The organism is Pseudomonas sp. T8 (assembly GCF_024610635.1).
Lineage (GTDB): Bacteria > Pseudomonadota > Gammaproteobacteria > Pseudomonadales > Pseudomonadaceae > Aquipseudomonas > Aquipseudomonas chlororaphis_I.
Genome location: NZ_CP102374.1, coordinates 451225 through 508895 on the forward strand (window position 1 = coordinate 451225; position 57671 = coordinate 508895).

The 57671-nt window shown below is 65.1% G+C and carries 49 protein-coding genes (2 of these 49 only partly in view); 28 read left to right on the plus strand and 21 right to left on the minus strand.

All coding sequences use genetic code 11. From position 1 onward, the window contains the following. From NRG23_RS01970 to NRG23_RS01980, 3 genes are all read right to left on the minus strand, one after another. A protein-coding gene (locus tag NRG23_RS01970; RefSeq protein ID WP_257373578.1) for an FAD-binding oxidoreductase crosses the window boundary here: on the minus strand, positions 1–1271 show its 5' portion. 43 nt of this gene lie to the left of the window's left edge; 1271 of the gene's 1314 nt are visible here — the first part of the coding sequence; the start codon lies at positions 1269–1271; its stop codon lies beyond the left edge, outside the window. Further along, a complete protein-coding gene (locus tag NRG23_RS01975) occupies positions 1268–2356 on the minus strand; it encodes a polyamine ABC transporter substrate-binding protein (RefSeq protein WP_124334892.1) in 1089 nt (362 codons plus the stop codon). The genes NRG23_RS01970 and NRG23_RS01975 overlap by 4 nt, the downstream gene beginning before the upstream one ends. 264 nt (positions 2357–2620) lie before the next feature. After that, positions 2621–3979: a glutamine synthetase family protein gene (locus tag NRG23_RS01980; protein ID WP_009049149.1), complete on the minus strand. Its 1359-nt coding sequence runs from the start codon at positions 3977–3979 to the stop codon at positions 2621–2623. Positions 3980–4141: 162 nt separating this feature from the next. On the opposite strand from NRG23_RS01980, the gene NRG23_RS01985 reads away from it, so the two are divergent. Next, positions 4142–5047 carry a helix-turn-helix domain-containing protein gene (locus tag NRG23_RS01985; protein ID WP_257373579.1) on the plus strand — a complete coding sequence of 302 codons (906 nt, stop codon included), beginning with the start codon at positions 4142–4144 and terminating at the stop codon, positions 5045–5047. 45 nt (positions 5048–5092) lie between these two features. Here NRG23_RS01985 and NRG23_RS01990 read toward each other — a convergent pair whose 3' ends face one another. Then, positions 5093–7801, minus strand: a complete 2709-nt coding sequence (locus tag NRG23_RS01990) for a hypothetical protein (protein WP_257373580.1) — start codon at positions 7799–7801, stop codon at positions 5093–5095. A 290-nt stretch (positions 7802–8091) separates the two neighbouring features. On the opposite strand from NRG23_RS01990, the gene NRG23_RS01995 reads away from it, so the two are divergent. The 20 genes from NRG23_RS01995 (at position 8092) to NRG23_RS02090 (ending at position 34340) form a co-directional block, all read left to right on the plus strand. Beyond that, positions 8092–10236 carry a phosphocholine-specific phospholipase C gene (locus NRG23_RS01995; RefSeq protein ID WP_053269125.1) on the plus strand — a complete coding sequence of 715 codons (2145 nt, stop codon included), beginning with the start codon at positions 8092–8094 and terminating at the stop codon, positions 10234–10236. A gap of 227 nt (positions 10237–10463) precedes the next feature. Next, the gene (locus tag NRG23_RS02000) at positions 10464–10973 is read left to right on the plus strand and encodes a sigma-70 family RNA polymerase sigma factor (protein WP_007925423.1); all 510 of its coding nucleotides are present in this window, start codon (positions 10464–10466) and stop codon (positions 10971–10973) included. Next, positions 10973–11947 (plus strand): FecR domain-containing protein, encoded by a 975-nt coding sequence (locus NRG23_RS02005; protein WP_124313614.1) that lies wholly within the window; start codon positions 10973–10975, stop codon positions 11945–11947. Before NRG23_RS02000 ends, NRG23_RS02005 begins: the two co-directional genes overlap by 1 nt. 68 nt (positions 11948–12015) lie before the next feature. Further along, positions 12016–14439: a TonB-dependent receptor gene (locus NRG23_RS02010; RefSeq protein WP_038632604.1), complete on the plus strand. Its 2424-nt coding sequence runs from the start codon at positions 12016–12018 to the stop codon at positions 14437–14439. Positions 14440–14799: 360 nt separating this feature from the next. Continuing rightward, a complete protein-coding gene (locus NRG23_RS02015; RefSeq protein WP_257373581.1) occupies positions 14800–16176 on the plus strand; it encodes a diaminobutyrate--2-oxoglutarate transaminase in 1377 nt (458 codons plus the stop codon). Positions 16177–16397: 221 nt separating this feature from the next. Continuing rightward, the gene (locus tag NRG23_RS02020; RefSeq protein WP_257373582.1) at positions 16398–18197 is read left to right on the plus strand and encodes an IucA/IucC family siderophore biosynthesis protein; all 1800 of its coding nucleotides are present in this window, start codon (positions 16398–16400) and stop codon (positions 18195–18197) included. Next, a complete protein-coding gene (locus NRG23_RS02025; RefSeq protein ID WP_124303931.1) occupies positions 18190–19410 on the plus strand; it encodes a type III PLP-dependent enzyme in 1221 nt (406 codons plus the stop codon). Before NRG23_RS02020 ends, NRG23_RS02025 begins: the two co-directional genes overlap by 8 nt. Continuing rightward, positions 19407–20825: a DHA2 family efflux MFS transporter permease subunit gene (locus tag NRG23_RS02030; RefSeq protein ID WP_257373583.1), complete on the plus strand. Its 1419-nt coding sequence runs from the start codon at positions 19407–19409 to the stop codon at positions 20823–20825. The genes NRG23_RS02025 and NRG23_RS02030 overlap by 4 nt, the downstream gene beginning before the upstream one ends. Before the next feature lie 18 nt (positions 20826–20843). After that, the gene (locus tag NRG23_RS02035; RefSeq protein WP_257373584.1) at positions 20844–22712 is read left to right on the plus strand and encodes an IucA/IucC family siderophore biosynthesis protein; all 1869 of its coding nucleotides are present in this window, start codon (positions 20844–20846) and stop codon (positions 22710–22712) included. After that, on the plus strand, positions 22706–23479 hold the full coding sequence (locus NRG23_RS02040) for an HpcH/HpaI aldolase/citrate lyase family protein (RefSeq protein WP_257373585.1): 774 nt from the start codon (positions 22706–22708) through the stop codon (positions 23477–23479). Before NRG23_RS02035 ends, NRG23_RS02040 begins: the two co-directional genes overlap by 7 nt. 4 nt (positions 23480–23483) lie before the next feature. Continuing rightward, the gene (locus tag NRG23_RS02045) at positions 23484–25382 is read left to right on the plus strand and encodes an IucA/IucC family siderophore biosynthesis protein (protein WP_257373586.1); all 1899 of its coding nucleotides are present in this window, start codon (positions 23484–23486) and stop codon (positions 25380–25382) included. Beyond that, positions 25375–26265 (plus strand): ABC transporter substrate-binding protein, encoded by an 891-nt coding sequence (locus tag NRG23_RS02050; protein WP_038632592.1) that lies wholly within the window; start codon positions 25375–25377, stop codon positions 26263–26265. The genes NRG23_RS02045 and NRG23_RS02050 overlap by 8 nt, the downstream gene beginning before the upstream one ends. Further along, positions 26262–27251, plus strand: coding sequence for an iron ABC transporter permease (locus NRG23_RS02055; RefSeq protein ID WP_053269118.1), 990 nt, complete (start codon positions 26262–26264; stop codon positions 27249–27251). The genes NRG23_RS02050 and NRG23_RS02055 overlap by 4 nt, the downstream gene beginning before the upstream one ends. Continuing rightward, the gene (locus NRG23_RS02060; protein ID WP_053269117.1) at positions 27244–28275 is read left to right on the plus strand and encodes an iron chelate uptake ABC transporter family permease subunit; all 1032 of its coding nucleotides are present in this window, start codon (positions 27244–27246) and stop codon (positions 28273–28275) included. The genes NRG23_RS02055 and NRG23_RS02060 overlap by 8 nt, the downstream gene beginning before the upstream one ends. Positions 28276–28285: 10 nt before the next feature. Further along, positions 28286–29077, plus strand: coding sequence for an ABC transporter ATP-binding protein (locus tag NRG23_RS02065; protein ID WP_257373587.1), 792 nt, complete (start codon positions 28286–28288; stop codon positions 29075–29077). After that, entirely contained in the window at positions 29074–29853 is a 780-nt protein-coding gene (locus NRG23_RS02070; RefSeq protein WP_053269115.1) for an IucA/IucC family C-terminal-domain containing protein, read from the plus strand. The genes NRG23_RS02065 and NRG23_RS02070 overlap by 4 nt, the downstream gene beginning before the upstream one ends. Next, complete coding sequence (locus tag NRG23_RS02075) at positions 29850–30464, plus strand: RraA family protein (protein WP_053269114.1); 615 nt, start codon at positions 29850–29852, stop codon at positions 30462–30464. The genes NRG23_RS02070 and NRG23_RS02075 overlap by 4 nt, the downstream gene beginning before the upstream one ends. 392 nt (positions 30465–30856) lie before the next feature. Further along, positions 30857–33418, plus strand: coding sequence for a nitrite reductase large subunit NirB (gene nirB, locus NRG23_RS02080; RefSeq protein WP_257373588.1), 2562 nt, complete (start codon positions 30857–30859; stop codon positions 33416–33418). Beyond that, positions 33418–33807: a nitrite reductase small subunit NirD gene (nirD, locus tag NRG23_RS02085; RefSeq protein WP_257373589.1), complete on the plus strand. Its 390-nt coding sequence runs from the start codon at positions 33418–33420 to the stop codon at positions 33805–33807. Before nirB ends, nirD begins: the two co-directional genes overlap by 1 nt. A gap of 92 nt (positions 33808–33899) precedes the next feature. Continuing rightward, a complete protein-coding gene (locus tag NRG23_RS02090) occupies positions 33900–34340 on the plus strand; it encodes a CBS domain-containing protein (RefSeq protein ID WP_041983698.1) in 441 nt (146 codons plus the stop codon). Between the two features lie 7 nt (positions 34341–34347). Here NRG23_RS02090 and NRG23_RS02095 read toward each other — a convergent pair whose 3' ends face one another. Genes NRG23_RS02095 through NRG23_RS02125 form a run of 7 tightly spaced genes read right to left on the minus strand, consistent with a single transcriptional unit; the run spans position 34348 to position 38650 of the window. Next, complete coding sequence (locus tag NRG23_RS02095; RefSeq protein ID WP_016705194.1) at positions 34348–34818, minus strand: DUF6392 family protein; 471 nt, start codon at positions 34816–34818, stop codon at positions 34348–34350. A 25-nt stretch (positions 34819–34843) separates the two neighbouring features. Then, positions 34844–35317 (minus strand): DUF6392 family protein, encoded by a 474-nt coding sequence (locus NRG23_RS02100; protein WP_016705195.1) that lies wholly within the window; start codon positions 35315–35317, stop codon positions 34844–34846. After that, on the minus strand, positions 35314–35781 hold the full coding sequence (locus NRG23_RS02105) for a DUF6392 family protein (protein ID WP_016705196.1): 468 nt from the start codon (positions 35779–35781) through the stop codon (positions 35314–35316). The genes NRG23_RS02100 and NRG23_RS02105 overlap by 4 nt, the downstream gene beginning before the upstream one ends. A 39-nt stretch (positions 35782–35820) precedes the next feature. Further along, entirely contained in the window at positions 35821–36282 is a 462-nt protein-coding gene (locus NRG23_RS02110; RefSeq protein WP_257373590.1) for a DUF6392 family protein, read from the minus strand. Continuing rightward, positions 36283–36744, minus strand: a complete 462-nt coding sequence (locus NRG23_RS02115; RefSeq protein WP_257373591.1) for a DUF6392 family protein — start codon at positions 36742–36744, stop codon at positions 36283–36285. 39 nt (positions 36745–36783) lie between these two features. Continuing rightward, a complete protein-coding gene (locus NRG23_RS02120) occupies positions 36784–37257 on the minus strand; it encodes a DUF6392 family protein (RefSeq protein ID WP_373922242.1) in 474 nt (157 codons plus the stop codon). A 1-nt stretch (position 37258) separates the two neighbouring features. Then, positions 37259–38650: an S-type pyocin domain-containing protein gene (locus NRG23_RS02125; protein ID WP_257373593.1), complete on the minus strand. Its 1392-nt coding sequence runs from the start codon at positions 38648–38650 to the stop codon at positions 37259–37261. A gap of 272 nt (positions 38651–38922) precedes the next feature. Here NRG23_RS02125 and NRG23_RS02130 point away from each other — a divergent pair, with 272 nt between their 5' ends. Together NRG23_RS02130 and NRG23_RS02135 are read left to right on the plus strand one after the other, a co-directional pair. Beyond that, positions 38923–39153 (plus strand): hypothetical protein, encoded by a 231-nt coding sequence (locus NRG23_RS02130; protein WP_016705200.1) that lies wholly within the window; start codon positions 38923–38925, stop codon positions 39151–39153. Positions 39154–39158: 5 nt separating this feature from the next. After that, a complete protein-coding gene (locus NRG23_RS02135) occupies positions 39159–39929 on the plus strand; it encodes a phytanoyl-CoA dioxygenase family protein (protein WP_257373594.1) in 771 nt (256 codons plus the stop codon). Between the two features lie 12 nt (positions 39930–39941). On the opposite strand, the gene NRG23_RS02140 is transcribed toward NRG23_RS02135, so the two are convergent. Then, positions 39942–40844 (minus strand): LysR substrate-binding domain-containing protein, encoded by a 903-nt coding sequence (locus NRG23_RS02140; protein ID WP_016705202.1) that lies wholly within the window; start codon positions 40842–40844, stop codon positions 39942–39944. 160 nt (positions 40845–41004) lie between these two features. On the opposite strand from NRG23_RS02140, the gene NRG23_RS02145 reads away from it, so the two are divergent. Next, a complete protein-coding gene (locus NRG23_RS02145; RefSeq protein ID WP_257373595.1) occupies positions 41005–44073 on the plus strand; it encodes an FAD-binding and (Fe-S)-binding domain-containing protein in 3069 nt (1022 codons plus the stop codon). 176 nt (positions 44074–44249) lie between these two features. On the opposite strand, the gene NRG23_RS02150 is transcribed toward NRG23_RS02145, so the two are convergent. From NRG23_RS02150 to NRG23_RS02170, 5 genes are all read right to left on the minus strand, one after another. Further along, on the minus strand, positions 44250–44474 hold the full coding sequence (locus tag NRG23_RS02150) for a hypothetical protein (RefSeq protein WP_016705204.1): 225 nt from the start codon (positions 44472–44474) through the stop codon (positions 44250–44252). A 215-nt stretch (positions 44475–44689) separates the two neighbouring features. Beyond that, complete coding sequence (locus NRG23_RS02155; RefSeq protein ID WP_257373596.1) at positions 44690–46225, minus strand: FAD-dependent oxidoreductase; 1536 nt, start codon at positions 46223–46225, stop codon at positions 44690–44692. 236 nt (positions 46226–46461) lie between these two features. Then, on the minus strand, positions 46462–46920 hold the full coding sequence (locus NRG23_RS02160) for a metallophosphoesterase family protein (RefSeq protein ID WP_016705206.1): 459 nt from the start codon (positions 46918–46920) through the stop codon (positions 46462–46464). A 153-nt stretch (positions 46921–47073) separates the two neighbouring features. Then, the gene (locus tag NRG23_RS02165; protein WP_028684040.1) at positions 47074–47256 is read right to left on the minus strand and encodes a hypothetical protein; all 183 of its coding nucleotides are present in this window, start codon (positions 47254–47256) and stop codon (positions 47074–47076) included. A gap of 160 nt (positions 47257–47416) precedes the next feature. After that, a complete protein-coding gene (locus NRG23_RS02170; protein ID WP_257373597.1) occupies positions 47417–48766 on the minus strand; it encodes a sodium:proton antiporter in 1350 nt (449 codons plus the stop codon). 311 nt (positions 48767–49077) lie between these two features. Between NRG23_RS02170 and NRG23_RS02175 the strand changes: the two genes are divergently transcribed. Next, on the plus strand, positions 49078–49308 hold the full coding sequence (locus NRG23_RS02175; RefSeq protein ID WP_257373598.1) for a hypothetical protein: 231 nt from the start codon (positions 49078–49080) through the stop codon (positions 49306–49308). A 51-nt stretch (positions 49309–49359) separates the two neighbouring features. Here NRG23_RS02175 and NRG23_RS02180 read toward each other — a convergent pair whose 3' ends face one another. Further along, positions 49360–49917, minus strand: coding sequence for an ATP-dependent Clp protease proteolytic subunit (locus NRG23_RS02180; protein ID WP_028684037.1), 558 nt, complete (start codon positions 49915–49917; stop codon positions 49360–49362). Between the two features lie 208 nt (positions 49918–50125). Here NRG23_RS02180 and NRG23_RS02185 point away from each other — a divergent pair, with 208 nt between their 5' ends. Then, positions 50126–50323, plus strand: a complete 198-nt coding sequence (locus tag NRG23_RS02185; RefSeq protein ID WP_246882073.1) for a hypothetical protein — start codon at positions 50126–50128, stop codon at positions 50321–50323. 152 nt (positions 50324–50475) lie between these two features. Here the strand turns inward: NRG23_RS02185 and NRG23_RS02190 are convergent, their stop codons facing one another. Continuing rightward, positions 50476–51867, minus strand: a complete 1392-nt coding sequence (locus NRG23_RS02190) for an aldehyde dehydrogenase family protein (RefSeq protein WP_020371233.1) — start codon at positions 51865–51867, stop codon at positions 50476–50478. A gap of 101 nt (positions 51868–51968) precedes the next feature. Here NRG23_RS02190 and NRG23_RS02195 point away from each other — a divergent pair, with 101 nt between their 5' ends. Beyond that, on the plus strand, positions 51969–52859 hold the full coding sequence (locus tag NRG23_RS02195; RefSeq protein WP_028684034.1) for a LysR family transcriptional regulator: 891 nt from the start codon (positions 51969–51971) through the stop codon (positions 52857–52859). Between the two features lie 27 nt (positions 52860–52886). On the opposite strand, the gene NRG23_RS02200 is transcribed toward NRG23_RS02195, so the two are convergent. Next, positions 52887–54410: a sensor domain-containing diguanylate cyclase gene (locus NRG23_RS02200; protein WP_009049109.1), complete on the minus strand. Its 1524-nt coding sequence runs from the start codon at positions 54408–54410 to the stop codon at positions 52887–52889. A 111-nt stretch (positions 54411–54521) separates the two neighbouring features. Further along, the gene (locus NRG23_RS02205; protein ID WP_257373599.1) at positions 54522–56936 is read right to left on the minus strand and encodes a DUF3772 domain-containing protein; all 2415 of its coding nucleotides are present in this window, start codon (positions 56934–56936) and stop codon (positions 54522–54524) included. Between the two features lie 494 nt (positions 56937–57430). Between NRG23_RS02205 and NRG23_RS02210 the strand changes: the two genes are divergently transcribed. Continuing rightward, positions 57431–57671: the start of a type VI secretion system tip protein VgrG gene (locus tag NRG23_RS02210; RefSeq protein WP_257373600.1), read on the plus strand. Its footprint extends 1835 nt past the window's final position; the window shows 241 of its 2076 coding nt (coding positions 1–241); the start codon lies at positions 57431–57433; the stop codon falls past the right edge of the window.

Sequence of the window (57671 nt, forward strand, 5' to 3'; positions counted from 1 at the left end):
GCCAGCAGCGGCGCGCGCAGGGCCGGGCCGCCGGGGAAGGTCATGTGCGGCACTGCGCTGAAGATATCCAGGCCCCGGCTGTGGCCGGCGTGGATGGCTTCGGCCAGCAGGCGCGCGGTCCAGTGGGTGACGTTGACCCCGTGCCCGGAGTAACCCTGGGCGTAATACACGTTGGGGTACTGGCGCAGGCGCCCGACCTGGGGGAAGCGGTTGGCGGTGATGCCGATCTTGCCGCCCCATTGGTAGTCGATGCCCACGTGCGCCAACTGTGGGAACACTTTGAGCAGCTTGGGCCGCATATAGGCGCCGATGTCCGCCGGGTCGCGCCCGGAGTAGTGGCAGGCGCCGCCGAACAGCAGGCGGCGGTCCGCCGAGAGCCGGTAGTAGTCGAGGCCGACCTTCTGGTCACAGAGCGCCAGGTTCTGCGGGATCAGTTCGGCGGCCAGGGACGGCGCCAGGGGCTCGGTGGCGATGATGTAGCTGCCCGCCGGCAGCACCTTGCCGCTCAGCCGTGGCTCCAGGTCATCCAGGTGGGCGTTGCAGGCCAGCACCAGGCTGCCGGCGCGCACCGTGCCGTTGGCGCAGCGCACCTGCACGCTGTCGCCGTGGATCAGCTCCAGCACCGGGCTCTGCTCGAAGATCCGCACCCCCAGCGACCGGGCCAGGGCGGCCTCGCCGAGCACCAGGTTGAGCGGGTGCAGGTGCCCGGAACCCATGTCCACCAGGCCCCCGGCATAGCGCGACGAGGCCACCACCTGGGCCATGTCCTGCGGGGCCACCAGGCGGGTTTCATGCACGTAGCCCAGCGCCGCCAGATGCTCCTGCTCGGCCTGGAACGCCGCGAACTGCGCCGGGGTATTGGCCAGCTCGCAGAAGCCCCAGCGCAGGTCGCAGTCGATGCCGTGTTCGCGCACGCGCTGGCCGACCAGCGCCACCGAGTCGATGCCGGCCTGCTCCAGGTAGCGCACGCCCTCGGCGCCGACGTAGCGGGCAAAACCGCTGACGTCGTGGCCGATGCCGCGGATCAGTTGCCCGCCGTTGCGCCCGCTGGCGCCCCAGCCGATGCGCCGGGCTTCCAGGAGGATCACCGACAGGCCGCGCTGCGCCAGTTCGATGGCGGTGTTGACCCCGGTGAAACCGCCGCCGATCACGCAGACATCGGCGCTCAGGTCTGCATTTAGGTCAGTATTCAGCGGCGAGTAGTCCGGCAGCGCGTTGGCCGAGGCGGCGTAGTAGGAGCGGGTGTGTTGCGCGTGGCTGTGCTGGTTCATTTGTTGGACTTCACTTTGCTCCAGGCGCGGGTCATCAGGCGCATGGTCTGCGGGCTCTGGGTGCTGGAGATATACAGCTTGTCGAGCACCGCCTGGGGTGGGTAGACCTCGGGGTTGTTCACCAGCTCAGGGTCCATGAATTGCTGGGACGCCGGGTTGGGGTTGGCGTAGCCGACATAGGCGCTGACCTTGGCGATCACCTGCGGGTCCAGCAGGTAGTTGATGAAGGCATGGGCCTCCTTGGGGTTGCTCGCGTCCGCCGGGATCGCCAGCAGGTCGAACCACAGGTTGCTGCCTTCCTTGGGAATCGAATAGGCGATCTTCACCCCGTTCTTGGCTTCCTTGGCGCGATTGGCGGCCTGGAACACGTCGCCGGAATAACCGAAGGCCAGGCAGATATTGCCGTTGGCCAGGTCCGAGACGTACTTGGAGGAGTGGAAGTAGGTGATGTAGGGACGGATCGCCAGCAGCTTGGCTTCGGCTTTCTTGTAGTCCGCGGGGTTTTCGCTGCGCGGGTCCAGGCCCAGGTAGTTGAGCATCGCCGGGAACACTTCGTCCGGCGAGTCCATCATCGACACGCCGCACTGGCTGAGCTTCTTCAGGTTCTCCGGTTCGAAGAACACCGCCCAGGAATCGATCTTATCAACGCCCAGTACCTGCTTGACCTTGTCGACGTTGTAGCCGATGCCGTTGGTGCCCCACAGGTAAGGCACCGAGTACTGGTTGCCGGGGTCGTTCTGCTCCAGCAGGGCCAGCAGTTTCGGGTCGAGGTTCTGCCAGTTCGGCAACTGCGCGCGGTCCAGCTTGAGAAAGGCCCCGGCCTTGACCTGCCGCGCCAGGAAGTGGTTGGACGGCACCACCACGTCATAGCCGGTGCGGCCGGCCAGCAGCTTGCCTTCCAGGGTTTCGTTGGAGTCGAAGACGTCGTAGATCACCCGGGTCCCGGTTTTTGCCTGGAAGTCGGCGAGGGTGGTCTCGCCGATATAGTCGGTCCAGTTGTACACGCTGACTTTCGATTCAGCCTGGGCCGTGGCGCCGAACAGCACCGTCAGGGCCAGCGGAACCACCGATTTCCATAGACGCATAGCGATACCCCTTTTGCGGTTGTTATTGGTTTGCCAAATTCATGAAGCCCTGTAGCCCCGTCCCCCTGTAGCCCTCCTGTAGCCCTGTAGCCGCTGCCGAGCGCCAGCGAGGCTGCGATCGGCGGCGCAGCCGACGCAAACCCGGCAACCGCCTTGCATCAGGTACACCGCGTGCGACGGTCTGGCGATGGCTGCGCCATCGATCGCAGCCTCGCTGGCGCTCCGCAGCGGCTACAACGGTGTGCGCAGCAGTGCGCGCAAGCCTCAGACGCTGAGCAACAGGAACTCGCGTTCCCAGGAGCTGATCACGCGCTTGAAGTTCTCGTGCTCGGCGCGTTTCACCGCCACGTAGCCGCGCACGAACTTGCTGCCCAGGTAGCGCTCGAGGGTCGGGCACTCTTCCATGCGGGTCAGGGCGTCTTCGATGGTGATCGGCAGGCGCAGGTTGCGCCGCTCGTAGGCCCGGCCTTCCACCGCGGCGCTCGGCTCGATGCCCTCGACCATGCCCAGGTAACCGCACAGCAGGCTGGCGGCGATGGCCAGGTAGGGGTTGGCATCGGCGCCGGGCAGGCGGTTTTCCACGCGCATGGCTTCCGGGCTGGAAGTCGGCACCCGCAGGCCGACGGTGCGGTTCTCTTCGCCCCATTCGACGTTGACCGGCGCCGAGGTGTCCGGCAGGAAGCGGCGGAACGAATTGACGTTGGGCGCGAACATCGGCAGCACCTGGGGGATGTACTTCTGCAGGCCGCCGATGTGGTGGCGGAACAGCTCGCTCATGCGGCCCTCGGCGTCGGCGAAGATCGGCTTGCCGGTAGCGCTGTCGACCACGCTCTGGTGCAGGTGCATGGCGCTGCCGGGTTCGTCGGCCACCGGCTTGGCCATGAAGGTGGCGGTGACGTTGTGCTTGAGCGCGGCCTCGCGCAGGGTGCGCTTGAACACGGTGATCTGGTCGGCCAGGTCGAGGGCGTCGCCGTGGCGGAAGTTGATTTCCATCTGCGCCGGGCCGTCTTCGTGGATCAGCGTGTCGAGGTCCAGGCCCTGGGCTTCGCACCAGTCATAGACGTCCTCGAACAGCGGATCGAATTCGTTGGCGGCGTCGATGGAGAACGACTGGCGGCCGCTCTCGGCCCGGCCGGAGCGGCCCAGCGGCGCCTTCAATGGCAGGTCCGGGTCTTCGCAGCGCTGGGTCAGGTAGAACTCCATTTCCGGCGCGACGATCGGCTGCCAGCCTTTGTCGGCGTACAGCTGCAAAACTTTCTTCAGCACGTTGCGTGGCGACAGCTCGATAGGGTTGCCGAACTTGTCGAAGGTGTCGTGGATGACGATGGCGGTCGGCTCGATGGCCCAGGGCACCAGGTAAATGCCCGAGGCGTCGGGGCGGCAGACCATGTCGATGTCGGCCGGGTCCAGCAGGTCGTAGTAGATATCGTCGTCGACGAAGTCCCCGGTTACCGTTTGCAACAGCACACTTTCCGGCAGGCGCATGCCTCGCTCATGCAGGAACTTGTTGGTGGGCGCTATCTTGCCGCGGGCAATGCCGGTCAGGTCGCTGACCACGCATTCCACTTCGGTAATCTTGTGTTCTTTCAGCCAGGCAGACAGCTGATCGAAAGGGGCATTCATAAGGACCTCGTCAATGATTGTCGGTGACGCGCCAGTGCTTGGGCTGGCCCGGCAAGGCTTCCCCTGTGGCGCGTTGGCGACTATCTTGGGCAAGCCTTGCGGTTCCATCTATCCACTTTAAGCAGCACCAAAGCGCACCAAAAGAGTGCGCAAGGTCCCTTCATGACAGCGTCGACAGCTCTTCAGGTCCAGGCCTTCAACACCTTCGATGTGGCCGATCAGATCCGTGCCACCCCGGGTTGGGTGCAGCATTACCAGCAGATGTCGCCCGGGCATTTCGCCGGGCAGGTGCGTTACCTGGACCTGCAAGGGGTGCAGATCTACGAGGAGTGCATGAACACCCGGGTCGAGCAGAATTTCAGCGCGCCCGAGGACTCCCTGGCGTTCTGTTTCGATCGCAGCGACAACGCCCTGTACCTGCTCAATGGCGAGAGCCGCAACATCTGGATCACCCCGGAGAACTACCAGGAAATCGCCGTGGTGTTCGGCCCGGAATTCGTCCGCGGCCATGGCCTCGACGCGCAGCGCCTCGACGGCCTGTTCCTGGCGCCGCTCAACTGCGGGCAGAACGCCTTGTTCAGCCGCTGGCTCAGCGCGACCCTGACGCGCCTGTCACAGACCCTCGACCCACCGAGTCGCGAAGCCCTGACCCAGCAGCTGCTCGACGACTGCCTGTTTATCCTCGACAACGCCTGTGTGCGCCTGGACGGCGGCGGCCTGCGCCGGCGCGCCGAGGAGCGGGCGATCATGCAGCGGGTCGCGGAATGGGCGGAGGATGGCCCGGAAGACAGCCTCAACCTGCTGGAGCTATCGCAGGTGGCCGGGGTGTCCCTGCGCCAGTTGCAAGGCGCGTTCAGGGCCTTCGCCGGCATGGCGCCGACCCAGTGGCTGCGCCTGCGCCGGCTGAACAGCGCGCACCGTGAACTGCTCAGCCGCGGCCCGGACGAAACCACCGTGGCCGAGGTGGCCATGCGCTGGTCGTTCTGGCACCTCGGGCGGTTCTCCAGCAGCTACCGCGCGCTGTTCAAGGAACTGCCGAGCGAGACCCTGCGCCGCGGCCAGCGTTGAGGCCTGGCTGACCGTGGGCCCGCAGGCTGGTCGCCATTTCGCGCCTCATGCGCGGGGATCGCGGTCGGCCGAAGGGCGGCGCTGGCCGTTGCGGCTCGGCCGCGACGGCCTGGCCTGGTCATCCTCGTGCGCGCTTCCCTCAGGGTGCTCACGCAGGTAGCGCCACAGCGCCTGGGCGATGGTATTGCCGTTGAGCCCATTGCCGAAGACTTCCTGGCCAATGCTCAAGCCGAGCTTGCGATAGCTCTCGAACTGCGCTTCGTCGAAGAACTGGTCGACGGTGGGCTGGTTGGGGAAGGACTGGTTGATCAGCGCGTAGTTCTGCACGTCCGGCGATACCGAGGCGATCAGCCGTGGCTTGAGCACCAGGATGCGGCTGATCAGGGTGTCTGGCTTGGTGCAGGCGTAGACGTTGAGCAGCAGCGCGCAATGCAGGTCCGCCGGCGAAGGCGCGGTCTTGAAGTACTCCATGCGCGCGAACACCTTGCCCAGTACCTCGTGGTCGGCGATCTGCGTGTCTTCCCTGATCTCCAGGCCATGGTCGATGCGCGCCAGGCGGATGAGGTTGCTCAGGTCGTCGAACTGGTAATCGGGGTCGCAGCCACAGTCGCACATCACGATCAGCTCGACCTGGCGTGCCTCGCGCAGCAGTTCGTAGGCCGCGGTGTTCTCGAAGTGGCCGCCGTCGGAGAGGTACTGATAGTCGCGCCGATGGCCATGGAAGTGCGCGGTCAATTCGTAGAACAGGTAGGTCTGGGTCGGCAGCCAGTGCGACAGCTTCAGGCCCAGGGACTGCTTGGGTTTTTCCGGCCTGTCCTCGATAAAGCGGCTGGGCCACCAGTTGCCCAGGCGCACGTTGGCCAGGCCCAGCAGCAGCGACATGCCGAGGCTGGTGGCGCGTCCCAGGCCGGTGGTGAAGGCCGCGCCGGAAACGCCTATCCATTGGCCGATGGTCAGCGGGTAGGCGATTTCCGAAGCGGGGATGTTGTCCACGTCGCGCTGATAGACCTTGCCGTCGAGGATGAAGCTCCCTTCGCCCTTGACGCTGCCCGGCGCCAGGCACAGCGGCTTGCCTTTGCGATCGCGCTGCACCAGTTGTTCGGCCGGGTCGACCGTGAGGTTCATGGTCACGTTGATCAGGTGCAGCGGGCCGGCGCTGGGCGTGCCGTAGTAGTGCTCGACGCTGATGTCGTCGTTGCTCAGCGGCTCGGCCACGCTCATGTGCTTGCGCCGTTGCTCGGGCGTGCCGTCGAAGCGCTTGCCGTTGGTGGCGCCCATGTAGGCGCGAACCAGGCGGGCGCTGTAGTAGGACTGCAAGGACGAGGTATTGAGGAAGCCGACGAAGCGGCTGCTGACCCAGGTCAGGGCCGCCGCGACACCCGCCAGCACGGCCAGCCGCAGCACATAGCCGTTTTCCTGCAGGCGGATACCGCCATCGGCGGTGACCCACAGAACGAACAGCATCCACACCAGGCAGACCGCGGCCAGCAACAGCAGGCCGCCGATCAGGCTCATGACCTCCAGGGGCAGCAGGCGCAGCCAGTCCGGCAGGCTCTTCTCGTCGCGCAACAGCGCCAGGCGGCGCACCAGCCAGATCAGCAGCGCAAGGATGCCGACGGTGCCCTGGGTCAGGCTCTGCAGGTGCAGGTAGATCGCTTCGGACAGCGACACCAGGAACGCGGCGAACAGCAGCGCGCCGAGGGCCATGATGACCTGTGACAGCACCCGGGTGACTTCGACCCGGTAGTTGCGCACGGTAAAGATCCCGTCTTCGTCGTTGGCCTTGCGGGTCCGGTACTTCAGGTGCCAGATCAGCAGCCAGGCGTAGACGATGCCCAGCAGCGCGATGGCGGCGAACCCGAGGAACAGGTAGCGCACGTTCGGCCTGTCGTCCGGTTGTTGCAGTAGCGCCCAGATACCGACGAAGAGCAGGGCCATCACCGTGCAGGCCGCGGCCGCCAGGTTGTTCAGGGCCGGCGGATTGCTCAGGCTGTTTTTCGGCAGCACCAGCCAATAGGCCAGGCAGCAGGGCAGCAAGCCGAGGATGAACACCGCGCCGGGCAGCAGGAACAGATTGGGCAGGTACTTCACCTGCAACAGCATCAGCAACGACAGCAGCAGGACGATCGGCATGCCGATGACGAAGTGCAGCGACAGCCAGTTGCGCCAGGTGATCGCCAGGGCGTAGAGCGCGTCCCCCGAGCCGGTCGGAGTCAGGTAGCGGCCGTTCTCCCGGAGCCAGGCAGTGGGGCCCTTGCCGATGTCTTTTTCGCTGGAAAAGTCGATGGCGGTGCTGATGCGTCCCGGCGGCTCGTAGTGCAGCACCTCATAGGCGTTGATCGCGGCGGTCCTGGCCGCTTGCTGGGCGGGCGACAGGTGCGAGGCTTCGGCGCGCTCCTGGGCCTGCTCGCGGCGCAGGCGATTGGGGATGAACAGGCTGGAGAAGAAACTGCCGATATAACCGCCGCCGCTGACCGTGGAGAGGTAGTCGAAACGCGGCAGCAGGGTGGTGGTGAGGTTGTCTTGCGCTGTTCTCGACTTGCGTGGGTTGGCCTGTTCCGGCGCGTTGGCCCGGGCCATCGCCTGCAACACCCCCAGGCAAAAGGTGGCGCTGCGGATGCCGCCGCCGGACAGCGCCAGGCCCCAGGTCTTGAGGGGCTGGCCGTCCGGCGCGGGAAGGTATTTGAGACCCAATGCAGCACGGCGGTTCTCGATGCGCTTCCTTTCCCCCTCGTAGTGCTGGGTCGAGTCCATGATTGCTCCTTGCAAACTGAAGTAGTGGCATTGTGCAAATAGGATTAAAGCAGAACGCCGTCAGATTTTTCCGAATACAAGGAGCAACTCTGGATGAAGTTCACGAAATATTCTTTATTTAGAAATGTAATTAAAAATCATAGGCTTAGAGGGTTAATGCGGCTGTATCAGGATCAATGAATGCCTTGACCCCGGCCTGCAACCGCCGTGTAACTTGCTTGTTACTTGAGGTCACTACTTTGCGTGGGTCGCTATTTCCCGCCCTGTAACTTCAAGGAATTCAACCGCGTATGCCTACTCTCACTCGCAGGAAGCTCATGCAGGCCGCCGCCATCGGATCGGCCTTTACCTTACTGCCAGACTCCATCCGCCAGGCCCTGGCGATCCCCGCCAACAACCGCACCGGCACCATTCGCGACGTCGAGCACGTGGTGATCCTGATGCAGGAAAACCGCTCCTTCGACCATTACTTCGGCACCTTGCCCGGGGTCCGCGGTTTCAGCGATCGCTTCACCATCCCGCTGCCCGGCAAGCGTTCGGTGTGGGAGCAGCAGGGCGTCGGGCGCGTGGTGCTGCCGTATCACCTGGACAGCTCGCGGGGCAACGCGCAGCGGGTCAACGGCACGCCGCATTCGTGGATCGACGAGCACGCGGCCTGGGGCAGCGGGCGCATGAGCGCCTGGCCGACCTTCAAGACCAACACCTCCATGGGCTACTACCGCGAACAGGAGCTGCCGTTCCAGTTCGCCCTGGCCAACACCTTCACCCTGTGCGATGCCTACCACTGTTCGGTGCACGCCGGGACCAACCCCAACCGCCTGTTCCACTGGACCGGCACCAACGGTCCGACCGGGGCCAACGTGGCCGCGGTGGTCAACGAATGGGACGGGCCGGGCGCGGTGGACGTCGGCTACACCTGGAAAACCTACCCCGAGCGCCTGGAAGAGCGGGGCGTCAGCTGGAAGATCTACCAGTACCTGCCGGACAACTTCGGCGACAACCCCCTGGCCGGTTTCCGCCAGTACCGCCGCGCCAGCGTGGCGGCCGGCAACCCGGCGCAGCCGCCGGAAGACTTCACCGCCTTCGTGCCTTACAGCGACGCGCTGAATGCCCGGGTGCCGCTGTACAAGGGCAATGGCAACACCTTGCCGGCCCGCAGCGGCAGCGACCTGGAGGGCATGATCGCGGGGTTTCGCAACGATGTGCAGCAGGGCAAGCTGCCCAAGGTCAGCTGGATCGTCGCGCCGGCCACCTATTCCGAGCACCCGGGGCCGTCGAGCCCGGTGCAGGGCGGCTGGTTCACCCAGGAAATCCTCAAGGCGCTGACCGACAACCCCGAGGTCTGGAGCAAGACCGTGCTGCTGGTCAACTACGACGAGAACGACGGTTTCTTCGACCATGTGCCGTCGCCCTCGGCGCCTTCGCGGCGCCTGGACGGCAGCTTCGCCGGCAAGTCGACGGTGGATTTCGACAGCGAGGTGTTCACCCACCCGGCGCCACCGGGGACCACCCAGCAACCGCGCCCGGACGGCGGTATCTACGGCCCGGGCCCACGTGTGCCGATGCTGGTGCTGTCGCCGTGGAGCCGTGGCGGCTGGGTCAACTCCCAGGCGTTCGACCATACCTCGGTCCTGCAATTTCTCGAGAAGCGCTTCGGCGTGCGCGAGCCGAACATCAGCGCCTGGCGCCGCGCGGTGTGCGGCGACCTGACCTCGGCCTTCAACTTCGTCAATCCCAACAGTGAAATCCTCCCGCCGCTGCACACCACCACCCGCCAGGCCGCGGACCTGCTGCGCCAGCGCCAGGAACAACTGGCCCAGGTGCCGCTGCCGGACGCCAGTCGCCAGCAACTGCCGCAGCAGCAGCGCGTGGCCCGGCCGTCGCGGGCCTTGCCGTATCGGCTGAATGTCGAAGCCAAGGCCAAGCGCAAGGCGTTGAGCCTGACCCTGAGCCTGCAGAACAGCGGGGAGCAGGGCGCGGTGTTCCATGTCTACGATCGCCTGCACCTGCTGGACATTCCCCGGCGCTATACGGTGGAGGCGGGCAAGCAGCTCAAGGACAGCTGGCAGACGGCGGGGCGCTACAAGCTGTGGCTGCTGGGGCCCAACGGTTTCCACCGCAGCTTCCACGGCAACCTGCTGGAGCGTCAGCCCGAGGTGTCGATGTTCAGCCGCGGCAACAACCTGCAGCTGACCCTGAGCAACCCGGGTAAGGAGCCGGTGTCGATCACCATCGACCGTTGCCCCTACACCCATCAGGGGCCATGGCGCTTCGACGTGCCCGGGCGCAGCGAGATCCACCAGATGTTCGCCTGCCAGGCCAGTGGCGGCTGGTACGACCTGACCGTGCGTGCCGAGGGCGGCTGGCTGCGCCGCCTGGCCGGGCGCCTGGAAACCGGGGCCCACAGCATCAGCGACCCGTTGATGGGCGTGTAACCCACGCACCCGTGCCCGGCCCGCAAGGGGCCGGGCGCTGTTCCAGCCCCGACCAGGCCCTGCTCCTGGAACGCTGCATGCCCCTGGGACCATGGTCCCAGGGCGCCCGCCGATTTTCCCCGTCAGATGAAAACTAGACGCGTATCACACGAAAGGACTTGGTTTGCCTTATGAATATTAATTAGAATCAGTCTCATTTGAATAATCCTTCGCGCAGGGCTCTTGACATGATTGAAGCAGCGACGCCACCGGAGCAAAGCCTACATGCCCTGTACCGCGACCATCGAAGCTGGCTCGAGAGTTGGTTGCGCCAGCGCATGGGCAACGCCTGGGATGCGGCGGACCTGAGCCAGGACACCTTCCTGCGCGTGCTCACCAGCTCCCAGCAACTGGTCGACCTGCGCGAGCCGCGGGCCTACCTGGTGACCGTCGGCAAGCGCCTGCTGAGCAACTTCTATACCCGGCGCAAACTCGAACAGGCCTACCTGGACGCGCTGGCCAGCCTGCCCGAAGACAGCGTGCCGTCCCCGGAACAGCGCTGGGTGCTGCTGGAAACCCTGCAAGCCCTCGACGAACTGCTCGATGGCCTGCCGCCGCTGGTGCGCCGGGCATTTCTCTGGAGCCAGCTGGAAGGGCTGGGCTACCGCGAGATCGCCGAACGCCTCGACGTCTCGGAACGCACCGTCAAGCGCTACATGGCCCAGGCCTACGAACACTGCCTGCTGGTGGAGCTGTGATGCGCTCGGCGCCGTCCAGCGAAACCCGCGAGGTGGCCCGCGCCGCGGCCCAGTGGCTGGCACTGCTGGAATCCGGCGCGGCCAACGCCGACGATCACGCCCGCTTGCAGCACTGGCGCAACAGCAACAGCCGTCACGAAAGCGCCTGGCAGAAGGCGCAGCAGCTGCGCCAGCGTTTCTCCGCGCTGCCGTCGGCCCTGGCGCTGGCCACCCTGGATCGTCCCGAGCCGTCGCGGCGCGCGGTACTCAAGCGCGCCCTCGGCGTCGCCGCACTGGTGCCGACCGCCTGGCTGCTGACCCGCCAGTTACCCCTGGACGTATGGCGCGCCGACCTGCAGACCGGCACCGGTGAACACCGCACAGTGCCCCTGGCCGATGGCAGCTCCTTGCAGTTGAACACCGCCAGCGCAGTCAACGTCGACCTGGGTGCGCGGCAAGTGACCCTGGTGCGCGGCGAGATGGCGCTCAAGGTGGCGGGCAGCGCGCCGCTGACCATCCAGGCGCGTTACGGGCGCATCATCGTCAGCCGCAGCGAAGTCTGCGTGCGCCTCAACGAGCACGATTGCCGGGTGTCGGTGGTCAGCGGCTCGGTTCAGCTGCAACCCTTGTTCGGGCCGCAACTGGTGTTGCGCGAAGGCCAGCGGGTCCGGCTGCGCGCGGAAGGCGCCGGCCAGATCGACGCCTTCGATGCGCAGCTGCCGGGCTGGCGCGACGGCGTGCTGATGGCGCAGAACCAGCCGCTGGGGGATTTCCTGCGCGAGCTGAGCCGTTATCGTCCGGGCCTGCTGCGCTGGGAACCGGAACTGGAAGCCCTGCGCGTCACCGGCAGCTTCCGTCTCGACAACACCGACCGCGTGCTGTCGCTGCTGGCCGCCAGCCTGCCGCTGCAAGTGCATTCGCGCACCCGCTACTGGGTGACGCTGATCCCGCAGAAAAGCCAGCCGAAAAACACCCCGCCAAAAAATATTGGCTGAAGCCTGTCCCTTTTTTTCGCCTCGCCGGTCATTCCAGGTAAGTGAACAAAAAACGAGAGCTTCCTCCCATGCCCGCAGTATTGCCTTACCGTTTGCGCCCGGTTGCCCCCGGCCTGCGCCCGTTGTTGCACTTGGGCCTCATGCTGTCCCTCAGTTCCAGTCCGTTCTTCATCCAGGCCAGCTGGGCCGACGATGCCGCGCGGCGCAGCTATCAGGTGCCGGCCGGCCCGCTGAGCGCCGCGCTGACCCGTTTCGCCGGTCTGGCGGGAGTCAACCTGTCGGTGGACCCGCAGCTGGTCAGCGGGCGCAACAGCAGCGGGCTGTCCGGCGAGTACGGGGTGGAAGAGGGCTTTGCCCGTTTGCTGCAAGGTTCCGGCCTGCAACTGCAACCGGTGGGCGAACAGGCTTATATCCTCACCCCGGCGCCGCAAGGCGGCAGCCTGCAACTGGCGCCGACCTCGATTCTCGGTGCCAGCGGCGCGACCGACAGCGACGTCTTCGCCGGCGGCCAGGTGGCGCGCCGGGGTTCCCAGGGCCTGCTGGGCTCGAAGGACTTCATGGAAACGCCGTTCAGCATGACCACCTACACCAGCGAGGTGGTGAAGAACCAGCAGGCGCGGACCCTCGGCGACCTGATCGCCAGCGACCCCTCGGTGCGTGCCACCAACCCGGCGGGCGGCCGCTACGAGCAGTTCACCATCCGCGGCTTCAGCCTGTTCAACAGCGATGTCGCCTACAACGGCCTGTATGGCGTGCTGCCGACCTATACCATCGACATGGAAATGGCCGACCGGGTGGACATCCTCAAGGGCCCGACCCAGCTGATCAACGGCATCTCGCCGCGGGGCAGCGTCGGCGGCGGGATCAACGTGGTGCCCAAGCGCGCCACCGACAAGCCCATCACCGAATTCACCGGCAGCTACGCCTCCGACAGCCAGGTCGGCGGTGCGGTGGACATCGGCCGACGCTTCGGCGAGGACAACAAGTTCGGCGTGCGCCTGAACGCGGTCAAGCAGTCCGGCGACACTAAGTGGGATCATCAGAGCGTCGACCGCGAGATGGCGGTGCTGGGCCTGGACTTCCGTGGCGAACGCCTGCGCCTGTCGACGGACATCGGCCACACCGAGCGCGATACCGACGCCCCCCAGGAGCGGGTGCAGATCGGTGCCAACGCCAAGGTGCCGGACGCCGACGATGTGCGGCATAACTATGCGCAGTCCTGGAGCAAGGCGCGGACCAAGGACACCTTCGGCACGGTCAACGCCGAATACGACGTCAATGATTCGATCATGCTGTACGGCGGCGTCGGCGCGCGCAAAAGCAACCACGACTTCCTCCGTCATGCGGTGTCGATCACCAACGACGCCGGCGACTTCAGCGTCCAGCCCCGCGACTTCACCCGCGACGAAAACGTGCGCACCACCACGGCGGGCGTGCGCAGCTGGTTCCATACCGGCCCGGTGAGCCATGAGGTCAACCTTGCGGCCAGCTACTTCTACATGGATTTCGAAAACGGCGGCGCGCGCTATGCCGCGTCCCCCAGCAACCTCTACAACCCGCGGCCGACGCCGACCCCGTCGCGGCCGACGCGTTTGGACCCCAAGGTCTACACCGAGAACCGCTTCAGCGGCGTGGCGCTGTCCGACACCCTGGGCTTCTTCGATGACCGCCTGCTGCTGACCCTCGGCGCACGCTGGCAGCGGGTCAAGGTCGACGACTGGAGCGACGGCGTCAAAGGCGACACCGCCTACGACGAGGAAAAGGTCTCGCCTTCGGGTGGCCTGCTGTTCAAGGCCACCGATCAGTTGTCGCTGTACGTCAACTACATGGAAGGCCTGAGCCAGGGCAAGATCGCGCCGTCGACCTCGATCAACGAAGACGAAATCTTCCCGCCGTTCATCAGCCGCCAGGTCGAGGCCGGCGCCAAGTACGACGCCGGGGCGTTCGCCCTGACCGCCGCGGTGTTCCGCATCAAGCAGCCGGCCTACGAGACCAACGCCACTACCCGGGTCTTCGGCCCGAACGGCAAGCGCCAGAACGACGGCGTCGAGTTGAGCGTGTTCGGCGAGCCGCTCAAGGGCTTCCGCCTGCTGGGCGGGGTGATGTACATCGACAGCGAACTGAAGGACACCACCAACGGCACCTTCGACGGCAACCGGGCGCCGGCCACGCCGAAGTACAACGTCAACCTGGGTGCCGAATGGGATGTGCCGAAAGTCCAGGGCCTGACCCTGACCGCGCGCGGCATCTATTCCAGCTCGCAGTACCTGGACCAGGCCAACAGCAAGGAAATCGACTCCTGGGAGCGTTTCGACCTGGGTGCGCGCTACGCATTCAAGCTCGACGACAAGGACATCACCTTGCGCGCCAATGTCGAGAACGTGCTGGACAAGCGTTACTGGAGTTCGGCCGGGGCCTCGGACGACAGCGAGCCGGGCTTGACCCTGGCGACGCCACGGACCCTGTTGCTTTCGGCAACCGTAGGTTTCTGAGAAACGATGCGGACAAGCGCCACAGGGAAGGGCGCACCACCGTATCGATCGGCCATGACCGGTTCCCCGGTCGAGGAAGGATGTATGCCCGTTATTACATGATGAACTTGCCGGCCTCTTGAATGAGGTATTGGCCATTTAATGGCAACTAACGAAGTTGTCAGGAAGATGGCAATAACATGGCTAACTCATGGCATCGTTAATGACTTTTCCCAGGTTTATCAACTTGGTTTTTGGTGTGCGCGCTATTTAACTTATGCCTGGAAGTGCTATGTAAATTTCCAAATAAGTTCGAATAAGCAGTTGCACCTTTTTATTAATGATAATAATTTGCATGTCGAATTTAACGAGGGTGAACAGATGTTGAATGATGGCATATTGCGCACTAGTCCTCTGCAAAAAACCAATGCCGACTATCTGGCCCGGCAAGGCAAGTTCGAATCCAATGTGCGCAGTTATCCGCGCAAGTTGCCGCTGGCCATCGCCAAGGCACACGGGGTCTGGGTCACCGACGTCGAAGGCAAGACCTACCTGGACTGCCTGGCCGGCGCCGGCACCCTGGCCCTGGGGCACAACCACCCGGCGATCATGGCCAGCCTCGACAGCTTCCTGGCCTCGGGCCTGCCCATGCACACCCTGGACCTGACCACCGCGGTCAAGGACGCCTTCAGCGAAACCCTGCTCAGCCTGCTGCCGGGCCAGGGGCGCGACTACTGCCTGCAATTCTGCGGGCCGTCGGGGGCGGACGCGGTGGAAGCGGCGCTGAAACTGGCCAAGACCCACACCGGGCGGCACAACGTCATCAGTTTCTCTGGGGCCTACCACGGCATGACCCACGGCGCCCTGGCGCTGACCGGCAATACCGCGCCGAAGAACGCCATCGCCGGCCTGATGCCGGGGGTCCAGTTCATGCCGTACCCCCACGAATACCGTTGTCCGCTGGGCATCGGCGGCGAAGCCGGGGTCGAGGCGCTGACCCATTACTTCAGCCAGTTCATCGAGGACGTGGAAAGCGGCGTGTCCTTGCCGGCGGCGGTGATTCTCGAGGCCGTGCAGGGCGAGGGCGGGGTCAACTGCGCGCCGGCCAGCTGGCTGCGGGCGATCCGCGAGGTGACCCGCAAGCACGGCATCGTGCTGATCCTCGACGAAGTGCAGGCCGGTTTTGCCCGCACCGGCAAGATGTTCGCCTTCGAGCACGCCGGCATCGAGCCGGACATGATCGTCATGTCCAAGGCGGTGGGCGGCGGCCTGCCGATGGCGGTGCTGGGCATCAAGCGCGAGTTCGATGCCTGGGAGCCGGGCAACCACGCCGGCACCTTCCGCGGCAACCAGATGGCCATGGCCGCGGGCCTGGCGACCCTGCAGGTGCTGCGCGAGCAGAACATCGCGGCCCTGGCCGAGCGCCGCGGGCAGTGGCTCAAGGAGCAATTGATGGCCTTGCAGCCGAGCTATCCGGCCCTGGGCCAGGTGCGCGGGCGCGGCCTGATGCTGGGCATCGAGATCGTCGACGAGCGCCAGCCGGCCGACCGCCACGGGCATTTCCCGTCGGACCCGAGCCTGGCCGTGGCCATCCAGCAGCACTGCTTCAAACAGGGCCTGCTGCTGGAGCGCGGCGGACGCCGGGGCAACGTGATTCGCCTGTTGCCGCCGCTGGTCATCGACGACGAACAGTGCCAGCAGGTTATCCAGCGTTTTACCCGCGCGGTGGCGGACGCTTTATTGCAGAGCCGTTCTTGAAGGGCTGTTTCGGGGATTAACCGAAGTCGATAAAAGTGTGTCGTTTTTCACACTTTAAGTTCCTGGCAGAAAACTGTCAGATGAAAAGTTTTATTTGAAAGTGTAAGCGGACGATTTCGTCCGACGGGTATCTGTCGGCTTTTCAGTGTGGCCGAAGAGCAACTAACCATTTGCCGCGACATTACGCAGCCAGTGACCGCACGGGCTACTGTGGAGCACCTATGAATTATTCAGATCGCGATGTTTTATCAAAGCATGTTTTATCGAAGATGGTCAGTGAACTGGCGACCACACGCGCCTTGCTCAATTGCCTGATCAAAGAGTTCGCCTTGCCGGAAAACTGCCTCAGTTACAGCTGGCCGACGCAGATGCAGGGCATTGCCCCCGGCAGTTACCTGGACGGCCTGGAATGGAAGGGCATCCCGCTGACCATCGACCTGCCCAACCAGCAGCAGTTCTTCGTTATGGTCGATCGCCGCGACCACCTGGGCAGCCATCGTTACCTGTCGGATGTGTATGCCCGGCGCGAGGGCGAGACCTGGCGCTGCCTGGCCTTTGCCGAGTTCGTCGAGCAACTGCTCGGCGCCTGCGAACACATGACCCGGGCCAGCAACGATGAGCTGCTGGACCAGGTGCTGCAAAGCCAATTGCTGACCGCCGCCATCGTTGCCCACAACATGGACGGCCAGGGCCCGGCGCCGCTCAGTGGCTACCTGGCCAGCGAGCAGGGTCTGTGGTTCGGCCACCCCAACCACCCGGCGCCCAAGGCGCGGCTGTGGCCGGCGCACCTGGCCCAGGAAACCTACGCCCCGGAGTTCCAGGCCGAGACCGCGCTGCACCTGTTCGAAGTGCCGCGCCAGGGTTTGCGGGTGACCGCCAGCGGCCTCAGTGAGGAGCAGGTGATGGCCGGTTTCGCCGACCAGGGCCGGGCGCGCCCGGGGCACGCGATGATCTGCATGCACCCGGTGCAGGCCGAGCTGTTCATGCAGGACCGCCGGGTGCAGCGCCTGCTGGAGCTGGGCGAGGTGGTCGACCATGGGGCCACCGGGCCGCTCGCCAGCCCGACGGCATCGATGCGCACCTGGTACATCGAGGACCACGACTTTTTCATCAAGGGCTCGCTGAACGTGCGCATCACCAATTGCGTGCGCAAGAACGCCTGGTACGAGCTGGAAAGCACGCTGATCATCGACCAGCTGTTCCAGCGCCTGCAGCGGACCCAGGCCGAAACCTTGGGCGGGCTGTCGGCGGTGGCCGAGCCGGGTTCCATGAGCTGGGCGCCGCTGCACGCCAGCGAAGCCGATGCCCACTGGTTCCGCGAACAGACCGGGGCGATCCTGCGGGAGAACTTCTGCCGCCGCGCCGGCGCCGAGCGCAGCGTGATGGCCGGCACCCTGTTTGCCCGCGACATCCATTCGCGGCCGCTGGTGCATGACTTCCTGCAAGGCTTCAACGCCCAGCCACTGGCGGACGAACAACTGGTGGACTGGTTCGACCAGTACCAGGCGCTGCTGCTGCGGCCGGTGCTGGCGCTGTTCTTCAACCACGGCGTGGTGATGGAGCCGCACCTGCAGAACAGCGTGCTGATCCACGACCAGGGCCAGCCGCAACAGCTGCTGCTGCGGGACTTCGAGGGGGTCAAGCTCACCGATGAGCTGGGCATGGCGCAGATCGAGGTCGGCCTGCACCCGCGGGTGCGCCAGTCGCTGCTGTATTCCCGCGAGCAGGGCTGGAGCCGCATTACCTACTGCCTGCTGATCAACAACCTGTCGGAAGCGGTGCTGGCCCTGAGCTGGGAACGCCCGCACCTGGCGCCGCGGATGTGGCAACGGGTCGAGCAGCAGTTGCGGCGCATCCGCGACGAGCTGGTGCGCCCGGCGCCGGAGCTGGACGCGCTGATCGCCGGCCAGCCGATCGCCTGCAAGACCAACCTCAAGGTGCGCCTGGCCGCCAAGGCCGATCGCCAGGCCGGCTACGTCAACCTGAGTTCGCCGTGGAGCGAGGAGGCCCGTTATGGCTGAGTTGTCCCAGGCAGTCCTGCGCGCCATCGACCAGGCCCGGGCCGGCAGTGCCGACCCGCTGGCGGCCTTTATCTACGATCTGGATACCTTGCAGGCCCATGTGCGCCAGGTGATGGCGGCGTTGCCGGCCGGGGTCGAGCTGTATTACGCGATCAAGGCCAACAGCGAGGCGCCGGTGCTGGCGGCGCTGGCCCCACTGGTCACGGGCTTCGAGATTTCCTCGGGCGGCGAGATCGAGCGGGTGGTGGCCTGTCCGACCCGCAAGCCCTATGTGTTTTCCGGCCCCGGCAAGCTCGACTCCGACCTGCGCGCGGCCCTGGCCCATCAGGTGGAAGCGGTGCACCTGGAAAGCCTCAACGAGATCGAGCGCCTGCAACGCCTGGCCGTGGAAGCCGGGCGGGTGCAAGCGGTATTCATCCGCATCAACCCGCAGTTGCCGCAGAACCAGTCGAGCCGGCTGGCCATGGCCGGCACCGCCACGCCGTTCGGCATCGACGAGGCGGAACTGGCCGAGGCCGTGCAAAGAGTTGAGCGGGCCAGCCATCTGCGCCTCAAGGGTTTCCATGTGCACGCCATGTCCCACCAGCAGTCGGTGGAGCGCCATGAGCAGTTGCTGGATTTCTATCTGCAACGCTGGCCGCTGTGGAAGGCCCTGGCGGCGCACCCCGAGCAACTGACCCACCTGAATGTCGGCGGCGGCATCGGCGTCGATTACCTCAGTGGCCAGCAATTCGACTGGCAGCGCCTGTGCCGCTACCTGGAACGCCGGCTAGGGGAGCAGGGCGATCAGGCACCGATCTTGCGCTTCGAGCCGGGGCGCTTTATCAGTGCCTTCTGCGGTTACTACGTGATCGAGGTGCTGGACACCAAGACCAGCCATGGCGAGCACTTTCTGGTATGCCGGGGCGGCACCCACCAGTTCCGCCTGCCCGCGGCGCAGAGCCATAACCACCCGCTGATTCACCTGCCGCGCACGCCGCAGCCGGCGCACACGGCGGAGCAGGCCTGGACCGTGGTCGGTCAGCTGTGCACGCCCAAGGATGTGCTGAGCCGCTCCCAGCCGCTCAAGGGCGTCAGCGTCGGCGACCTGCTGGTGCTGCCCATGGCCGGGGCCTATGGCTACAACATTTCCCACGCCGATTTCCTCTGTCATCCACGGCCGGCGCAGCACTTCCTGCGCCAGGGTGAATTGCTCGAAGGAGCCGCGCTGTGAGCTTCAACGCACCGCGTAGCTGGGTAGTGGTCAACGTGCTGCTCGGCACCCTGACCGTCAGCCTCAACAACAGCTCGCTGAACCCGGCGCTGCCGGCGTTCATGGAGGCGTTCGCCATCGGCCCGCTGATGGCCACCTGGATAGTCGCGGCCTTCATGACCAGCATGGGCATGACCATGCCGCTCACCAGTTTCCTCAGCCAACGCCTGGGCCGCCGGCGCCTGTACCTGTGGGGCGTGGCGCTGTTCATCGGCGGTTCGCTGCTCGGTGCATTGGCCGATTCGATTGCCCTGGTGATCACCGCGCGGGTGGTGCAGGGGATCGCCAGCGGCCTGATGATCCCGCTGTCCCTGGCGATCATCTTCTCGGTGTACGCCAAGGACGAGCGCGGCCGGGTCACCGGCCTGTGGGGCGCGGCGGTGATGCTCGCGCCGGCGGTGGGCCCGCTGTGCGGCAGCCTGCTGCTGGAGTGGTTCAGCTGGCGCTCGCTGTTTTTGATGAACGTGCCGATCGGCGTCGTCGCGCTGCTGATGGGCCTCGCGGTCCTGCCGGCTGCCGAGCCGGCCGAGCGCAAGCCGTTCGACCTGGCCGGCTACCTGCTGATCGCCTCGGGCATCGGCCTGCTGATGATCGCCATCAGCCGCCTGCACCACGCCGCCGGGCTGGTGGACCCGTTAAACCTGGGGATGCTGCTGGTGGCGCTGCTGTGCCTGGTGGCCTTCGTGCGCCTGGAGCTGCGCCGCGAGGCGCCGTTGCTCAACCTGCGAATCTTCGCCCTGCGCGGTTATCGCCTGAGCGTGATCATCGCCGTGGTGCAGTCGGTGGGCATGTTCGAGTGCCTGGTGCTGCTGCCGTTGCTGGTGCAGACGGTGCTTGGCTACAGCGCCCTCTGGACCGGCCTGGCGCTGCTGTGCACCGCGGTGTTCGCCAGCCTGTTCGGGCGCATGGGCGGCAGCGCCCTGGATCGCCACGGGCCGCGGCTGGTGGTGTCGATCGGCCTGCTGCTGACCGGCCTGTCGACCCTGGCCCTGGGCCTGCTCCGGGCCGATGCGGCGATCGGCCTGGTGTTCGTGCTGATGATGCTGCGCGGCGCCGGCCTGGGCCTGTCCTACATGCCGGTGACCACCGCCGGGCTGAATGCCTTGCCCGAGCCGATGGTCACCCAGGGCGCGGCGATGAACAACATCTCGCGGCGCCTGGTGTCGTCCCTGGCCATCGTCATCGCCTCGCTGTGGCTGGAGTTCCGTCTGGTCGACGGCGGCGTGCAGGCCCAGCAGGCGGGCATGTCCGGAGCCATCAGCGAAGTGTTCGTGGTCACCGGCCTGCTGATCCTGCTGGCACTGCCCTGTGCCTGGCGTTTTCCCCTTTCCGACGAGACCGCCGAGGCAGTGCCCGGCGCGCTCGAACACCGTTAACCCTTCTTTGCACAAGGTATGAACATGGCGACTGCAATCTCGACAACCTCAAGCCAGCATTCCGGCCCCGGCGCCTGGCTGGCCAGGGTGGATGGGCGTATCGACGAAAAAGTGCAGCAGCGGGTGGTCGGCCAGCTGTTGCAGACCCTGCTGTACGAAGGCGTGCTGGCGTTCGACAGCCAGCCGCTGGACGGCGGCCAGCGGCGTTTTGTGGTGCTCGGCGTCGATGGCCGCCAGGAGCGGGTGGAATACCACTGCAACGGCCTGCTCAGCGCCAGCTTCGATTTGATCCGCCTCGATTCCGCCAGCCTGGAGCGCCTCGACAGCCGCGGCCAGCGCAGCGTGCCGAACCTGCACCAGGCCCTGGCCGAGCTGCTCGGCGACTACCAGGACAGCCCGCACCTGGGGCGTTTCATCCAGGAACTGGAGCAGACCCAGCTCAAGGACCTGCAAGCCCGCAGCCAGGGGTACCAGGCCGAAAAGCCGGCCCACCAGCTGGACGTGGACGCCCTGGAGCAGCACTTCATGGACGCCCACAGCTACCACCCGTGCTACAAGTCGCGCATCGGTTTCTCCCTGGCGGACAACCAGGCCTACGGCCCGGAATTCGCCACGCCGATCGCCGTGGTCTGGCTGGCGGTGGCGCGCAACCGGGCCTCGCTCAAGCATTCGCAAAAACTCGATTTCCCGGCCTTTATCCGCCAGGAGCTGGGCGCCGAACGCTGGCAGCAGGTCGAGCGACAACTGGCCAGCCAGGGCCGGGCGCTGGACGACTACCAACTGCTGCCGGTGCACCCGTGGCAGTGGGAAAACCTGATTGTCTCGACCTTCTACCCGGAGCTGCTCAGCGGCGAGCTGATCTACCTCGGCACCTCGGACGACCAGTACAAGGCCCAGCAGTCGATCCGCACCCTGGCCAACGCCACGGCCAAGCAGCGGCCCTACGTCAAGCTGGCGATGAGCATGACCAACACCTCCAGCACACGCATCCTGGCCCGGCACACAGTGATGAACGGGCCGATCATCACCGACTGGCTGCAACAGCTGATCGCCAGCGACAGCACCGCGCGCCAGCTGGATTTCGTGATCCTCGGCGAAGTGGCCGGGGTCAGCTTCGACTACCAGCACCTCCCTGAGTCCCGCGGGCCCCAGGCCTACGGCACCCTGGGGGCGATCTGGCGCGAAAGCATCCATCAGTACCTGAAGGCCGACGAGCAGGCCGTGCCGTTCAACGGCCTGAGCCATGTGGAGAACCGCTACGGCACGGGGCCGCAGCAGCCGTTCATCGATGCCTGGATCCGCCAGTACGGCTTGCAGGCCTGGACCCGCCAGCTGCTGCAGGTGACGGTGCCGCCGATCATCCACATGCTCTACGCCGAAGGCATCGGCATGGAGTCCCACGGCCAGAACATCGTGCTGATCGTCAAACAGGGCTGGCCGCAGCGCATCGCCCTCAAGGACTTCCACGACGGCGTGCGTTACTCGCCGGCGCACCTGGCGCGTCCCGAGCTGTGCCCGGAGCTGGTGCCGCTGCCGGCCAGCCACGCCAAGCTCAACCGCAACTCTTTCATCCTCACCGACGACGTCAACGCGGTGCGCGATTTCTCCTGCGACTGCTTCTTCTTCATCTGCCTGGCGGAGATGGCGATCTTCCTGCGCCAGCACTACCAGCTCGACGAAGGCCAGTTCTGGCAGATGACCGCCGACGTAATTCTTGACTACCAGAACGCCCATCCCCAGCACCGCGACCGTTTCGGCCTGTTCGACGTGTTCGCGCCGAGCTACGAGGTGGAAGAGCTGACCAAGCGCCGCCTGCTGGGCGACGCTGAACGGCGCTTCAAGTCGGTGCCCAATCCACTCCACGCCTACAGGCCGCAAGCATGCTGAGAAGCAACCAGCTGAAACGCAAACTGACGGCCGGGCAGGCGGTGTACGGGCTGATCAGCTCGATCCCGGCGCCGGCGGCCATCGAACTGATCGCCGAGGCCGGGTTCGACTTCGTGATCATCGACATGGAGCACGTGCTGATCAATCCGGAAACCGTCGAGCACATGATCCGCACGGCAGAGGCCTACGAGCTGACGCCGCTGGTGCGGGTCGCCGATCTCAATCCGAAGACCCTGCTGCGCCTGCTCGACGGCGGTGCCCAGGGCATCGTGCTGCCGATGATCGAATCCGCCGAGCAGTTGCAGGCGGCGATTGCCGCCTGCAAATACCACCCGCTGGGCCAGCGCAGCCTCAACGCCGGGCGCCCTGGCAGTTTCGGCAAGCACAGCCTGGCGCAGTACGTGGCCGAGGCTAACGAACAGATCATGCTGGTGGCGATGATCGAAAGCGCCGCCGGCGTGCGCAACGCCGCGCAAATCGCCGCGGTGCCGGGCCTGGACATGATTTTCGAAGGCGCGGCCGACCTCTCGCAATCCCTCGGCACGCCCTGGCAGATCGACCAGCCGGCGGTCCAGCAGGCCCTGCTCGATGCCTGGCAGGCGGCGGACCATGCCGGCGTGCCGTACTGCGCGATCCCCCGGCAGGCCGGTGACCTGGGCCGCTGGCGCGAGCGCGGGGTCCGCGCCTTTGTCCTCGGCGACGAACGCGGCATTGCCTTTCGTGCTCTCCAGGCCAGGTTGGCCACCCTTTCTCTAGAAGGAAACTGATCCGATGAACTTCACAACCATGGCCGCCGAACTGGTGATGCAGGACCTGATCGATTGCCTGCTGGCCGAAGACTTCTTTGGCCGCGAACCCTTGCCGCTGCTGACGGCCAGCCAATGGCGCCAGGCCCATCCTGAAGCGCCAGCCCTTGAAGCCTCAACCCTTGAAGCGCCAGCCCTTGAAGGTGCGGATGCCCGGCAACGGATCTGGGAATGGTGCTGCGACGCCCAGGAGCAGCGCTTTATCAGCATCGCCCTGCGCCCGGGCATCACCCAGCAGTGGGAGAAGGTCCCGGGCACGCAGGTGCTGGCCCGCCAGGAGCAGCGCTGGACCGCCTTGGGGCCGGTGGACTTCATGCGCCGGGTATTCACCGGCATGGGCCCGCGTTTCCAGGACAATGAAAAAGGCCTGACGCTGTTCCTCGAAGTGCTGCATACCAGCGTCTGGCAGACCGCCTTGTCCCTGGAGCACCGGGTCGACCACCAGGGCCTGATGGCCCAGGACGGCGCCACCTTCTTGCGCACCATGGAACAGTGGGCTTCGCTGCGCGATCGTCCGTACCACCCGCTGGCCAAGGCCAAGCAGGGTTTGCTGCAGGCCGAATACCAGCAGTACCAGGCCGAGTTCGCCCAGCCGGTGGCGCTGAACTGGGTGGCGGTGCGCAAGGACCTGCTGCAAGGCGGCGAGGGCGTGACGGACCTGGAGCAGGTCTACCCGGCACGCTACCTGTTGCCCGAAGCCTTGCAGGCGCGCCTGGCCGAGGAGCTGCGCGAGCGCGGCATTGGTGACAGCCACGTAGCCTTGCCGGTGCACCCGTGGCAGTTCGAGCATGTGTTGCAGGCGCAACTGGGCGATGCCTTCGCCCGTGGCGACTGCCAGCGCCTGGACTTCAGCGAAGCCACGGTGTTCGCTACTTCGTCGCTGCGCTCGATGACCCCTTGTTTCGCCAGCGCCGACTACCTGAAGCTGCCCATGGCCATCTACTCCCTGGGCGCCTCGCGTTACCTGCCGGCGGTGAAGATGATCAATGGCGGCCTCAGCGAGGCCTTGCTGCATCAGGTACGGCGCCTCGACCCGGTGCTGGAGCAGAGCCTGCACCTGTGCGACGAGAGCAAGTGGTGGGCCTTTATGCCGCCCCAGGCAACCCTGTTCGACGAGGCGCCGCGGCACCTGTCGGCGATGGTCCGCGGTTACCCGCAAGCCTTGCTCGACGACCCGGACTGCCGCCTGCTGCCGATGGCCGCCCTGGGCACGCCATTGCCCGGCAGCAACCGGCACTTCTTCGATGAGTGGCTGCAGTACCGCGAACTGCCGGCGACCCAGGCTTCGGTGCTGACCCTGTTCAGCGAGCTGTGCCAGCGCTTCTTCGACGTCAACCTGCGGATGTTCCGCCTCGGCATGCTCGGCGAGGTGCACGGACAGAACGCGGTGCTGGTGTGGAAGGCCGGCCAGGCCCAGGGCCTGCTGCTGCGCGACCACGATTCGCTGCGCATCTTCGTGCCGTGGCTGGAGCGTAACGGCATGGCCGACCCGGAATATCGGATCAAGAAAGGCCACGCCAACACCCTGTATCACCAGCGTCCCGAAGACCTGCTGTTCTGGCTGCAGACCCTGGCGATCCAGGTCAACGTGCGGGCGATCATCGACACCCTGGCCCAAGTCTACACCTTGCCGGCGACTGCACTGTGGAGCACCTTGCGCCAGGTACTGGACGGGCTGCTGCAGAGCATCGACTTCGACGACGAGGCGCGGGCGATGATCAGGCACCAGCTGTTCGAAGCGCCGCGCTGGCCGCAGAAGCTGCTGCTGACGCCGATGATCGAACGCGCCGGCGGCCCGGGCAGCATGCCGTTCGGCAAGGGCGAAGTGGTCAACCCGTTCCAGCGGTTGGCCGCCGATGCCTGATCCGCTGCTCCATCCTTGCAGGCGCACGCTGTTGCGCCTGTCCCTGGGGCTGCTGGCATTGCCCCGGATCGCCCGCGCCGAGCCGTTGCGCCTGGTCACCCTGTTCCAGGGCGCCACCGACAGCGCCGTGGCGTTGGGCGTGACGCCTTGCGGCGTGGTGGAGTCGTCGAGCGAAAAACCGACCTTCCGTTACCTGCGCCCGGCGCTGGCGAATGTTCCTCATGTCGGCTTGGAAACCCAGCCCAGCCTGGAGGACATCGTGCTGCTGGAGCCGGACGTGATCGTCGCCTCGCGCTTTCGCCACCAGCGTATCGCGCCGCTGCTGGAGCGCATGGGCACGGTGCTGATGCTCGAGGAAGTCTTCGAGTTCAAGCGCACCCTGGCGCTGATGGGCGCGGCCCTGAACCGGCAACAGCAGGCCAGCAGCCTGCTGGGGCAATGGCAGCAGCGGGTGGCGCGCTTGCGCGAGCAGTTGCAGGCAAATTTCGCCGGGCGCTGGCCGCCTACGGTGTCGGTGCTGGACGTGCGCGAAGACCATATCCGCAGTTACCTGCCGAGCAGTTTCGCCGGCTCGGTGCTGACGGAGCTGGGCTTCGCCTGGAACCCGGTCGCCCGCGAGTCCCGCGGCACCTATATCAAACTCACCAGCAAAGAGAACTTGCCCGTGGTCGATGCCGACCTGTTTTTTGTATTCCAGCGAGACAGCCAGGCGGTGCAGCACAACTATGAACGGCTGGTGCATTACCCGTTCTGGCAACAGCTGCGCGCCGTACAACAGCAGCAGGTATGGCGGGTCGATGGCATCGCCTGGAGTTTCTCCGGCGGGATACTCGGCGCCAACCTGATGCTCGACGACATTGCCCGCCTGGTGGCGTCTTCATGAGCCGTGGCCTGAAACTCGGCCTGGCGTGTGTCGTCCTGCTGCTGTGCGCCGGCCTGAGCCTGGCGGCCGGGGCGACCTGGATCGAGCCGTCGCAACTGCTCAAGGGCCTGCTGCAACCGGACAGCCTGAGCGCCGGCCAGCAGTTGATCTTCAGCAGCCGCTTGGCGCGCACCCTGATGGCTGTCGCCGTGGGCGCGAGCCTGGCGGTGGCGGGGGCGCTGATGCAGGCGCTGACCCGCAACCCGCTGGCATCGCCGGGGCTGTTCGGGGTGAACGCCGGGGCGACCTTTGCGATCATCCTCTGCTCGTCGCTGTTTGCCTTGTCGTCCATGAGCCAGTGGTTGTGGTGCGCCTTTATCGGCGCCGCGCTGGCCGGCAGCCTGGTGTGGCTGATCGGCAATCGCGGGCAGGGCAGCCTCAATCCGCTGCGCATTGTCCTGGCCGGGGCAGCGATCACCGCGTTGTTTTCCGCCTTCAGCCAGGCGTTGCTGGTGGTCAACGAGGAGGGGCTGGACACCGTGCTGTTCTGGCTCGCCGGGTCGTTGTCCGAGCGCGACCTGGCGCTGGCCGCGCCGCTGCTGCTGGGCGTGTTGCTGGCCTTGTTGGGGGCGTTGCTGCTGGCCGGGCAGGTCAATGTGCTCAACGCCGGCGAAGCCATCGCCATCGGCCTCGGGCAGCGCACCGGGTTGATCCGCTGGCTGATGAGCGTGCTGATCATCGGCCTGGCGGGCAGTGCGGTGGCGCTGGCGGGCAGCATCGGTTTCATCGGCCTGCTGGTGCCGCACATGGTGCGCAAGGGCCTGTCCATCGACCACCGCTGGTTGCTGCCGGGGTGCGCGGTGCTGGGAGCGATCCTCCTGCTGCTGGCCGACACCCTGGGGCGCCTGGTGATCCTGCCGCAGGAGGTGCCGGTGGGGGTGATGACCGCGTTGTTCGGCGCACCGTTCTTTATTTTCCTGGCGCGCCGTGGAGGTCGTTATGAGTAAGACTCTGACCCTGCGCACCGCCGGTTTCTCGCGGCGCATCGACCTGGCGACCCTGTGGCGGCTGTCGCTGGCGCTGCTGGCGACGGCGCTGGTGATGCTCGGCGCCTTGTCCCTGGGCAAACTCAAGCTGTCGCCGCTGACCGTGCTGGAGTTGCTGTGGCACGGCGGCGACGAGCGCCTGCTGTTTATCGTCGAGCAACTGCGCCTGCCGCGCCTGCTGCTGGCAGCCCTGGTCGGCGCGGCGCTGGCGGTGTCCGGCCTGATTTTGCAGAGCATCATCCGCAACCCGCTGGCGTCCCCCGATCTGCTGGGCATCACCAGCGGCGCCAGTGCCGCGGCGGTGCTGTACCTGTCGTTCTTTTCCCTGCTGCTGGGCCCGCAGTTTTTGCCACTGGCGGCGATGCTCGGCGCCGGGCTGGCGGCCCTGGCCATTTACCTGCTGGCCTGGAAGCAGGGCACCTCGCCGCTGCGCCTGGTGCTGATCGGCGTCGGCGTGTCGGCGCTGCTGGCGGCGGTGACCACCTTTGTCCTGGTGTTCAGCCCGCTGACCACCACCTTGTCGGCCTATGTCTGGCTCACCGGCAGCGTCTACGGCGCCAGCTGGCCGGAGCCGCGGGCCCTGGGCGGCTGGCTGCTGGCGATCCTGCCGTTGCTGGTGTGGCTGGCGCGCCAGGTGCGGGTGCAACAACTGGACGACGCCTTGGCCCAGGGCATCGGCGTGCGGGTACAGTGGCTGCGCGCCGGCCTGCTGCTGGTGAGCGTGGCCCTGGCCGGGGCGGCGGTGGCCTGGGGCGGGGCGATTGCCTTTGTCGGGCTGATTGCGCCGCATATCGCCAAGCGCCTGGTGGCCCCGGGTTTCGCCGGGCAAGCGGTGATGGCGGCGCTGGTCGGCGCCAACCTGGTGATGCTCGCCGACCTGATCGGGCGCACCCTGTTCCTGCCCCTGGATCTGCCGGCGGGGATCTTCGTCGCGGTGCTGGGCACGCCGTTCTTTCTTTATCTTTTGATCAACCAGCGGCACTAAGGAATTCCCGATGTCCTCGATGGCAACCCAGCAACTGACCCTGGGCTATCAGCGCCAGGTGATTATCGACGGGCTGGACCTGCAACTGCCGGCGGGCCAGGTGTCGGTGCTGATCGGCAGCAACGGCTGCGGCAAGAGCACCCTGCTCAAATCCCTGGCGCGGCTGCTCAAGCCGCAGCAGGGCTCGGTGATCCTCAATGGCGAGGATATCCAGCGCAAATCCACCGCGGCGGTGGCGCGGGAACTGGCGATCCTGCCGCAGATGCCCAGCGCCCCCGAAGGCATCACCGTGCGCCAGCTGGTGGCCCTGGGGCGTTATCCCTACCAGAACTGGATGCAGCAATGGTCGGCCCAGGATGAAGCCATGGTCGAGCGCGCCCTGTTGCAGACCGGCGTGCAGGCCCTGGCGGAGCGGCCGGTGGACGCCTTGTCCGGCGGCCAGCGCCAGCGGGTGTGGATCGCCATGACCCTGGCCCAGGACACCGAGATCGTGCTGCTCGACGAGCCCACCACCTTTCTCGACCTGGCGCACCAGATCGAGGTCCTGGACCTGTTGCGCGAGCTCAATCGCCAGGAAAACAAGACCATCGTCATGGTCCTGCACGACCTCAACCTGGCCTGCCGCTACGCCGACCATATGGTGGCGGTGCACCAGCGCACAGCGTTCGCCCAGGGCCTGCCGGCAGAGATTCTGACCGAGGAACTGGTCAAGCAGGTGTTCGACCTCAATTGCCGGATCATCCCCGATCCGTTTTTCGGCACGCCGCTGTGCATTCCCTTTGGCCGGGAACTGCCGCAATGAACCTGCAAGCCGCCTTCAACGCGCAAGACTGGAGCGTGCTATCCGGGCCGCTGCGCCTGAAACCCATGGCGCAACGCGACCGGCAGCGCTCCCTCAGTGCCCGGGCCTTGCTTGACGATGAAACCTGTATCGCGCTACTCGACCAGCTGGGGCCGGTGATCGGTTCGCCGACCCGAGGGATCACCGCCTCGCTGCTGGCCAAGCGTTTTTCCTTCCTCGCCACCGGCGCCTGCCTGTACGCCATGTCGGTGTGCGACCAGGGCCTGCTGCTGTCCCTGGACGATTGCGTGATCGAGTACGGCCACGACGACGGCCTCTGGACTTCGTCGATGCCGCTGCCGGACCGGGCTCCGCAGGTTTATGCCGCGGGCGAACGCGAAACCTGGCGCGCGTCCATTGTCGAGTCGTTGTTCGCCGGAGTGCTGGCGCCGCTGTGGCAGACCTTCAACCGGGTCAGCGGCATTTCCCGGCGCATCCTCTGGGAAAACACCGCGGTACGGGTCTATTCGCTGTACGAAAAACGCATGAGCAAGGTCGAGGACCCGCTGATCCGCCTGCGTCATGAGGCGGACTTCGACTGGCTGCTGCACGAGGCCGCACCGCCGCTGTTCGGCCTGGACTACAACCCACTGCGGCACTTCCGCCGCCCGCCGACGCAGTTGGAGGAGGGTAAGAGCATCCGCTTTCGCCGCACCTGCTGCTTCTATTACGAGGCCACTGAGCCCGCCGAATACTGCTCCACCTGCCCGCTGCTGCGCCCGAGGAAATGCCGATGATCGCTCCGCGCCAACCACCCGCCAGTGCTGCCTTGCTCGAGCATTACCGCGGCATCGCGCCTTCGACCCTTGGCCACTTTGGCGACGAGGGTTACCTGCGCGGTATCCGCCCGCTGTTCGACGGCCTGCGCATGCTCGGCAATGTGGTCACGGTCAAGGTCTTCGCCCCGGATGGCGCCATCCTGCGCGATGCGCTGCTGCTCAGCGAACCGGGGGATGTGCTGGTGATCCAGTGCGTGGGCGACCAGGAGTGCGCCTGCTGGGGCGAACTGCGGACCCTGGCCGGGTTGATCAAGGGCCTTTCCGGGGTGGTGGTGGAGGGCGCGGTCACCGATGTCGCCGCCCTGCGCGAGCATCGCCTGCCGGTGTTCAGCCGTGGCGTCAGCGCCTACACCACCCGCGGCATCGGCCAGCAAGGGGAGGTCAACCTGCCCATCGAAGTGGCCGGGGTGCGGGTCAACCCGGGGGATATCGCCATCGGCGACGATGACGGGGTGTTCATTCTCGACGGGCAACGGGCCGAGGCGTTATTGCCGGAGTTGCTGGCCAAGGAGGCGCTGGATCGCGAGCGGCGCGCGGCGTTCTTGCAGCGTCTGGCTTCTATTGGCTGAGTTGGGGCGGGGCGGTGGATTTGCACTTTTATAAGGCGTCGCCGACCCGACCTTGCACCAGGCTAAGGCGATTCCTGGCCCAGGGCAGGCTATCCGGGAGCCTTGCAGAATGGCCGCGCAAGCCCGCCAGCATGGCGTTTCAAGGCGTGCGGCGCAGCCTGGCACAAAGGCTGCAAGACAGCCGATAACGCCCCACCGCGCATGTCGCGGGCGGGCCGCCCCATCGGTCAACGCGGATCGATCGGCCAACAGGCCATGGGCACTCGGTGAATCAGGCACAGCAGCCCGATCGCACACCGCAAATAACAGGCAAAGGCGCCTGAAACCGTGAGGTTTCAGGCGCTTTTTTTTGCTTTAAAAAAACCGTGATTGGCTTGGGTCGGGTGCTATTTATGAATGCCATTGTTGCCCCTTTGAACACACACAAAACCCTGATCGTGATCGGCAACGGCATGGTCGGGCATCATTGCGTCGAACAGCTGGTGGCGCGCGGCGCCCTCGAGCAGTACCGCCTGCATGTCTTCAGCGAAGAGCCGATGCGCGCCTACGACCGGGTGCACCTGTCCGAGTATTTCACCGGTCGCGACGCCGAATCCCTGGCCCTGGGCGACGCTGCGCTGTACCAGACCCCGGGCCTGACCCTGCACCTGGGGGTGGCGGTGCTGCGCATCGACCGCGCCAATCGCCAGGTACTCACCGCCGCCGGCCCGGTGCACTACGACAAGCTGGTGCTGGCCACCGGTTCCTATCCTTTCGTGCCGCCGATCGAGGGCGCCGAGGGCGACTCGCGCCTGGTCTATCGCACCCTGGAAGACCTCGACGGCATCCGCGCCGCGGCCGCCAATGCCCGGCGCGGCGTGGTGGTGGGCGGCGGGCTGCTCGGCCTGGAGGCGGCCAACGCCTTGAAGAGCCTGGGCCTGGAAGCCCATGTGGTGGAGTTCGCGCCGCGGCTGATGCCGGTGCAGCTGGACGAGCAGGGCGGCCGTGCGTTGAAGGCGCGGATCGAAGCCCTGGGCGTCGGCGTGCATCTGGGCAAGGGCACCCAGTCGATCAGCGCCGGCGAGCAGTACCGCTACCGGATGAACTTCGCCGGCGACGACTTCCTCGAAACCGACCTGATTGTGTTCTCCGCGGGCATTCGCGCCCAGGACGCCCTGGCCCGCGATTGCGCCCTGGAGATCGGCCCGCGCGGCGGCGTGGTGGTGGATAACCAGTGCCTGAGCGGCGACCCGCATATCTACGCGATCGGCGAGTGCGCCAGCTGGAACGGCAGCATCTTCGGCCTGGTGGCCCCGGGTTACCAGATGGCCCGCAGCGTCGCCGCCCAACTGTGCGGCGAGCCTGGCGAGCCTTTCATGGGCGCGGACATGTCGACCAAGCTCAAGCTGCTGGGGGTCGATGTCGGTTCCATCGGCGACGCCCAGGGCCTGACCCCGGGCGCGCGCAGCTACCAGTTCATCGACGAAGCCACGGCCAGCTACCGGCGCCTGGTGGTGGATGCCAGCGGCAAGCAGGTGCTCGGTGCGGTGCTGGTGGGCGACAACAGCTACTACGACACCTTGCTGCAATACATGCAGAACGGCATCGCCTTGCCCGCCGAACCGGCCGGCCTGATCCTGCCGTCCAGCGCCGGCGCGCCGACCCTCGGCCCGGGCGCCTTGCCCGAGTCGGCCACGGTCTGCTCCTGCCATAACGTGACCAAGGGCGCGATCTGCTCGGCCATCGACGGTGGCTGTTCCGAGCTCGGCCAGCTCAAGGCGCAGACCAAGGCCTGCACCGGTTGCGGCGGTTGCGCCGGCCTGCTCAAGCAGGTGTTCGAGCACGAACTGATCGCACGCGGCGTCAGCGTCGACAAAAGCCTGTGCGAGCACTTTGCCTACACCCGCCAGGAGCTGTACGCGCTGGTGCGGGTCGAGGGCATCCTCAGTTTCGACGAGATGCTCGCCAAGCATGGCCGTGGCCACGTCGGCTGCGATATCTGCAAGCCGGCAATCGGCTCGATCCTCGCCTCGTGCTGGAACCAGCCGATCATGGACCGCTCCCTGGTGCCGCTGCAGGACACCAACGACACCTTCATGGCCAACATGCAGAAGAACGGCACCTACTCGGTGGTGCCGCGGATCGCCGGTGGCGAAATCACCGCCGACAAACTGATCGTGATCGGCCAGGTGGCGAAGAAATACGAGCTCTACACCAAGATCACCGGCGGCCAGCGCATCGACCTGTTCGGCGCCCAGCTGCACCAGCTGCCGGACATCTGGGCCGAGCTGATCGCCGCCGGTTTCGAGACCGGGCATGCCTACGGCAAGTCGACCCGCACCGTGAAGTCCTGCGTGGGCAGTACCTGGTGCCGCTACGGCGTGCAGGACAGCGTGCGCATGGCCCTGGAGATCGAGGACCGCTACAAGGGCCTGCGTTCGCCGCACAAGCTGAAGTTCGCGGTGTCCGGCTGCACCCGCGAATGCGCCGAGGCGCAGAGCAAGGACGTCGGCGTGATCGCCACCGAGAAGGGCTGGAACCTGTACGTCTGCGGCAACGGCGGCATGCGTCCGCGCCACGCCGAGCTGTTCGCCACCGACCTCGACGACCAGACCCTGATTCGCTACATCGACCGCTTCCTGATGTTCTACATCCGCACCGCCGACCGCCTGCAACGCACCTCGGTCTGGCGCGAAAGCCTGGAAGGCGGCCTGGATTACCTCAAGGCGGTGGTGATCGACGACAGCCTGGGGCTGGGCGCCGAGTTGGAAGCGCAGATGCAACTGGTGGTGGACCGCTACGAATGCGAATGGGCCAACGCCCTCAAGGACCCGGAAAAACTCAAGCGCTTCCGCACCTTCGTCAACGACCAGCGCCCCGACCCGGACATTCACTTTGTCCAGGAACGCGGCCAGCGCCGGCCGATCATGGCCGCCGAACTCAACCTGATCCCTGTCACCGAGGAGGTGCTCTGATGAGCCTGTCGCCAAGCCTGCAACCTATCGAAAGCGGATTCGCCGAGCAGCCCGGCGTGCAGTGGCAGGCGGTGTGCAGCCGCCAGGACCTGGTCAGCCACAGCGGCGTGGTGGTCTGGCACGACGGTGCCCAGGTGGCGCTGATCTACCTGCCGGACGCCGTGCAGCAGACCCTCTACGCCATCGACAACCATGACCCGCAGTCCGGCGCCAACGTGATCGGCCGTGGCCTGGTGGGCTGCATCAAGGACGAGTTGGTGATTGCTTCGCCTTTGTACAAGCAGCACTTCCGCCTGGCCGACGGCACCTGCCTGGAATACCCGGAGCAACGCCTGCGCACATGGCCGGCGCGGCTGCGCGGCGACGTGGTGGAAATCGGCGTGCGCTAAGCCGCACGCCTTAGCCAATCCAGATCCATGCCTGACTCCGCGCCTCGTGGCGCGGGGCCGGAACCCCTGTTGCCCAAGTATCGGAGACGCCCATGAAAACCGCTGCTCAGTTGCTGAAGTTGAAGGCCGTGGAACACCGCCAGGTGCACAGCATCGGCCCGGACCAGATGGTGCTCGAAGCACTGCAAATGATGGCGCAGAAAAATGTCGGCGCACTGCCGGTGATAGAAGCCGGCCAGGTGGTCGGCGTCATCAGCGAACGCGACTACGCCCGCAAGGTAGTACTGCAAGGCCGCTCATCGGTAGGCACCCCAGTCCGCGCCATCATGAGCGCCCCGGTGATTACCGCCGACAGCCAGCACAGCATCGAACGCTGCATGGCCGTGATGACCGACAGCCACCTGCGCCACCTGCCGGTGCTGGAAGGCGAGCAACTGATCGGCTTGCTGTCGATTGGCGATCTGGTGAAGGAAGCGATTGTCGAACAAGCGGATCTGATTCGGCAGTTGGAGCACTATATTCGCGGGGATTGAATCGAGGTCAGAGAAGGGGTTCCTGGTTTAGTCTGAAGACGATCCCTTCCACGTTCATTTCAGTGTTGTACTGGAATACGGCTGTAATGTTTTTGGCCGTGCCGGGAAGGTGATAAGTATCCCAGCCACCAGTCATTCCGAGTACCGGCATTTTGAGAGGTGCTTTTGACTCCAAAGGCTCTCCGTAATGGGACCTTACCCAAGCTTGGTTCATTCGACGTTGAAGCTGGTACGGCAATCCATTCTCGTAAATTGAGTCGTCGTCGGAAGTCTTATGCAAATAGATACAGAGAGAGTCAAAGTGCTGAGTGCTTGAAAACCCCAAATCTATTCCGGCTGCAGGTGACGTGAACGAGGTCTCATCGCCCTCGAACATACCTTTTGGTGGCCCGTCAGGGAGATACATTCCAGATGCGATCAACTCGGAGTAGGTCCTCCCCATACTTTTAATCAGGTCATCGATCATTGCGGCGTTCATATTCCTGACAGCTGTGCCCGTAAAATTAAGCGTGGGATTTTTCGTTAAGCCTGAACACTATCCCTTCCACTTCCCTGTCGACGGTGTACTTGAACCGAACATGGATATGTTTGGGGAAACCTGCAAAACGATAAGTATCCCAGCCGCCAGTCATGCCCAGCACCGGGATTCTATAGGGGGCTCCTGACTCCAGAGGTTCGCCGTGATGGGATCTGACCCATTTCTGATTCATCTTGGTTTCGAGGTGGTAGGGCAGTTTTCCCTCGTAGGTTGATTGTTCTGGAAAGCGCTTTAGCAAGGCGATATATAAGGCTTCAAAACGCTGGCTACCCGCCCAAAACTCAAGCTCGATACCTGCTTTTGGTGACATGGCTATGGTATCGCTGTCCTCGAAGATGCCCTTTGGTGGGCCGCCGGGAAGGTGTACTCCGGAGGCAATCAACTCGGGATAAGTGCTCCCGAGCGCTTTAATCAGATCATCAATCGTTGCGACGTTCATATGCCAGCGTGTGATGTTTCGTTCAGCCTGAACACAATTCCTTCCACTTCCATCTCAACGGTGTACTTGAACAACACATTGATGTTTTTGGACATGCCTGGAAAACGATAGGTTTCCCACCCGCCTACCAGCCCACGCACAGGAGTTTTGTATGGACCTTTTGATTCCAAGGGCTCGCCGTATTGGGATCTAGCCCAGCTCTGGTTCATTTTTGTTTTGAGCTGATAGGGAAGCCCTCCTTTGTAGGTGGGCCTTCCGGGAAAGGTTTCCAGGAAAGTGATGAACAGATCTTCAAACCGCTGATTGCTGGCCCAGAATCCCAGCTCAATACCCGGTTCAGGCGACATAGATAAGGTGTCGCTGTCCTCGAAAATGCCTGTTGGCGGACCGCTGGGGAGATGTATCTCAGAGGCAACCAGTGCGGGATAGGTACGCCCGAGGCTTTTAACTAGGTCATCGATCATTGCTGAGTTCATATCAATACCAGCCTTATTTCAGCAGAACTAAGCACGTGATTTCTCGATCAATCTGAACACCACCATTTCCACGTCCAGATCGGCGTTGTATTTGAAAACCACCTGAGTCCCTTTAGGTATGCTCGAAAAACGATAGGTATCAGACCCACCTGTCATACCTCTAATGGGCATTTTGAAGGGAGCTCGGGATGTAAAAGGCTCTCCGTATCGGGATCGCACCCACTGTTGGCTCATTCGACTTTCAAGTTCGTAGGGCAGTTTTCCCTTGTAAGTGGATTCTCCCTCGAAGCTTTCGAGCAAGCTGATAAAGAGAGTTTCAAACCGTAGATTGCTGGCCCAGAACCCCATTTCGAGACCCGATTCAGGGGCCATCGATAAGGTATCGCTGTCGTCGAAGATACCTTTTGGCGGTCCTCCGGGAAGGTACATTCCAGAGGCAATCAGCTCCGGATAGGTGCGGCCAAGGCTTTTAACCAAGTCATCGATCATTTAAGCGTGTGATCTTTCGTTCAGCTCGAACACTATCGTTTCAACCTCCATTTCGGCGCTGTATTTAAAAACCGCCTGCGTTCCTTTGGGGATGCCCGGAAAACGATAAATGTCCCACCCCCCGGTCATGCCCCGTATGGGCATTTTGAAAGGTGCTTTTGATTCCAATGGTTCTCCATAGCGGGACCGTATCCACTCCTGACTCATCCGGTTTTTAAGTTGGTAAGGTAGGTTTCCCTTGTAGAGCGGCTTCCCTTGGAAGCTTTCCAGCAAGCTGATGAACAGAATTTCAAAGCGTTGACTCTCAGCCCAAAAACCTAATTCGATTCCGAGCTCAGGTGACATTGCTAAGGTGTCACTGTCCTCGAAAATACCTTTAGGTGGACCACCTGAAAGATACATCCCTAAAGCGATCATTTCGGGGTAAGTACGTCCGAGACGTTTAACCAGTTCATCAATCATGGCGGCGTTCATATCTATAGCCGTGCTGTTCCAGTAGAACTAAGCGCGTGATTTTTCGTTCAACTCGAACACCACCATCTCCACGTCCATCTCAACGTTGTACTTGAACGCTACTTGAGTACTTTTCGGAACGCCGGGGAGGCGATAAACATCCCAGCCACCTGTCATGCCTAGTACCGGGATTCTATAAGGTGCGCCTGATTCCAATGGCGAACCAAACTGGGATCTAACCCAAGCTTGGCTCATCCTCGGCATGAGTTGGCAGGGCAGGCTTCCTTTGTAGATTGACTCCTCGGGGAAGCTCTTCTGCAGGGAGATATACAAAGCCTCAAAGCGCTGAGTGCTGGCCCAGAACTCAAGCTCAATACCTGCCTCAGGCCACATGGCCATGGTATCGACATCCTCGAACATACCTTTTGGAGGTTCGCCGGGAAGATACATCCCGGAGGCAATCATTTGGGGATAGGTGCGGCCAAGGCTTTTAACCAGGTCATCAATCATTGCGGCGTTCATTTCAATACCAGCCTTGTTCCTGATGGAGGTTATGCAGGTCGGTTCGCGCCTTTTCGATCTGCTCGTCGGTGAGGCCTTCTTCTAGCAAGAAGGGTTTGAGGGTATCTAGATTAGTGTCCACCGCCTCACGCAGGTCGGCGGCATCCTTGGACTGCTGGAGCTTTGTGTTTCTGCCGCCATATGTCTCGCTGTACTTTTGGTGCACTTTGCGTGGAATTGCAATGCTTGGAGCCTTTCGCAGGGCGGCGTTTAGCTGTCCCTCGGTTATACGAGGATTATTTGCTTTCAAGAAAACTCTCAACGCCGCTTGCGACGGTATGTGATCAATATCCAACCCATCCTTGGCGCTTCTACTGGAAAGATCATTCGCCGGGCCGACTTCCAGCGGGTTGACCATGGGCTTGGCGAAGACCAGGTACAACGAGCGAATGCCGCTGTCCGCCGGGAAGGTGATGATGCAGTCTTCGACCTTGAACTCGTCGAGGGGCGCGCCCTGGAGTTGGCTGTCGCCGCCTTCGGCGATGGGGTGGACCATGATGTTGGCCAGTTCGTCGGTCACCCCCGGGTAGGGTGTCGGGGCGGTGATGACGGGGCCGTTGTGCGGTGTCCAGGTGATGGTGAGCGTGCCGAGGTGGGCCTGCATGGCGTTTTTGTCGGCGTTCCAGCGGGCCTTGATCACCGGGACGCGGTCCTGGCCCGATTGGGCGCTGGTGTGGATGCCGTGGATTTGCAGCACGCCCTGGCTGTCGCGGCGGAACTGGAAGCGCACCCGGGTGGTGGCGGCGCGCAGCTCGCGCAGTTGTTCTTCGCTGTAGAAGGAATCGTCGCCGAGTCGGGTCGGGGTCATGGCCAGGAGCAGTACCTGGCCCGCCGGGCCGCTGACTGTCCTGGCCGCGGTGCCGGCCATCTGCAGTGACCAGGCGAAACTCCTGAGGAGCAGCTCGCCGGCGACCCTGCCGAGCCCGACCTCGGTCGCCGAGGATGCCATGAGCATGGTCTTGCCGAAATTGCCCGCGGGCTCGCTGGCGGTGCCGGCCTGGGTGGTGCCCCAAGGGACGCTGCTGATGGACTTGGCGAAGACCAGGTCGGTGCGGGGAACGGGATCGGGCCAGGGGTCTGGCCGAAGGTAGACCGGGTCCGCTTCAGGGACGGGGCAGAGCAGGCTGCCGCTGGTTGTCGCGGCGGAACTGTCGGTGACCAGCACCCAGTCGCCGTTTCTGACGGCGGCAAGAATGTCCCGGTCGCTGTTGACCGTGTAGTGCTCGCGCAGCAGCTCCTCCAACCCTTCGATGCTCGATCTGTTGCGTTGCAGCGCCATGCGCACCCGGGTTTCGGCGTCATGGGCACTTTGCGCATGCCGTGCCTCGGGGGCGGAGCTTTTCAGTAAACGCATGTCGGTAAACGCATCGGCGGCTTCGCTGTCTGGATCAGCCACCCATGCTAGGGGGCCGCCCAGGCGCGGCGCTCTAGGCCCTTTCTGAAACGCTTGAAAGAAAACTCGCTTGTGGGCCGCGGATAAAACCGGCCGTCCGGAATTGGCGATAAAGCCTGCCGTTCGTCACGGCGCGCCGAGCTGAATTCGACTTTTGCCGAGAATGGATTAATAGCTGTTGTGAGGGCCTTGCCAGGCCCGGCTGGGTTGCCATCCGCCGGAGGTTGCGCCAGATGAACGACTACTTTCTCGACGAAACCCTCGAGGAGCGCCGCCAGCGCCGGGTGGCGCAGGCGCTGAGCTTGAACCCCGACGAAGTGGCGCGCTGGGTCGTGGCCATGGAGGAGGACGGCAGTGGCATGGGTTATGTCATCGAGTTTTCCGCCGCGACGCCGGTCGGGGTGCTGGCCAGGGTGCCGGGGTTGGGCAGCGATCGGCTGATCAATATCGGCCCCATCGACTAGCCGCCATGACCCACGTCCAGCCCCCGCCAGCACTGACCGCCGAGCGTCTGCGGGCATTGCACAGCGAGGGGTTCGTGCTGCTGCCCGGCGTGCTCGACGGGTTGCAGATCCAGCTGCTGCGCTACGCCATCGACGGCCTCAAGCCCCAGCATTGGGACTACAGCGGCTTGCTCGAACACTACAAATGCGTGTTCAACCGCGACCCGCTGTGGCTGCCGTTTCTCGATCTGCCGGGGGTGATCGAGCTGGCCGAGGCGGCGTTGGGCGACGATTGCCATGTCATCGGCCAGACCGCCTGGCGCTGTCATCCGGGCTTTCAAGGGATGGGGCTGCACCTGGATTACCTGGCGATGCAATTGCCCCGCAGCCTGCTCAGCGATCCGGCATTCGAGCTGCCGATGCAGATCTGTACCTGCCACCTGTACCTCGACGATATCGACCAGGACCTGTGCCCGACCCGCGTGGTGCCGGGCAGTCATCGCGCCGGGCGGCTGCCACGGGCCGGCGAGGAACATTGGCATGGCCGAACGGCCCAGGCCGTGCTGTGCCAGGCCGGCGACGCGCTGATGTTTCGCAGCGAGCTGTGGCATGCCGGCAGCGAGAACAGCAGCGCCGAACGCATCCGTTACCTGCTGCAGGTGCACTATGGCCGGCGCATGGTGGCGCAGAAGTTTTCGCCCTATCTGCACTGGTGTTTCAACCCCGAGGTGCTGGCGGCGGCCTCGGCGCGCCAGCGGCGCCTGCTCGGCGAGCATGAGGAGGCCGAGTACGACTGAGCGAGGCGACTGTCAGCTGTCGGGAAAGGGGATCGACAGCAGCCAGCGGCTGAACGCCTGCAACGATGGCAGGTGCTGATAGCGGCTGGGGTAGGCCAGGTAATAGCTGCGACCGCTGTCCACCGGCTCGAACAGTGCCACCAGCTCGCCGCTCTGGATCTCGTCCTGCACCAGGATGCGCGGCACCAGGCCGATGCCGATGCCGGCGACCACCGCCTGGATCAGGTGCGCGGTCAGCTCGAACCCCGGGCCCATGCGCATCGCCCGCGGATGCAGGCCGTTCTGCTCGAACCACTCGGGCCAGGCGTCGGGACGCGACACCACGTTCAGCAGCAACTGTTGCGCCACGTCGCCGACGGACATCGAGCCGTGCTCGGGCAGGGCCTTGGGGCTGGCCACCACCGTGAGCTTTTCCGACAGCAGCCGATGGGCCTCGTAGCCGGGCCAGTGGCCGGTGCCGGCGCAGATGATCGCGTGCATGTCGGCGGTGTCCTTCGACAGGTCGCTGGTGACGATCCGCGAATGGATATGCACCAGGGTGCCCGGATGGCTGGCGTAAAAGTCATGCATGCGCGGCAGCAGCCATTTCGAGCCGAAGGTCGGCAGCACCGCCAGGTGCAGCGGGCCGCCGCCAGCCTTGTGGGCGATGGTCTGCAAGGTGGCGTTGCGGATCCGCGCCAGGGCCGCTGCCAGTTCGTGGTGATACAGGGCGCCGGCGGCGGTCAGCTCGATATGCCGGCCGTCACGGCTGAACAGCGGCACTTCCAGCAGCGACTCCAGGGCCTGGACCTGGCGGCTGACGGCGCTCTGGGTCAGTGCCAGTTCTTCGGCGGCCTTGGTGAAGCTGCCATGCCGCGCCGCGGCCTCGAAGGCTACCAGCACCGACATCGACGGAGTGAGACGTCTGGGGTTCATTCATAAAACTCATGAAAAAAGCACATGAAATACATTTGCCCGCGGGGCAAGGCTTCAGGAAAATAGGCTTTTTCGGCTGGCCGCCGCCCCTCGGGCTGCGTGCAAGCATACGTGTTTTGCATGCACCGCTGCGCCTTTTCTCTGCCTGGAAGCCTTTTTGATGATTGCTCTGCTTGCCCCCGAACGCGACCCGCTGGCCCACTACCAGGCTTTCCTCGACGCACTGGCCGCCGACGGTTTTCGTGGCGAGATCGCCCGTGACCTGGGCCTGCGCACGGTGCTGGCCACCGACAACTCGATCTACCAGCGGCTGCCGCAAGCCGCGGTCTTTCCCCGGGATGTGGCGGACGTCGAGCGTCTGGCCCGGCTGGCGGCGAGCCCGGAACACCGCGCGGTGGTGCTGACCCCTCGTGGCGGCGGCACCGGCACCAACGGCCAGTCGCTGACCGACGGCATCGTGGTCGACCTGTCGCGGCACATGAACCAGATCCTCGAGATCAACGTCGAGGAGCGCTGGGTGCGGGTGCAGAGCGGGGTGGTCAAGGACCAGCTGAACGCCGCCCTCAAGCCCCACGGCCTGTTCTTCGCCCCGGAGCTGTCGACCTCCAACCGCGCCACCGTCGGCGGCATGATCAACACCGACGCCAGCGGGCAGGGCAGTTGCACCTACGGCAAGACCCGCGACCACGTACTGGCGCTGAGCACCGTGCTGCTGGGCGGCAGCCGCCTGGACAGCGCGCCCATCGACAACCGGCAATTGACCGACGAGGCGGCGCGGACCGACCGCATCGGCGAGGTCTACCGCTGTGCCCAGGACATCGCCGACCACCAGGCCGAGCTGATCGAGGTGATCTTTCCCAAGCTCAATCGCTGCCTGACCGGTTATGACCTGGCGCACCTGCGCGAGAGTCCGGAGCAGTTCAACCTCAACAGCGTGCTCTGCGGTTCCGAAGGCTCCCTGGGCTTTATCGTCGAGGCGCGGCTGAATGTGCTGCCGATTCCCCGGCACTCGATCCTGGTCAACGTGCGCTACGCCGGCTTCATGGATGCGCTGCGCGACGCCAAGGCCTTGATGGCGCTGAAACCGCTGTCGATCGAGACGGTGGATTCCAAGGTGTTGATGCTGGCCATGCAGGACATTGTCTGGCACGGCGTGGCGCGGTATTTCCCGGAGCAGGCGGACACCCCGACCCTGGGCATCAACCTGATCGAGTTCAGCGGCGACGACCAGGAAGAGCTGGAGCAGCGGGTCGATGCCTTTGTCCGGCACCTGCAGCAGGACAGCTCGGTGGTGCGCCTCGGCCATACACTGGCCATCGGCGCCCAGGCGGTCAACCAGGTGTACGCCATGCGCAAGCGCGCGGTCGGCCTGTTGGGTAACGTCCAGGGCGAAGCGCGGCCACAGCCCTTTGTCGAAGACACCGCGGTGCCGCCGGAGAACCTGGCGGACTACATCCTCGAATTCCGCGCGCTGCTCGATGGTTATGGCCTGCAATACGGCATGTTCGGTCATGTCGACGCCGGCGTGCTGCACGTGCGGCCGATCCTCGACATGAAGGACCCGGAACAGGCGGCCTTGATCCGGCCGATCTCCGATGCGGTGGCGGCGCTGACCCACAAGCACGGTGGCCTGTTGTGGGGCGAGCATGGCAAGGGCCTGCGCTCGCAGTACGTGCCGGACTATTTCGGCGAACTCTATCCGTCGCTGCAGGCGCTGAAGGCCGCGTTCGACCCGTTCAACCAGCTCAACCCCGGCAAGATCGCCACCCCGGCCTCGGTGCCGGAGGCGCGCCTGACCCGGGTCGACGAAGTGGTGCTGCGCGGCGAGCTCGACCGCACCATCGACGAGCGCGTCTGGCAGAGCTACGACAGCGCCCTGCATTGCAACGGCAACGGCGCCTGCTACAACTTCGACCCGGACGACGCCATGTGCCCGTCGTGGAAGGCCACCCGCAACCGCATTCATTCGCCCAAGGGCCGTGCCTCGCTGATCCGTGAGTGGCTGCGGTTGCAGGGCGAGCAGGGGGTGGATGTGCTGAACGGCGGTGGCGCGCGGCTTTCCAACCTGGCCCGGCGCATCTACAACAGCGCGGCGCGGCTGGGCGGGCGCGAGGACTTCTCCCATGAGGTGTACGACGCCATGGCCGGTTGCCTGGCGTGCAAGTCCTGCGCGGGGCAGTGCCCGGTCAAGGTCAATGTGCCGGAGTTCCGCTCGCGCTTCCTCGAGCTGTACCACGGCCGCTACCTGCGCCCGCTGAAGGATTACCTGATCGGCTCCCTGGAGTTCAGCGTGCCTTATCTGGCGCGCCTGCCACGGCTGTACAACGCGCTGATCAGCGCGGCGCCGGTCAGCCGTGCCCTCAAGCACCTGGCGGGCATGGTCGACAGCCCGTTGCTCAGCACCCTGGATTACCAGGCGGTGTGCCGCCGGCGCAATGTGCGCATGGCCAACGCCGCAGAACTGGCGACGCTGTCCGAAGAGCAGCGCCAGCGCAGCGTGATCCTGGTGCAGGACGCCTTTACCCGGTTCTTCGAGACGCCGTTGGCGGCCGAGTGGCTGGAGCTGATCGAGCGCCTGGGTTTCCAGATCTACCTCGCGCCGTTCGCCGCCAATGGCAAGCCCTTGCAGGTCCAGGGTTTCCTCGGCGCCTTTGCCCGGGCCGCGCGCTACAACGCGCAGTCGCTGCTGAAACTGCAGGCCAGCGGCGTGCCCCTGGTCGGCCTCGACCCGGCGATGACCCTGGTCTACCGCCAGGAATACCGCAAGACCCTGGGTGCGGCTCAGGCGCCCGAGGTGCTGTTGCCGCAGGAATGGCTGGCCCGGGTGCTGCCTGCAGTACCGAGTGAGGCATCGGCTGAAGCGGGCCCGACCGCCGAGGCCGAGCCGTACCAGTTCCTTGCGCACTGCACCGAGAAGACCAACGAGCCGGGCAGCATCGGCCTGTGGCAACAGGTGTTCGCGCGCATGGGCTTGAAGTTGCAGGTGCTGGCCAGCGGTTGCTGCGGCATGTCCGGGACCTACGGTCACGAGACCCGCAACCTGGCGACTTCGCAGGTGATCTACCAGCAGTCCTGGCAGCCGCTGGTGGCGCGCCACGGCCAGGGCGGGCGGCTGCTGGCCGACGGTTATTCCTGCCGCAGCCAGGTCAAGCGCCAGGAAGGGCAGGGCCTGCAGCACCCACTCCAGGTCCTGCTGGAACAACTGCGCAAGCGTCCGCTCGAGGCCTGATCAGCTCCATCGTGGTGCCGGTTCTGCGAGCGCTACGTCGGAATGCCGTCCAGCGCGATCGCAGCCTGCGGCAGCGGCTACAGCAACCGCGTTGTCTGTGTAGCCGCTGCCGAGCCTGCGAGGCTGCGCTCGGTTGCGCAGCGAGCGCAAAAATCTTCCTGCCGGCGCTGTTGGCTTCAGTCGCCGCTGTCCATCAACTGCTTGATGCGCAGCCAGTCGTTGCGCGCTTCCAGGTATTTTTCGTTCGCCAACTGCTTGGCTTGGCTGAACAGGGCCAGGCGGTCGTCGTCGACATGGTCGGTGTTAAGCAGCTCATAGGCCTGGATATCCAGGCGGTCGGCTTCGGCAAACAGCCGGGCGTTATTCGCCAGCTCCCGGTTGAATCGTTCTGTCCTGCTCATGGATGCATCGTCCTCCTTAATCCTGCATAAGACCGACCACGGCAAGACACCCGAGCACATGGATATTCATCGCTGTTGCTGTCCTGGCCCTGGGTGCCTCGGCCGCTGGCCGAGATATCGAGACCTTGCCTGGATTTGGAAAGTCGCCTTTTACCCAGGGTTCCATGGGGCTGCCGAGCGGTTGTCGGCAGCGCGTGTTTGGGTCGCCAGCCACTTCATTCCGGCGTGCCATGGATCAGCTCCAGGGCCTCGCTGCGCGACAGCGGCCGTTGCATGCGCTGCGACAGCAGCGCCATGGCCCGCGGGTACTCGCAGGCGACCACCGATTCCACCTGTTCGTTGAAGCACAGCAGGGCGATGAAGCGGTACTGCTCCGGCTCGCCCTCGAAGACGATCTGGTTCCAGCGGCGGGCGTGGCCGAGCACCTCGAAGGTCTGGTCGTAGAAGTAGGTCCAGAAGAATGGCACCACGCTGAAACTCAGCTGTTCGCCGAGCATGTTGCACGCCGCGAGCTGGCCCTGTTGCTGGGCCACGCGCCAGTGTTCGATGCGCTGCGTGCGGCCGTCGCAGGGGAAGCTCACGATGTCGCCGGCGGCCCACAGGCCATCGGCCACCGCCAGGCCGGCATCGGCCTTGAGCGAACCATCCTCGGCGCGCTCGAGGCCTTCGACGAAGGCCGTGGCAGGGCTGACGCCGGTGCCGAACAGCACCAGGTCGACGGCAATGCGCTGGTCGTTGTCGAGGACCACCTGTTGCACCTGGCCTTCACCGACCAGGGCCCGGGCTTCGCAACCGGCGTAGTAGATCACCCCGTGCTGTTCATGCAGGGCCCGTATGGCGCTGCCGATGCGTTCTCCCAGCTGGCGTTGCAGCGGCACCTGGTGGCGACCGATCAGGTGCACCATCAGCCCGCGTTTGCGCAGGGCCGAGGCGGCTTCCAGGCCGATGAAACTGTCGCCGATGATCGCCACGCGCTTACCGGGCCGGGCCTGTTCCAGCAGGCGCGCGGCGTCCTCGCGCGAGCGCAGCATGAACACCCCTGGCAGGTCTGCCCCTTCGATGGCCGGCAGGCGCGGTTCGGCGCCAGTGGCCAGGAGCGCCGCGTCGTAGTCCAGGCGCAGGCCGTCGGCCAAGAGGATCTGCCGCCGCCCTGGGTCGAGGCGCAGGACCTCGGCCTTGAGCACCCGTATATCGGCCTTGCGATAGAACTCCGGCTCGAGCAGGGCGGGAACCTCTTCGGGCGGCATCTCGCCGGCCAGCACGTATTTGCTCAGGGCCGTGCGGTCATAGGCGGGTCGCGCTTCCTTGTCGATCCAGGTCAGGTTCCTGCCGAAGCCCTTGGCCCGCAGGGTCGCCACCGCGGCGGCCCCGGCGGCGCCAGCGCCGATCACCAGCAGCCGGCGCGAGTCGGCCTGCCGTGGCGGGGCGGACTCGGTCATGGGCTGGTCGGCAACCCAGACCCGGTTGTCATGGCGGATGTCGATTTTGTAGCGCTTGAGGCTCGCCAGGGGCGGCGGCTCGCAGACTTGCCCGCTGGCGCAGGCAAAGGCGCCCTTGTGCCAGGGGCAGATCAGTTGCCCCTGATACACCGCGCCCTGTTCCAGCGGCGCCCCGGCATGGGGGCAATCGGCCTGGTAGGCCTGGACCTGATCGCCGGTGCGAATCAGCAGCACGGCCTCGGCGCCGACCTGGACCCGGGTGCCGCGGTCTTCGGGCAGCTGGTCGAGGCGAGCCACGACATAAAAGGTCATCGCTTTTCTCCTGCGCATTGCGCGCCCTCGGCCATCCTTGCGCGTCACCTTCTCGGGTGCGCGGGGCCGGGTACGGAATCTTCTGCTCGAGGGCGCAACGCGGCCCGGCCTAGTGGCTTCGCACGGCTTTCGTCATGAACGCTGCCAATCGCTGGATTAAGTGTGGACCCTGCAAAGCCCGGCCGATGGGCATGCTCCGATAGCCGGTCATGCTCGGGCCGGCAGGCGCCGGGGCGCTAGACCGTCAGTTCGATCAGGTGGCCTTCGACCCGACCGGCCTCGATGGTCAGATACCCCAGGCTGACCGGCAGCTTGAAGCGCCTCGGCCCGGCGCTGCCCGGGTTGATGTACAGCACCTCGTCCTGCCAGAACAGCCGCGGCTGATGGGAGTGGCCGCTGACCACCACCCGCACGCCCGGCGGCAGGGGCTTCGGCACGTCGGCCAGGACATGGCAGAGCAGCAGCTCGACGCCATCGAGCTGCACGGTGAGGTGATGGGGCAGGGCGTGGGCCCAGGCATGGGGTTGGTCGACATTGCCGAACACCGCGGTCACCGGCGCCAGGTGTCCGAGGGTGGCGAGTATCTGCGGGTCGCCGATATCACCGGCGTGCAGGATATGCGCGCAGCCCTGCAGCGCCGTCAGCGCGCCGGGACGGAGCAAACCGTGGGTGTCGGAGATCAGGCCTATTTTCATCCGCTGTTGTTCATCCAAGGCTTTTTAACGGGGTTCTGCCGTGGCGCAAGCATAGCGTGTCGCGCGTGACGATCAGCGGGCCGGACAGGCCGGTGAGAGGATTGTTCGTGCAAAAGCCGGAGCGTGTCAGGGACAACGCTCCGGCCATGGGCATCAGGCTTTGCGGGTGCCGCCGCCGGAGCCTTGGGCGCCACCTTTCTTGCCGGCGTCAGGGGCTTTTTGCCGATCGGCGGGGACGTTGCCACCCGAGCCCTGGCCACCGGATTTCTTGCCGGCGGGGGAGGGTTTTTGAGTGTCCTTGTTGCCCATGAGTGGGTTTTTTCCGCTGGTAGCCATTTTTTCAATCCTCGGTAGTGAGCGATTTGACACCTCGCAAGATTGGGAAACGAAGCGCAAACGAAAGTTTGAAAAAGTTTCCTGCGGGACGACGAATGGATTGGTCGCGAGGGGACGTATTCATTCCGGCCCCGGCCAGCGCGTTCATGCCCATGGCCCGTCAGCTTCGCCGGCGTTTTTTATGGTGCTCGTAGCGGGCGAGCATCGGTTGGGTGCTGAGGCCGTGGGCCAGGATGCTCAGGGCCACCACCGACAGGGTGAGGTTGGCGCTGGCATCGGCCAGCGCCGGGTGGAGGTCGTGGTTGAGGGCATAGAACAGGTAATAGAGGCTGCCGATGCCGCGGATGCCGAACCAGCCCAGCAGCAGGCGCTGGCGACCGTCGAGCAGGCGGCCCCAGGGGATCAGCAATACGCTCAGCGGGCGGATCAGCAGGAACAGCAGGGCGCCGACGGTCAGCGCATGCCAGTCCCAATGGGCGATCAGCACCACGCCGAGCAGGGTCACCAGGAACACTTCCATGGCCCGTTCCACCAGGCCGCCGAAGGCCAGCATGTCGCCGAGCATGATGCCCGCCGCGACCTGGCTTTCCTGCAGGGCCTCGACGTCGCCATGCACCGCCTGCGCCGGATCGACATGCTGGTGGCCGACCACCGGCTGTACCAGGTGTTCGGCCGGCGCCCGGGCATGGTCGCTGGAATGCACCTCGGCCTGGCGCAAACCCAGGGCGGCGGCGAACACCGCGAGAAAACCGTAGCCCTGGATCAGTTCCGCCACCACGTAGGCCAGGGCGATCAGGGCGAAGGTCAGGTAGTCGTTCGGCGAGACCGTGCTGTCGGCGTACTTGATCCGCTGGTGCAGGGTCAGGTGGCCGAGGCCGCGGCCCATCCAGTAGCCGCTGAGCAGCCCCGCGGGCACCGCCCAGAGCAGGCTGACTACCACCCAGTCGCCGAGCCAGGCGCCGGGGTCGTCGCCCTGGCGGGTCAGCAGCAGGCCGAGGATCACGAAGGGAAACGCCACGCCGTCGTTCAGCCCGGCCTCGCCGGACAGGCCGAAGCGCACCCGGTCGTAGTCCTTGGCGTCGCTGACCTGGACCAGGGTCGCCAGCACCGGGTCGGTCGGGGCGAGGATCGCGCCGATCAGCAGCGACGGCCCCCAGGGCATGTGCAACCCGTAGTGCAGCAGCAGGCCGACCCCGGCGATCGACAGCAGCATCACCGGCCCGGCCAGGCCGAAGGCGATGTGCCAGCTGCGGCTGCTGAGCGGCAACCTGAGCTTGAGGCCGCTGACGAACAGCGAGAACAGCACCGCCACTTCGGTCAGGTGTTCCATCCAGCCCGCGGCCTGGTGGATGTCCAGTTGCAGCAGGCCGAGGCCGGCGGGACCGATGGCGATCCCCAGCGCCAGGCAGACCACCGAGGTGGTCACGGGCATCCAGCGCAGGTAGGAGGAGGTCAGCGCGAGGATAAGCAGCACCGCGCCCAGGACCGCGACCCAGGCAATGAAAGTCATGCTCGCCTCGGGGCGCGCGCAGCGAGGCTGCCTCGAGCGTGGGCGGGCCCGGCCAGTGGCGCGGCGATCATGAACGGGCTCGGGACGACAGGCATGGACAGATCCTCATGAGCGCGGACGTACTAGGCAGGAACGCTCGCCAGCTCGCAGCAGCGGGCCTTCAAACTGAAGACGCCCGCCAGGCCCGGACGTTCCGTCGGGGAGCCGTACGGCAGGTGCCGTGGCCATTCGTCCATTGCTTCGCACCCGCGGCCCGCGGCGCTATCGAACAAGGACAGGGCAATATCGCCCGGAGCGATACGGAGGTGCTTATGACTCGCCAGCCCGTTGATCCGCGCGACGATCCGCAGAACGATCGCACGCGTGCCCCCGAACCGCTGGAACCGCAGGACGCCCACGGGTTGCCCGGCTACCCCGGGCGGGCCGCGACCGCGGATGAGAAAAAGCCCGCCAAGGGCCCGGCCAATCGCCCCGAGCCCGAACCGGGCGCCACCGAACCGGGCAACGAAACCCCGGAACAGGACAACGAAAAGACCGCTTGAGACCGTGGCTCGCGCCGCGACGGCGCGGCCTTGGCGCCCGGGGCAACCGGGTCAGCCGCCCGAGACTTTCCAGTGCTTGACGTCGTCGGCGAACACCACCTGGCGCACCTCGTGGGCGATGCCGTAGGCCAGCGACTCATGGGCGGCGATGACCTTTTCTTCGGCCGACAGGCATTTGAAGATGTCCAGCTGGGTCGCCGCGTCGGCGGTTTCCAGCTCGTAGATTTTCACGTAGCGCGCCAGGTCGTTGTCCAGGCTGGAGAGGTATTCGCGCAGGCGCTGGTGATCCACCGAACTCTGGCTGAAGTACCAGTTCATCGGGTGGATCAGAAAGCGCGAATGCGGCGTGGTGATGCGTCGGTTGGCGGCGAGAAACATGATGATGCCCATCGACTCGATGTTGCCCGCGTTGATCGCGCACAGCGGCACCGGCAGCGATTTGAGAAAGGTGTAGAGGGTGAAGCCGAAGTTGGTGCTGCCGCCGGTGGTGGACAGATTCAGCAGCAGCGAGGTGGCGCCTTGCTCGATGGCTTCCAGGCAACTGTCGCGAAAGCGTTCGGTGGTGCCCTGGTCGATCTGGCAGTGAAAATGCACGATGTGCTCGGTCATCGGACGGCCTCCCAGTCTTGGCCACGGTGCGTGACCTGGCTCTACGATTGAGCCCGGGCGGCGGCGAAAGTTTCGCCGAGCGCATGCCTGGCCAGGAGGCCGGGCGACCGCTCATCCATTGCCTCGCACCCCATGGTCCGGTCCAGTGCCTAACGGAGTAAGGCCCGGATTCACCGGGCCTGCCGTGAGGTGCACCATGAACCCGTCGATGCATGACCCCAGCGAGCCCCGTACACCTGAACCCGACCCACTGCAACCCGCCCGTCGGCACGACCCGGTGATCGACCCCAACGTCAACGGCGGTGCCGAACGCGATAAGCGGCGTGACGATGACAGGGAGCGGCCGATGGACCCTGACCTGCCGGCACCGAACGAGCCGACCCCACTGTCCGATGACCGCCGCTGAGACGTTGCGCAGACCGTGGCAGAACAGGAGATCGACTGTAGGAGCGAGCTTGCTCGCGATGGTCGTGAACGATTCCGCGTGTTGCCTGGATAAACGCGGCGTTCTTACGTCCATCGCGAGCAAGCTCGCTCCTACAGTGGGAAGGGGGAGGATCAGTTGCGGTCCAGCCACACCGTTTGCGCGTTGCAGAATTCGCGGACGCCGAAGTGCGACAGCTCGCGGCCGAAACCACTCTTCTTCACGCCGCCGAAGGTCACCCGTGGATCGCTGGCGCAATAGCCGTTGATGAACACGCCGCCGGTTTCCAGCTCGGCGGTCAGGCGCTCGGCCAGGGCCAGGTCCTGGGTATAGATGGTCGAGGCCAGGCCGAACTCGCTGTCGTTGGCCAGTTCCAGGGCGTGTTGCGCATCCCGCGCCGTAATGATCGAGGCCACCGGACCGAACAGCTCCTGCTTGAACGAGGTCATCCGGTCGGTGACACCAGCCAGCACCGTAGGCTGATAGAAGTTGCCCGGGCCCTCGGCCTTGGCGCCGCCCAGTAGCAGGGTCGCGCCTTCGCTCAAGGTGGCCTGCACCTGCTCGTCCAGCTCGTCGCGCAGGTCGAAACGCGCCATCGGGCCGATATAGGTGTCATTGGCCAGCGGATCGCCCACCTGCAACTGGCGAGTGGCGGCGACGAACTTCTCGGTAAAGGCTTCGACCACCCCTTGCTCGACGATCAGGCGCTTGGCGGCGGCGCAGACCTGCCCGGTGTTCTGGTAGCGGCCAATGACCGCGGCTTGCACGGCGGCATCCAGGTCGGCGTCGTTGAGCACGATAAAGGGGTCGGAACCGCCCAGTTCGAGCACGCATTTCTTCAGGGCCGCGCCGGCCTGGGCGCCGATGGCGATGCCGGCGCGCACGCTGCCGGTAAGGGTCACGGCGGCGATCCGGGGGTCGGCGATGGCCCGGGAGACGCCTTCCGGGGTGACGTTGATCACCTCGAACACGCCTTGCGGGAAACCGGCGCGCTGGAAGGCTTCCAGCAGCAGGTAGGCGCTGCCCATGACGTTCGGCGCATGCTTGAGCACATAGGTGTTGCCGGCGATCAGCGCCGGCACCGCGCCGCGCAGCACCTGCCAGATCGGGAAGTTCCACGGCATCACCGCGAGGATCGGGCCCAGCGGCCGGTATTCGATGCGCGCCTTGCCGCTCGGCACCGGGGCCGGCTCGGGGGCGAGCATCGCCGGACCTTCGGCGGCGTACCACTCGCAGAGCTGCGCGCACTTCTCGATCTCGCCGCGGGCCTGGGCAATCGGCTTGCCCATTTCCAGGGTGATGCTGCGGGCCAGGTTCTCGCCGTTGTCGCGCAGGGCCTTGGCCAGGGCGAGCAGCAGGGTCGAGCGCTGTTCCAGGCTGCTGCGGCGCCATTGGGCGGCGGCAGTGGCGGCGCGGGCGAGGGCGGCGTCCAGCGCCTCGGCGGATTCATAGCGGTAATGAGCGATCTGCTCGCCCGTGGCGGGGTTGATCGAAAGGGCGTGGGTCTGGCTGGAAACCGTGGTCATGGCAGCGTCCTGTGGGCTGAGGAATGGCTGCAGGTTAGGCTGGTACATGGCTTATGAAAACTGAATAATAAAGAGCATATCTTTCACGTTTGGAGAATGAGATGGATCTGGTGCAGCTGGAAATCTTCAAGGCGGTGGCCGAGCAAGGCAGCATCAGTGCGGCGGCGCAACTCATCCATCGGGTGCCTTCCAACCTGACCACGCGGATCAAGCAGCTGGAGCAGGACCTGGGCGTGGAGCTGTTTATCCGCGAGAAAAGCCGCCTGCGCCTGTCGCCGGCCGGCTGGAGTTTCCTCGACTACGCCCGGCGGATTCTCGACCTGGTGCAGGAAGCGCGGCTGACGGTGGCCGGGGAAGAACCGCAAGGACCGTTTTCCCTGGGCTCCCTGGAGAGCACGGCGGCGGTGCGGATTCCGGCATTGCTGGCGGCCTACAACCAGAAGCACGTCAAGGTCGAGCTGGACCTGTCCACCGGCCCCTCCGGGACCATGATCGATGGCGTGCTGTCCGGGCGCCTGACGGCGGCCTTCGTCGATGGCCCGGTGCTGCACCCGAGCCTGGAAGGGGTGCCGGTGTTCGACGAGGAAATGGTCATCATCGCGCCGTTGGGGCATGCGCCCATCACCCGCGGGCGCGATGTCAACGGCGAGAGCATCTACGCCTTTCGCGCCAATTGCTCGTACCGCCATCACTTCGAGCGCTGGTTCAGCGAGGATGCCGCGGTACCCGGCAAGATCCACGAGATGGAGTCCTACCACGGCATGCTGGCCTGCGTCAGTGCCGGCGCCGGCCTGGCGCTGATGCCGCGCAGCATGCTCGAAAGCATGCCGGGCTGCGGCACGGTGAGCATCTGGCAGCTGGCGCAGCCGTTCCGTTTCCTGCAGACCTGGCTGATCTGGCGCCGCGGCACGGTCTCGCGCAGCCTGACCCACTTCGTGCGCTTGCTGGGGGAGAGGCAGCTACAAGCTACAAGCTGCAAGCCGCAAGCTTAGAGCTTGCAGCTTGTAGCTTGCAGCTCCTCACGAGGTTGGTACGGTCTGGTTGCGTCCCGCGCGCTTGGCCATGTACAGCGCCGAGTCGGCCTGCATCAACAGGCTCTTGAAGTCGGAGGAGGCGGGCACGCAGGTGTAGACGCCGAGGCTGATGGTGACGACGCCGCCGGGGTTGTCGACATGTTCGATCGCCAGTTCCTGCACCGCCAGGCGGATGCTCTCGGCCAGCACGTAGGCACCGCCAGGCTCGGTGTCCGGCAGCAGGATCGCGAACTCTTCGCCACCGTAGCGCACCGCCAGGTCCGAGGGCCGGCGCACGTGTTGGCTGATGGCCCGGCTGACGGCGCAGATACAATGGTCGCCCGCCACATGGCCATAGCGGTCGTTGAAGCTCTTGAAGTGGTCGATATCGAGCATGATCAGGCTGATCGACGAGCGCTGCCGGGCCGCCCGCCGCCACTCCAGTTCCAGGTTGCGCTCCAGGTGGCGGCGGTTGGCCAGGCCGGTCAGGCCGTCCTGCAACACCAGGGTCTCCAGCACCGAGCGGGCTTTCTTCAAGTGCTTTTCCACCAACAGGCCCTTGCGCACCTGCTTGAACAGCAGGATGCCGATCAGCAGGTTGATCGCCAGCACCACGGCGATCATGGCGGTCAGCTTGTAGGTGTCGGCGCGCCAGCTGCTGAGAATGGACTCCTGGGAATTGGCCGCCGCCACCACCAGCGGGTACTTGTACAGCACCCGGTAGCCGAACAGGCGGTCGACGCCGTCGATGATCGACTTGACCATCACCGTGTCGGCGGGGGCACGGGGTATATGCACGGAGAAGATTTCGCCCCGGGCCAGGGACGCACCGATGAGCTTCTCGTCGAACGGCCGCCTGGCGATGATCGTGCCCTGGGGCAGGGCGAGAAAGATCGCGCCCTTGTCGTCGATGTTGAAACGATCGAAGAAGGTGTCGAAGTAGTCCATCTTGATGGTCGCCAGCACCACGCCCTTGAAGTTGCCCTGGGCGTCGTTGACCCGGCGCGAGAACGGGATCACCCAGTCGCCCGTGGTCTTGCTGCGCACGGCCGCTCCGACCCTGGGGGACAGGGTTACATTCTCGCGGTGGAACTTGAAGTAGTCGCGGTCCGAGTTGTTCGCCTTTGGCGGCCTGTAGTCGAACGAGGTGAGCACCCAGTTGCCTTCCCGGTCATAGAAGAACAGGCCGTGCAACTGCTCGGTGGTGAACACGCGCTTTTTCATCAGCTTCTGGGTTTTTTCCAGGGCCTGGGGCGACAGGTCGTCGATGCGCTCGATCAGCTCTTCGAGGATCAGGTTGGCTTCATCGAAGGTATCGGTCGCCTGTTGGGCCATGGACAAGGCCAGGTTGCCGGAGACCAGCCGGGCTTGCGCCAGTTCATGGGCCTTGCTGTTGACGACCTGGATGCCATAGATGCCGAGGATCGAAACCGCGACCACCATCAGGAAGGCGATGGTGACCGCGAGTACGGGAAGTCGTTTCGACTCCAGGGCAACGTCCTCGGTGCTGCTGTCGGGGTTTGCGTCCACAATGTTCCTTATCGTGCCTGGAGTGAAACAGGGCTGTCGTCAGAATCCTCGATGACAGCGGTCGTTCGGGTTGAAAAAAGTCGCCAGAATCCAGTCACGATAGCCCAGGACTCAAGGGTTCGCGGCCGGTGGTTCGCCCGTCGCCTTGTCCTGGCTGTCGCTGATCAGCATCAGGTTCTGTGGCGACGACAGGGCGATGCCCACTTCGCGCAAGCGCCCGAGGATGGTGAACAGCAGGTCGCTGCGGGCGCCGGACACCGAGCGCGGGCTACCGACGTAGCCGCTGACGCTGATGATCAGGCCGTTGCTGGTCAGGTCCTTGAACGACACCGAGGTCGCCGGCGCCTTGAGGATCGCCTCATGTTCGGCATAGGCCTGCAGCAACAGCTCGCGCACCTGCAGCACATCGGTTTCCAGGGGCAGGGTCAGGGTGATGCCGACCACGCCCAGGGCGTTGTCCATGGTCACGTTGCGCACGTTCTGCGAGATGAACTGTGAGTTCGGCACGATCACCGTGGAGCGGTCGGACATCTGGATCTCGGTGGCGCGCACGTTGATCCGCCGGATATCGCCCTCGACCCCGGCCAGGCTGACCCAGTCGCCGACCTTGACCGGCCGCTCGGTGAGCAGGATCAGCCCGGAAATAAAGTTCTGCACGATGGCCTGCAGGCCGAAACCGATACCCACCGACAGGGCGCTGACCACCCAGGTCAGGTTGGTCAGGTTGATCCGCAGGGTCGACATCACCACGATCGCCAGCAGGACAAAACCGATGTAGCCGACCAGGGTCACCAGCGAGGCGCGCATGCCGGCGTCCATGTTGGTTTCCGGCAGCAGCCGCTCGCTCAGCCAGCGCTTGAGCACCCGCACGGCGAACATGCCGCCGACCAGGAACGCCGCCGCCAGCAGCAGGTCCTGGGGCACGATGTTGAGGTTGCCCAGGGACTTGCCGCTGACATCCAGCTGGGTAAAGCCCTCCAGCAGTTCCCCCGGGCTCGACCCGGACGGCATGAAGGCCAGCAGCGCCGCGGTGAACAGCAGCAGGGTCCGGCCGATGCCGGCCAACACGGTGGTGGCCTGGGCCTGGTGGCGCGGCGACAGGCCCAGGGCCGCCGCCAGCGCCAGGCCGCCGGGCTGCTTGGGCGACAGCAGGGTTTCGCAGAGGTCGCCAAAGCAGGCGATCAGCAGGTAGGCGCTGGTGGTCACCACGCTGATCCACAGCAGCTTGACGGTGAGGAAGTACGCCAGGCTCAGGTAGCCGCTGAGCAGCGACAGCAGGATCACCGCCACCCACACCGCCACCACGAAGGGCAGCAGCCCGGCGATGCCGTCGGGGCGCTCCAGCTCGAAGCGCCGGCGGGTGCGGCGATGGCGCAGCAGGGCGAAGAAAAAGATCAGCGCGGTAACCAGCGCCGTCAGGCCGTTGACCGCCACGGTCAGGGCCAGGCTGCTGGCGATCACGCTGTTGATCCGTTCCTCGCCGGCGGTGAGCAGCAGGGCCAGCGCCAGGATCAGCGGGAACGGCCCCAGGGCTGTGGCGATCTGGTCGGGAATCGGCGGCAGGCGCCAGGACGGGCGCGACAGCATCAACATGGCCCGGCCGAGGCCGACGATAAAGGAGCAGAAAATCAGCAGGGTCAGCCACTGGCCGATCAGGTTGAGCACATCGGCGCTCAGCGTCGCGCTGTTGACCAGGCCCCAGCGCAACAGCGAGGCGGCGGCGTTGATGGTGACGATGGTCGCCAGCCCGACCGTCAGCGCCAGGGCGCTGCGGCGCAGGCGGCCTTCGGGCAGCCAGCGGATCATCGACCAGATCGCCAGGCGTTCCAGCAGGCGCCGGCCGACCACCCAGATCAGCGCCGCGATGATCAGCGTGGTGATGAACAGCCCGCGATTGCCGGGGGCCAGCGCCGTCTCGAACGCGGTCCAGACGTCGTCGGAAAGACGGTTGAGGCGCCCGAGGTCATCCTCGGTCGGGCGGATCAGCGTGGACCAGAAGGCCGGGCTGAGCGGGCTCGCCGAGCGGGTGCTGATCTGCGAATTGAACAGGCTGCGCCGCAGGTTGATGATCTGCGCGGCAAGGTCGCGGCCGGACTGGCTGAGCAGGTTGGCCTGGCGTTCTTCGTCGAGCAGGGTGTCTTTCTGCGCGCTCAGCACCTGGCGCTGGCTGGTCAGGCTGGGCGCTTCGTCGGGCAGCGGCGGGCCCAGGACCTTGAGCTGGTCGTCCAGGCGCTCGATGTCGGTGGCGCGCAGGGCGATCAGGCTGTCGGCCTGCTTCTGCACCTGCAGCGCGGCCTGGCGCAGGTCCGACAGCAGGTCGTCGTTGCCGCTCGCCGACACGCTCTGGCGGATCAGTTCGAGCCGGTCGTTGAGCTGCTCGAGATCTGCGCCCTCGGCCAGCAACGGCAGCTGGTTGCGGGCGACACTCTGCGGCCCGGGCGCCGGGGCCGCGAAGGCCGGCAGCGCAATACACAGCAACAGGGCCAACAGCCCCATCCCCCAGCGGTTCTGTCTCACTCGCCGCATCTGTCATGTCCTCTTTTGCTGTTCACCCGCCCTGACGAGCATAGACCGCGCCATCCCGGCATAAATTCCCCGGTGGGCGGCCTGCTGCCCTGGCGATCAGGGTGGCGCAGCATGCCGGTTTACGCGGCGTTGGAGAACGGGGTGGCGGTGAAAAAAGCAGTGAGAGGTGCCTGAACGTGGCGGATCGGGCCAGTGCAGCCAGAACCCGGGGCATTCCAAGTGTTGTTGGCTGCCCAGGCCGAGAAAGAACTTAACGTCGTAAATCGCCCCAGCTAAACGGCACCTCCGCTTGAAACGCTCCATAACCGGATCGACCTGGCGATGCCTTATCCAACTCATTCTGAATAGCGACAATTCAACCGGTATTTTGGGAAAGCTCCCAACTATTTTCTTTTCCTCGCTTGTTAGCGTGAAGGCGTTTTTGCTTCCTGCATACCCACAGAGGCCTTTGCCCTCTGTGGGGCCACGCAACATGATTGGAAAAGGGACATTGGATGTTCAATGCAAGTCCACAGACGCATTTCAGCCTGACCGTCAATGACTTCAAGCACGACCTTCAGGTCCTTTCGTTCACTGGCCAGGAGTCCATCAGCGCCCCCTTTTCCTTTGATCTGGAGCTGGTCAGCGAACGGCCCGATCTGGACATCGCAAGCCTCTTGCACAAGCAAGCCTTTCTGGCTTTCAACGACCAGGGCGCTGGTATTCATGGACAGGTCTACCGCATCTCGCAAGGTG

Coding starts and splice junctions, on each gene's coding strand:
- NRG23_RS01975 (WP_124334892.1), bottom strand. CDS start 2,356: ATGCGTCTATGGAAATCGGTGGTTCCGCTGGCCCTGACGGTGCTGTTC.
- NRG23_RS01980 (WP_009049149.1), bottom strand. CDS start 3,979: ATGAATGCCCCTTTCGATCAGCTGTCTGCCTGGCTGAAAGAACACAAG.
- NRG23_RS01985 (WP_257373579.1), top strand. CDS start 4,142: ATGACAGCGTCGACAGCTCTTCAGGTCCAGGCCTTCAACACCTTCGAT.
- NRG23_RS01990 (WP_257373580.1), bottom strand. CDS start 7,801: ATGGACTCGACCCAGCACTACGAGGGGGAAAGGAAGCGCATCGAGAAC.
- NRG23_RS01995 (WP_053269125.1), top strand. CDS start 8,092: ATGCCTACTCTCACTCGCAGGAAGCTCATGCAGGCCGCCGCCATCGGA.
- NRG23_RS02000 (WP_007925423.1), top strand. CDS start 10,464: ATGATTGAAGCAGCGACGCCACCGGAGCAAAGCCTACATGCCCTGTAC.
- NRG23_RS02005 (WP_124313614.1), top strand. CDS start 10,973: ATGCGCTCGGCGCCGTCCAGCGAAACCCGCGAGGTGGCCCGCGCCGCG.
- NRG23_RS02010 (WP_038632604.1), top strand. CDS start 12,016: ATGCCCGCAGTATTGCCTTACCGTTTGCGCCCGGTTGCCCCCGGCCTG.
- NRG23_RS02015 (WP_257373581.1), top strand. CDS start 14,800: ATGTTGAATGATGGCATATTGCGCACTAGTCCTCTGCAAAAAACCAAT.
- NRG23_RS02020 (WP_257373582.1), top strand. CDS start 16,398: ATGAATTATTCAGATCGCGATGTTTTATCAAAGCATGTTTTATCGAAG.
- NRG23_RS02025 (WP_124303931.1), top strand. CDS start 18,190: ATGGCTGAGTTGTCCCAGGCAGTCCTGCGCGCCATCGACCAGGCCCGG.
- NRG23_RS02035 (WP_257373584.1), top strand. CDS start 20,844: ATGAACATGGCGACTGCAATCTCGACAACCTCAAGCCAGCATTCCGGC.
- NRG23_RS02040 (WP_257373585.1), top strand. CDS start 22,706: ATGCTGAGAAGCAACCAGCTGAAACGCAAACTGACGGCCGGGCAGGCG.
- NRG23_RS02045 (WP_257373586.1), top strand. CDS start 23,484: ATGAACTTCACAACCATGGCCGCCGAACTGGTGATGCAGGACCTGATC.
- NRG23_RS02050 (WP_038632592.1), top strand. CDS start 25,375: ATGCCTGATCCGCTGCTCCATCCTTGCAGGCGCACGCTGTTGCGCCTG.
- NRG23_RS02055 (WP_053269118.1), top strand. CDS start 26,262: ATGAGCCGTGGCCTGAAACTCGGCCTGGCGTGTGTCGTCCTGCTGCTG.
- NRG23_RS02060 (WP_053269117.1), top strand. CDS start 27,244: ATGAGTAAGACTCTGACCCTGCGCACCGCCGGTTTCTCGCGGCGCATC.
- NRG23_RS02065 (WP_257373587.1), top strand. CDS start 28,286: ATGTCCTCGATGGCAACCCAGCAACTGACCCTGGGCTATCAGCGCCAG.
- NRG23_RS02070 (WP_053269115.1), top strand. CDS start 29,074: ATGAACCTGCAAGCCGCCTTCAACGCGCAAGACTGGAGCGTGCTATCC.
- NRG23_RS02075 (WP_053269114.1), top strand. CDS start 29,850: ATGATCGCTCCGCGCCAACCACCCGCCAGTGCTGCCTTGCTCGAGCAT.
- nirB (WP_257373588.1), top strand. CDS start 30,857: ATGAATGCCATTGTTGCCCCTTTGAACACACACAAAACCCTGATCGTG.
- nirD (WP_257373589.1), top strand. CDS start 33,418: ATGAGCCTGTCGCCAAGCCTGCAACCTATCGAAAGCGGATTCGCCGAG.
- NRG23_RS02090 (WP_041983698.1), top strand. CDS start 33,900: ATGAAAACCGCTGCTCAGTTGCTGAAGTTGAAGGCCGTGGAACACCGC.
- NRG23_RS02095 (WP_016705194.1), bottom strand. CDS start 34,818: ATGAACGCCGCAATGATCGATGACCTGATTAAAAGTATGGGGAGGACC.
- NRG23_RS02100 (WP_016705195.1), bottom strand. CDS start 35,317: ATGAACGTCGCAACGATTGATGATCTGATTAAAGCGCTCGGGAGCACT.
- NRG23_RS02105 (WP_016705196.1), bottom strand. CDS start 35,781: ATGATCGATGACCTAGTTAAAAGCCTCGGGCGTACCTATCCCGCACTG.
- NRG23_RS02110 (WP_257373590.1), bottom strand. CDS start 36,282: ATGATCGATGACTTGGTTAAAAGCCTTGGCCGCACCTATCCGGAGCTG.
- NRG23_RS02115 (WP_257373591.1), bottom strand. CDS start 36,744: ATGATTGATGAACTGGTTAAACGTCTCGGACGTACTTACCCCGAAATG.
- NRG23_RS02120 (WP_373922242.1), bottom strand. CDS start 37,257: ATGAACGCCGCAATGATTGATGACCTGGTTAAAAGCCTTGGCCGCACC.
- NRG23_RS02125 (WP_257373593.1), bottom strand. CDS start 38,650: ATGCGTTTACTGAAAAGCTCCGCCCCCGAGGCACGGCATGCGCAAAGT.
- NRG23_RS02130 (WP_016705200.1), top strand. CDS start 38,923: ATGAACGACTACTTTCTCGACGAAACCCTCGAGGAGCGCCGCCAGCGC.
- NRG23_RS02135 (WP_257373594.1), top strand. CDS start 39,159: ATGACCCACGTCCAGCCCCCGCCAGCACTGACCGCCGAGCGTCTGCGG.
- NRG23_RS02140 (WP_016705202.1), bottom strand. CDS start 40,844: ATGAACCCCAGACGTCTCACTCCGTCGATGTCGGTGCTGGTAGCCTTC.
- NRG23_RS02145 (WP_257373595.1), top strand. CDS start 41,005: ATGATTGCTCTGCTTGCCCCCGAACGCGACCCGCTGGCCCACTACCAG.
- NRG23_RS02150 (WP_016705204.1), bottom strand. CDS start 44,474: ATGAGCAGGACAGAACGATTCAACCGGGAGCTGGCGAATAACGCCCGG.
- NRG23_RS02155 (WP_257373596.1), bottom strand. CDS start 46,225: ATGACCTTTTATGTCGTGGCTCGCCTCGACCAGCTGCCCGAAGACCGC.
- NRG23_RS02160 (WP_016705206.1), bottom strand. CDS start 46,920: ATGAAAATAGGCCTGATCTCCGACACCCACGGTTTGCTCCGTCCCGGC.
- NRG23_RS02165 (WP_028684040.1), bottom strand. CDS start 47,256: ATGGCTACCAGCGGAAAAAACCCACTCATGGGCAACAAGGACACTCAA.
- NRG23_RS02170 (WP_257373597.1), bottom strand. CDS start 48,766: ATGACTTTCATTGCCTGGGTCGCGGTCCTGGGCGCGGTGCTGCTTATC.
- NRG23_RS02175 (WP_257373598.1), top strand. CDS start 49,078: ATGACTCGCCAGCCCGTTGATCCGCGCGACGATCCGCAGAACGATCGC.
- NRG23_RS02180 (WP_028684037.1), bottom strand. CDS start 49,917: ATGACCGAGCACATCGTGCATTTTCACTGCCAGATCGACCAGGGCACC.
- NRG23_RS02185 (WP_246882073.1), top strand. CDS start 50,126: ATGCATGACCCCAGCGAGCCCCGTACACCTGAACCCGACCCACTGCAA.
- NRG23_RS02190 (WP_020371233.1), bottom strand. CDS start 51,867: ATGACCACGGTTTCCAGCCAGACCCACGCCCTTTCGATCAACCCCGCC.
- NRG23_RS02195 (WP_028684034.1), top strand. CDS start 51,969: ATGGATCTGGTGCAGCTGGAAATCTTCAAGGCGGTGGCCGAGCAAGGC.
- NRG23_RS02205 (WP_257373599.1), bottom strand. CDS start 56,936: ATGCGGCGAGTGAGACAGAACCGCTGGGGGATGGGGCTGTTGGCCCTG.